General features: G+C 66.3%; 50 protein-coding genes (2 of these 50 cut by a window edge). 34 read left to right on the top strand and 16 right to left on the bottom strand.

Going from position 1 to position 56,936, the window contains the following annotated elements; all coding sequences use genetic code 11:
• From OOT46_RS13885 to OOT46_RS13785, 21 genes are all read left to right on the top strand, one after another.
• Window positions 1–3,258, top strand: partial view of an XcbB/CpsF family capsular polysaccharide biosynthesis protein gene (locus OOT46_RS13885; protein WP_265404206.1) — the 3' portion only. The gene continues 1,914 nt to the left of window position 1, outside the view; 3,258 of the gene's 5,172 nt are visible here — the last part of the coding sequence; its start codon lies beyond the left edge, outside the window; its stop codon occupies window positions 3,256–3,258.
• Between the two features lie 16 nt (window positions 3,259–3,274).
• Entirely contained in the window at window positions 3,275–4,846 is a 1,572-nt protein-coding gene (locus tag OOT46_RS13880) for an alkaline phosphatase D family protein (protein ID WP_265404205.1), read from the top strand.
• A 755-nt stretch (window positions 4,847–5,601) separates the two neighbouring features.
• Window positions 5,602–6,981 (top strand): glycosyltransferase family 2 protein, encoded by a 1,380-nt coding sequence (locus OOT46_RS13875; protein ID WP_265404204.1) that lies wholly within the window; start codon window positions 5,602–5,604, stop codon window positions 6,979–6,981.
• A 256-nt stretch (window positions 6,982–7,237) separates the two neighbouring features.
• Window positions 7,238–8,554, top strand: a complete 1,317-nt coding sequence (locus OOT46_RS13870) for a hypothetical protein (RefSeq protein ID WP_265404203.1) — start codon at window positions 7,238–7,240, stop codon at window positions 8,552–8,554.
• A complete protein-coding gene (locus OOT46_RS13865) occupies window positions 8,551–10,566 on the top strand; it encodes a glycosyltransferase family 2 protein (RefSeq protein ID WP_265404202.1) in 2,016 nt (671 codons plus the stop codon). The genes OOT46_RS13870 and OOT46_RS13865 overlap by 4 nt, the downstream gene beginning before the upstream one ends.
• Window positions 10,563–11,921, top strand: coding sequence for a glycosyltransferase (locus OOT46_RS13860; RefSeq protein ID WP_265404201.1), 1,359 nt, complete (start codon window positions 10,563–10,565; stop codon window positions 11,919–11,921). The genes OOT46_RS13865 and OOT46_RS13860 overlap by 4 nt, the downstream gene beginning before the upstream one ends.
• A gap of 4 nt (window positions 11,922–11,925) precedes the next feature.
• Window positions 11,926–12,630 (top strand): class I SAM-dependent methyltransferase, encoded by a 705-nt coding sequence (locus OOT46_RS13855; RefSeq protein ID WP_265404200.1) that lies wholly within the window; start codon window positions 11,926–11,928, stop codon window positions 12,628–12,630.
• Window positions 12,631–12,651: 21 nt separating this feature from the next.
• Window positions 12,652–13,323: an FkbM family methyltransferase gene (locus tag OOT46_RS13850; protein WP_265404199.1), complete on the top strand. Its 672-nt coding sequence runs from the start codon at window positions 12,652–12,654 to the stop codon at window positions 13,321–13,323.
• Between the two features lie 20 nt (window positions 13,324–13,343).
• A complete protein-coding gene (locus OOT46_RS13845) occupies window positions 13,344–15,380 on the top strand; it encodes a capsular polysaccharide biosynthesis protein (protein ID WP_265404198.1) in 2,037 nt (678 codons plus the stop codon).
• Between the two features lie 101 nt (window positions 15,381–15,481).
• The gene (gene rfbB / locus OOT46_RS13840; protein WP_265404197.1) at window positions 15,482–16,549 is read left to right on the top strand and encodes a dTDP-glucose 4,6-dehydratase; all 1,068 of its coding nucleotides are present in this window, start codon (window positions 15,482–15,484) and stop codon (window positions 16,547–16,549) included.
• On the top strand, window positions 16,546–17,484 hold the full coding sequence (gene rfbD, locus OOT46_RS13835; protein ID WP_265404196.1) for a dTDP-4-dehydrorhamnose reductase: 939 nt from the start codon (window positions 16,546–16,548) through the stop codon (window positions 17,482–17,484). Before rfbB ends, rfbD begins: the two co-directional genes overlap by 4 nt.
• Before the next feature lie 64 nt (window positions 17,485–17,548).
• Entirely contained in the window at window positions 17,549–18,430 is an 882-nt protein-coding gene (rfbA, locus tag OOT46_RS13830) for a glucose-1-phosphate thymidylyltransferase RfbA (protein ID WP_265404195.1), read from the top strand.
• Complete coding sequence (gene rfbC, locus OOT46_RS13825) at window positions 18,430–18,981, top strand: dTDP-4-dehydrorhamnose 3,5-epimerase (protein ID WP_265404194.1); 552 nt, start codon at window positions 18,430–18,432, stop codon at window positions 18,979–18,981. The genes rfbA and rfbC overlap by 1 nt, the downstream gene beginning before the upstream one ends.
• Before the next feature lie 270 nt (window positions 18,982–19,251).
• A complete protein-coding gene (locus OOT46_RS13820) occupies window positions 19,252–20,673 on the top strand; it encodes a capsule biosynthesis protein (RefSeq protein ID WP_265404193.1) in 1,422 nt (473 codons plus the stop codon).
• 9 nt (window positions 20,674–20,682) lie between these two features.
• Window positions 20,683–21,471 (top strand): exodeoxyribonuclease III, encoded by a 789-nt coding sequence (locus tag OOT46_RS13815; RefSeq protein WP_265404192.1) that lies wholly within the window; start codon window positions 20,683–20,685, stop codon window positions 21,469–21,471.
• A gap of 106 nt (window positions 21,472–21,577) precedes the next feature.
• The gene (locus OOT46_RS13810; RefSeq protein ID WP_265404191.1) at window positions 21,578–22,237 is read left to right on the top strand and encodes a hypothetical protein; all 660 of its coding nucleotides are present in this window, start codon (window positions 21,578–21,580) and stop codon (window positions 22,235–22,237) included.
• A gap of 210 nt (window positions 22,238–22,447) precedes the next feature.
• Window positions 22,448–23,008 (top strand): hypothetical protein, encoded by a 561-nt coding sequence (locus OOT46_RS13805; protein WP_265404190.1) that lies wholly within the window; start codon window positions 22,448–22,450, stop codon window positions 23,006–23,008.
• A 102-nt stretch (window positions 23,009–23,110) separates the two neighbouring features.
• On the top strand, window positions 23,111–23,311 hold the full coding sequence (locus OOT46_RS13800) for a CsbD family protein (RefSeq protein ID WP_265404189.1): 201 nt from the start codon (window positions 23,111–23,113) through the stop codon (window positions 23,309–23,311).
• Entirely contained in the window at window positions 23,250–26,303 is a 3,054-nt protein-coding gene (locus OOT46_RS13795; protein WP_265404188.1) for a type VI secretion system Vgr family protein, read from the top strand. The genes OOT46_RS13800 and OOT46_RS13795 overlap by 62 nt, the downstream gene beginning before the upstream one ends.
• A gap of 38 nt (window positions 26,304–26,341) precedes the next feature.
• Window positions 26,342–28,531 carry a hydroxyethylthiazole kinase gene (locus OOT46_RS13790; RefSeq protein ID WP_265404187.1) on the top strand — a complete coding sequence of 730 codons (2,190 nt, stop codon included), beginning with the start codon at window positions 26,342–26,344 and terminating at the stop codon, window positions 28,529–28,531.
• The gene (locus OOT46_RS13785; RefSeq protein WP_265404186.1) at window positions 28,528–29,073 is read left to right on the top strand and encodes a hypothetical protein; all 546 of its coding nucleotides are present in this window, start codon (window positions 28,528–28,530) and stop codon (window positions 29,071–29,073) included. The genes OOT46_RS13790 and OOT46_RS13785 overlap by 4 nt, the downstream gene beginning before the upstream one ends.
• A 99-nt stretch (window positions 29,074–29,172) precedes the next feature.
• Here OOT46_RS13785 and OOT46_RS13780 read toward each other — a convergent pair whose 3' ends face one another.
• From OOT46_RS13780 to uvrA, 8 genes are all read right to left on the bottom strand, one after another.
• A complete protein-coding gene (locus tag OOT46_RS13780) occupies window positions 29,173–30,696 on the bottom strand; it encodes a sigma-54 interaction domain-containing protein (RefSeq protein ID WP_265404262.1) in 1,524 nt (507 codons plus the stop codon).
• Between the two features lie 53 nt (window positions 30,697–30,749).
• The gene (locus tag OOT46_RS13775) at window positions 30,750–31,724 is read right to left on the bottom strand and encodes a branched-chain amino acid ABC transporter permease (RefSeq protein WP_265404185.1); all 975 of its coding nucleotides are present in this window, start codon (window positions 31,722–31,724) and stop codon (window positions 30,750–30,752) included.
• A gap of 13 nt (window positions 31,725–31,737) precedes the next feature.
• Window positions 31,738–32,622, bottom strand: coding sequence for a branched-chain amino acid ABC transporter permease (locus OOT46_RS13770; protein WP_265404184.1), 885 nt, complete (start codon window positions 32,620–32,622; stop codon window positions 31,738–31,740).
• A 91-nt stretch (window positions 32,623–32,713) separates the two neighbouring features.
• Entirely contained in the window at window positions 32,714–33,928 is a 1,215-nt protein-coding gene (locus tag OOT46_RS13765; protein WP_265404183.1) for an ABC transporter substrate-binding protein, read from the bottom strand.
• Between the two features lie 64 nt (window positions 33,929–33,992).
• Complete coding sequence (locus OOT46_RS13760) at window positions 33,993–34,730, bottom strand: ABC transporter ATP-binding protein (RefSeq protein WP_265404182.1); 738 nt, start codon at window positions 34,728–34,730, stop codon at window positions 33,993–33,995.
• The gene (locus tag OOT46_RS13755) at window positions 34,730–35,509 is read right to left on the bottom strand and encodes an ABC transporter ATP-binding protein (protein ID WP_265404181.1); all 780 of its coding nucleotides are present in this window, start codon (window positions 35,507–35,509) and stop codon (window positions 34,730–34,732) included. The genes OOT46_RS13760 and OOT46_RS13755 overlap by 1 nt, the downstream gene beginning before the upstream one ends.
• A 437-nt stretch (window positions 35,510–35,946) precedes the next feature.
• Window positions 35,947–36,567 carry a 2-hydroxychromene-2-carboxylate isomerase gene (locus OOT46_RS13750; RefSeq protein ID WP_265404180.1) on the bottom strand — a complete coding sequence of 207 codons (621 nt, stop codon included), beginning with the start codon at window positions 36,565–36,567 and terminating at the stop codon, window positions 35,947–35,949.
• A 379-nt stretch (window positions 36,568–36,946) separates the two neighbouring features.
• A complete protein-coding gene (gene uvrA / locus OOT46_RS13745; protein ID WP_265404179.1) occupies window positions 36,947–39,892 on the bottom strand; it encodes an excinuclease ABC subunit UvrA in 2,946 nt (981 codons plus the stop codon).
• Between the two features lie 120 nt (window positions 39,893–40,012).
• Here uvrA and OOT46_RS13740 point away from each other — a divergent pair, with 120 nt between their 5' ends.
• The gene (locus OOT46_RS13740) at window positions 40,013–40,429 is read left to right on the top strand and encodes an Ig-like domain-containing protein (protein ID WP_265404178.1); all 417 of its coding nucleotides are present in this window, start codon (window positions 40,013–40,015) and stop codon (window positions 40,427–40,429) included.
• Between the two features lie 58 nt (window positions 40,430–40,487).
• On the opposite strand, the gene OOT46_RS13735 is transcribed toward OOT46_RS13740, so the two are convergent.
• Window positions 40,488–40,892 carry a hypothetical protein gene (locus tag OOT46_RS13735; RefSeq protein ID WP_265404177.1) on the bottom strand — a complete coding sequence of 135 codons (405 nt, stop codon included), beginning with the start codon at window positions 40,890–40,892 and terminating at the stop codon, window positions 40,488–40,490.
• Window positions 40,893–41,028: 136 nt separating this feature from the next.
• A complete protein-coding gene (gene recQ / locus OOT46_RS13730; RefSeq protein WP_265404176.1) occupies window positions 41,029–42,921 on the bottom strand; it encodes a DNA helicase RecQ in 1,893 nt (630 codons plus the stop codon).
• A 171-nt stretch (window positions 42,922–43,092) separates the two neighbouring features.
• Between recQ and OOT46_RS13725 the strand changes: the two genes are divergently transcribed.
• The 3 genes from OOT46_RS13725 to OOT46_RS13715 all read left to right on the top strand — a co-directional run bounded on the left by OOT46_RS13725 (window position 43,093) and on the right by OOT46_RS13715 (window position 45,695).
• Window positions 43,093–44,280, top strand: a complete 1,188-nt coding sequence (locus OOT46_RS13725; protein WP_265404175.1) for an MFS transporter — start codon at window positions 43,093–43,095, stop codon at window positions 44,278–44,280.
• A 122-nt stretch (window positions 44,281–44,402) separates the two neighbouring features.
• Window positions 44,403–44,936 (top strand): single-stranded DNA-binding protein, encoded by a 534-nt coding sequence (ssb, locus tag OOT46_RS13720; protein ID WP_265404174.1) that lies wholly within the window; start codon window positions 44,403–44,405, stop codon window positions 44,934–44,936.
• A gap of 192 nt (window positions 44,937–45,128) precedes the next feature.
• Entirely contained in the window at window positions 45,129–45,695 is a 567-nt protein-coding gene (locus tag OOT46_RS13715; protein WP_265404173.1) for a hypothetical protein, read from the top strand.
• Window positions 45,696–46,169: 474 nt separating this feature from the next.
• Here the strand turns inward: OOT46_RS13715 and OOT46_RS13710 are convergent, their stop codons facing one another.
• The 4 genes from OOT46_RS13710 to OOT46_RS13695 form a co-directional block, all read right to left on the bottom strand.
• Entirely contained in the window at window positions 46,170–47,075 is a 906-nt protein-coding gene (locus OOT46_RS13710) for a transglutaminase-like domain-containing protein (protein ID WP_265404172.1), read from the bottom strand.
• A 99-nt stretch (window positions 47,076–47,174) separates the two neighbouring features.
• Window positions 47,175–47,888, bottom strand: coding sequence for a Crp/Fnr family transcriptional regulator (locus tag OOT46_RS13705; RefSeq protein ID WP_265404171.1), 714 nt, complete (start codon window positions 47,886–47,888; stop codon window positions 47,175–47,177).
• 182 nt (window positions 47,889–48,070) lie between these two features.
• On the bottom strand, window positions 48,071–48,415 hold the full coding sequence (locus OOT46_RS13700; RefSeq protein WP_265404170.1) for a hypothetical protein: 345 nt from the start codon (window positions 48,413–48,415) through the stop codon (window positions 48,071–48,073).
• A 153-nt stretch (window positions 48,416–48,568) separates the two neighbouring features.
• On the bottom strand, window positions 48,569–48,850 hold the full coding sequence (locus OOT46_RS13695; protein WP_265404169.1) for a glycine zipper domain-containing protein: 282 nt from the start codon (window positions 48,848–48,850) through the stop codon (window positions 48,569–48,571).
• 257 nt (window positions 48,851–49,107) lie between these two features.
• Here OOT46_RS13695 and OOT46_RS13690 point away from each other — a divergent pair, with 257 nt between their 5' ends.
• From OOT46_RS13690 to OOT46_RS13670, 5 genes are all read left to right on the top strand, one after another.
• The gene (locus OOT46_RS13690; RefSeq protein ID WP_265404168.1) at window positions 49,108–49,791 is read left to right on the top strand and encodes a Crp/Fnr family transcriptional regulator; all 684 of its coding nucleotides are present in this window, start codon (window positions 49,108–49,110) and stop codon (window positions 49,789–49,791) included.
• A gap of 204 nt (window positions 49,792–49,995) precedes the next feature.
• Complete coding sequence (locus OOT46_RS13685) at window positions 49,996–50,349, top strand: hypothetical protein (RefSeq protein WP_265404167.1); 354 nt, start codon at window positions 49,996–49,998, stop codon at window positions 50,347–50,349.
• Between the two features lie 110 nt (window positions 50,350–50,459).
• Window positions 50,460–50,945: a hypothetical protein gene (locus tag OOT46_RS13680; protein WP_265404166.1), complete on the top strand. Its 486-nt coding sequence runs from the start codon at window positions 50,460–50,462 to the stop codon at window positions 50,943–50,945.
• Window positions 50,946–51,253: 308 nt separating this feature from the next.
• Window positions 51,254–52,249, top strand: a complete 996-nt coding sequence (locus tag OOT46_RS13675) for a glucokinase (RefSeq protein ID WP_265404165.1) — start codon at window positions 51,254–51,256, stop codon at window positions 52,247–52,249.
• An 81-nt stretch (window positions 52,250–52,330) separates the two neighbouring features.
• Window positions 52,331–53,065, top strand: coding sequence for a TerC family protein (locus OOT46_RS13670; RefSeq protein WP_265404164.1), 735 nt, complete (start codon window positions 52,331–52,333; stop codon window positions 53,063–53,065).
• On the opposite strand, the gene mnmA is transcribed toward OOT46_RS13670, so the two are convergent.
• Together mnmA and OOT46_RS13660 are read right to left on the bottom strand one after the other, a co-directional pair.
• Complete coding sequence (mnmA, locus tag OOT46_RS13665) at window positions 53,046–54,140, bottom strand: tRNA 2-thiouridine(34) synthase MnmA (RefSeq protein WP_265404163.1); 1,095 nt, start codon at window positions 54,138–54,140, stop codon at window positions 53,046–53,048. The two genes, OOT46_RS13670 and mnmA, sit on opposite strands and share 20 nt — an antisense overlap.
• A complete protein-coding gene (locus tag OOT46_RS13660; RefSeq protein WP_265404162.1) occupies window positions 54,137–54,631 on the bottom strand; it encodes an NUDIX hydrolase in 495 nt (164 codons plus the stop codon). Before OOT46_RS13660 ends, mnmA begins: the two co-directional genes overlap by 4 nt.
• 195 nt (window positions 54,632–54,826) lie before the next feature.
• Between OOT46_RS13660 and OOT46_RS13655 the strand changes: the two genes are divergently transcribed.
• The 4 genes in view from OOT46_RS13655 to OOT46_RS13640 are tightly spaced (at most 59 nt apart) and all read left to right on the top strand, a layout consistent with a single transcriptional unit that may run on beyond the window.
• Window positions 54,827–55,942 (top strand): Re/Si-specific NAD(P)(+) transhydrogenase subunit alpha, encoded by a 1,116-nt coding sequence (locus OOT46_RS13655; protein ID WP_265404161.1) that lies wholly within the window; start codon window positions 54,827–54,829, stop codon window positions 55,940–55,942.
• Window positions 55,939–56,301, top strand: a complete 363-nt coding sequence (panD, locus tag OOT46_RS13650) for an aspartate 1-decarboxylase (protein WP_265404160.1) — start codon at window positions 55,939–55,941, stop codon at window positions 56,299–56,301. Before OOT46_RS13655 ends, panD begins: the two co-directional genes overlap by 4 nt.
• 59 nt (window positions 56,302–56,360) lie before the next feature.
• A complete protein-coding gene (locus OOT46_RS13645; RefSeq protein WP_265404159.1) occupies window positions 56,361–56,678 on the top strand; it encodes an NAD(P) transhydrogenase subunit alpha in 318 nt (105 codons plus the stop codon).
• 13 nt (window positions 56,679–56,691) lie between these two features.
• A protein-coding gene (locus OOT46_RS13640) for an NAD(P)(+) transhydrogenase (Re/Si-specific) subunit beta (RefSeq protein ID WP_265404158.1) crosses the window boundary here: on the top strand, window positions 56,692–56,936 show its 5' end (the start). It continues 1,177 nt past the right edge of the window; 245 of the gene's 1,422 nt are visible here — the first part of the coding sequence; the start codon lies at window positions 56,692–56,694; its stop codon lies off the right edge, out of view.

The following is a 56,936-nucleotide window of genomic DNA, read 5'->3' as shown; positions in this document are numbered from 1 at the left end:
AAGGACCGGGTGCCGGAAGAGTATCTGCCGCGACGCGATGTGGTTTTTGTCGAGCGCGATAGTGACCTGTATCGCAAGTATTTGGCTACGGCGAAGTACCTGATCAACAACGTCACCTTTCCGCCTTACTTCATCCGGCGTAAGGAGCAGGAATATCTGAACACCTGGCATGGCACTCCGATCAAGTCGCTCGGGAGGTACATGAGGGGCGGGTTCATGGAATGGAAGAACAGCGCCCGCAACTTCCTCCAGGCGACTCACCTCCTGGTGCCGAACGACCATACCGGTGAAGCATTGATCGACCACTACGACATCGCCGGCCTGTTCAGAGGCGAACTGATCCGGGACGCGTACCCGCGCGTCGACCTGACGCTGACGGCCTCGGAGGAGAAAAAGCGGGCGCTGCGGACCCGTCTGGGTCTGGGTGACGGCGTGCCCGTTGTCTTGTATGCCCCGACGTGGCGCGGATCGCAGGGGAAAGAAAGATTCGACACCGAGCAACTGGGTTGGGACCTCGACGCCTTGGCCCAGATGCCTTGCCAGTTGTTGTTCAGGGGGCATCATTTGGTCGAGGAGGCGCTGACCTTCACGGCTTCATCGACCAAGGTCGTACCGAGTGATATCGATACGAACGCGCTGCTTTCCATTGTCGATATCCTCATCACTGACTACTCCAGCATCTGTGTCGACTTCATGGCGACCCGCAGGCCCATCATCTACTACGCCTACGATCTCGACGAGTACGCTGATGAGCGAGGGCTCTATTTCGACATCGAGACTCTTCCCGGCTCGGTCTGCTACACCCGGGAGTCGCTCGTCGCCACCTTGAACGGTTGTCTGAGCCGCAGCGGTTCGCATGCCGATGAAACGTACAAGCAGGCCGTCACCCGTTTTTGCCCGTACGACGATGGACACGCCAGTGAGCGTGTGGCGGCGGCCTTTTTCGGGAAGCGTAAATCCACCCGGGGGACAGGGAAGGCAGAAGTTGGAAAACGCCACTCTCTGCTGTTTTTTGGCGGCAGCTTCATTCCCAATGGAATCACCACCTCCTTCTTGAATCTGATTGGCGCGCTGGATCCGGAGCGATACGACATCACGGTCGCGGTTGAACCGGGGCAGATTGCTTCCTACGCCGAGCGAAAAGAGCGCCTTGGGCAACTGCCGGAGCATGTGAAAGTCATCGGCCGCGTCGGCGGCCTCAACTGCTCGCTGGAGGAGCGGCGGGTGCTGGACGAGTTCAATACCCGCAACAAACTCCCGTCGGAGGCGATGAAGGACGTTTATAGAAGAGTCTTCCGCCGGGAATTTCAGCGGATGTTCGGTCTCGCAGCCTTCGACGCCATTATCGACTTCGAGGGATACAGCCGGTTCTGGGCCTCGCTGATGGCCTTCGGTGGCAGCGATACGGGCAGACGCGTCATCTACATGCACAACGACATGCGCGCGGAGCGGTGCGTGAGATTCCCGCATCTAGACGGGATCTTCAATCTCTATCAGAACTTCGATGCCCTGATCTCGGTCTCGGAAGTCATCCGACGGCAAAATACGGACAGCCTGATGGAGCCGTATGGGATCCATCCGGAACTCTTCCGCGCCTGCCCGAACGCGATCAATTGGCGGAAGGTCAAAGAGTTGGCTGAAGTGCCGCTCGACGGCGATTTCGACACTTGGTACGCTCCCGGCAAGACCTTCGTAACTCTTGGCCGGCTTTCCCCGGAAAAGGGGCATGAGAAGTTGATCCGGGCATTCGGGCGCCTTCGCAAGTCCCACCCCGAGGCCAAGCTGATCATCCTCGGCGAAGGTCCTCTCCGGAGTCTCCTCTCGCGGGTGATTGAAGAAGAAGGGCTGCAGGGCGGCGTGCATCTGGCCGGGCTGCATGCGAATCCGTTTTCTTTCCTGAAGCGGGCCGATTGCTTCGTTTTGTCTTCCAACCACGAGGGGCAACCGCTCGTTCTGCTAGAGGCGATGATCATGAAGAAAAAGATCATCGCGACCGATATTGAGGGTGCGAGGGGAGTGCTGAAGTGCTCGACCTCGCTGGTGGAAAACAGCGAAGAGGGACTCGTCCAGGGGATGCTCGCCTTTCTGAGCGGAAAGGTCGCGGAAGAAGATTTCGAGCCGGAGACGTATCAGAAGGGCGCGCTTCAAACGTTCGAGAAGGTGGTAATCAGGTCCGGCCGCACTGATGCCCAGCCCTCATCAAATCATGCCATTGAAATGACGTCGGTATTGAAATCAGATCCTCGTGTGGTGCATCTTCGGTATCCCGACGACTTGGACGCAGCCGAGGCATTTGCTCTGTCCGACGTGGCTTCCGTCGTCCATGTGGCCCACGAGACACTGGAGCCGGGAAAAAGCCTGATTGATATCGCACGAAAGAACGGGAGCGCAAAGAAATGCGTGGTGGCGCTTGCCAACGAAGGTTACCACCTTTGCCGGGCGAAAAATGGAGTTTCGTCCTTTGCCAATTTGGCGGCGATCAAGAGGATCTGGAGGATCAGCGGAAACAAGAAGATGGAGCTCCACGGAGATACCTTCTTCACGGTGGAAGGGCCGGCCGCAAAGGTCGGACCCTTGCGGATGCTCGTCGTCTTTTCGTCGGTTGCTGACGTGCCGTACACTGCAAAGCTGTTCCAGCGAAATTTTTTCCAGAATTTCGGCTCCATCACCAAATACATACCCGCAAACACGGTTGTACTGCGAATCAGCGACATTGGATCGGTGGTCGGTAGTTTTTATATGAACAACTGTTTCTCTTCTTCGGTGGAAGCAGGGGTGCAGAACACAATCCGTCTGGTGGCCGAGCGATACAAGATCGCGAAGGAAGACATCGTCCTGTACGGGGCATCGAAAGGGGGCACGGCAGCCCTGTACCACGGAGCGCAGGCGGGTTACAAAGTGGTCGCCGTCGACCCCATCGTGTCTGACGAGCACTACGAACAACGATACAACGACTCCCACTTCACGCGCGGCACCTTCCCGAAAACCAAGCAGGAAAAGTTCGCTGCTCTATTCGAGACGGTGCGACCACGGAATGCGGTGGTCATCTGCTCTGAGCGTTCTCCGCAGCACCAGTACATCGACCGGATTGTTCGCGCCAACTGCGGCACCGGTGTATCCTTCTTTAGGACCCTGCATCCCTCGATCAAGGATCACCCGGACGTCGGTCCCAATACGATCAACGCTCTCACGATGTTTATCAACGGCTTCTACTACGGGCTGTTGAACACGGAGGGCGTCAGCGTTACTTCTATCTAGTTATGCAAGGGCGACCATGCGAACCAAGATGAACTCCGGACGCCGGGCTTTCCTGGAGGTGGTGGCGAACGGCATCATCGGTGCGTCCATGGGGCCATCGGCTTTGGCAGCAAGGCTACCGGCGGGTTTCGCTCCTGATTTTGCGGCAGGCATCGCGTCGGGGTCGCCTTCGCCGGACGGTTTCGTCATCTGGACCCGCCTGTTCGGCAGCGAGCTGCAGGATCTCGACGCTGTCCCTGTCCACTGGGAGGTGCTCGCGGATGGGGACAAGCCGCAGCCGGTCGCCAAAGGTGTGGCGATCGCCTCCAAGGAGCTCGCCCATTCCGTCCACGTCGAAGTCCAAGGTCTGCGCCCGGACCGCTGGTACCGGTATCAATTCAGGGTTGGCGACGTGACGAGTCCCGTCGGCCGCAGCCGCACCTCGCCGCTGCCCGACGTTGTCCCCGGGAAATGGCGGCTGGGCTACGCCTCGTGCCAGCGCTGGGAGGACGGGTACTACGGCGCCTACCGGCACATGGCCGAGGAATCGCTGGACCTGGTCGTCTTTCTTGGCGACTACATCTACGAGTACCAGAGCCGCAAATCTGGCGACGCCGTGCGGACCCATCCCTTGCCGCACATCCGTACCTTGGACGACTATCGCCGCCGCTACGCTTTGTACCGAAGCGATCCGGAGCTGCAACGCATGCATGCGGCTTGCCCGTGGATGGTGGTGTGGGACGATCATGAGACCGAGAACGACTACGCCGGCAGTCTCTCCCTGGAGGGGACGGCTGATTTCGCGCCAAAGCGGGCGGCTGCCTATCAAGCCTTCTACGAGCACATGCCACTGCGCGCGAGCGCCTTGGTCCGCGGACTGGCCGGCCTGCACGACACCGGCTCTCTGCGCATCTACGATCAGGTCGATTTTGGCCGCCTGGCGAGATTGCAGATGCTGGATACCCGCCAGTATCGGGAAGCGCCCGGCTGTGGCAACGCTCCGTCGGCGAAGGTCGCCGCGGTATGCCAGCCGGACGGAGAAGGTGAGCGGTCCATGCTGGGCCTGGAACAGATGGCATGGCTCGAGCGTTCGTTGAAAGAGTCCGCTCGCCGGGGCATTTCGTGGAACGTGCTTGCGCAGCAGACCGGCTTCACCGCGCGGAACTATCGGCACGGCCATGGAAAGGCCTATTCGAGCGACGGATGGGACGGCTATCCGGATGCGCGCGGAAGCCTCATTGACGCTCTGGCAGCAAGCAAGGCCTCGAACCCCGTCTTCCTCGGAGGCGACATTCACCAGAATTGGGTCGCCAACGTCCATCGCGATCCCTACGACGTGAGCACGCCTGTGATCGCGAGCGAATTCTGCGGCACCAGCATTTCGTCGCGGGGGCGGCCGAAAGACCGCACGGCACGAGTCGCTGCGACCAACCCGCATTGCGTGCTCGCTGACTCCGAGCACCGTGGCTACGGCGTGCTGGAACTCACGCGGAAGCGAACCACCGTCGCGTTGAGGGTTGTGGACGACGTTGCCAGCCGGGCGACGGGCATCCGCACGCTCGCGGAATTCGCCGTCGAAAGCGGGAACGCCCGCATTCGCAAGCTCTGAGAGCGATTCTCGGATTCCCGACCGGTGTCGTCGCGGCGCGCGGCGCCGACGTGCGCATCCCTGCGGATGCGCACCAGTTTTTGCAAGTGTTCCCTGATCGTCACTCGTACCGCTGAACTGGACGGCGAACAATCGCACTGTGGCCGGTCGTGAGCTGTGAATCGCGGTGGGCCGGCTGCAGGGCCCGCCGTCGACACGCCGGTGGCGCTGTCATCGAACCATCGCAGCGGTCCATCACATTGCCGAGCGCATCAAGCAGTGTCATTTTCCGGTACAGCGCTGGCCAGAACATGCGTTCATCCAGGTTTTTGGGGCTGGCAAGGAAGGCATGCAAAGTGCTCAGCTAAGGCGCTCCCGTCCGCACAAGTTTCCGGTGTACGCCTTTTCGGCCGTTTGCAGCTTGAGCGGTGCTCTGCTTGTTCATCCCCGGTTTCGATGGAGTGGCTCCCAACAGTGCTGTCATCTTCTGCTTCAATTCCTCTCCCGGCTGTCCCGGCCACCGTGAACTGCCGTCTGCCACTGCGCCAGCCCCCCATTTCCGGAGACGACGCCTGGGCAAGGTTTGCAGCAATGCCGCAGGACTTTCAAATCGGCTCTCGTGCCGCAGTCCGGTGCTTCAGGTCGGTCGAGCCCCATACGCCCGTGAACGGGGCCAGTCCCGCCGCCGCCTCTGGGGCGAACCTGCTTTCGTCGGCTCGAAAATTCGTCTTCGGGCTTCAAGACTTCTTCCGACGCGGCGCCAGGGCCCTTTCCTGGTGCTGCACCAAGCCGTGATGCGGTCCGCTTTTCCCGGTTGGCGCACCTTGTTCTTGTTCGGCGAGGCCCGTCATCGACGCATGGCGCGCATGGGCGACTGCGTTCCCGCGCTTTTTGCGAGCAAGGGGCGGGATCCGGTGGTGCTGTCGCTGGCGGGCATGCACTTGGAGGCCTTGCGCGTGGCGCGCCCGGAAACCGACGATCGCGACGAAGCCCTCGCTGTGGCGAGATCCTTGTGCCGCAGCGGCGAGGTCTTGTCAGCCTGCCTCCATGCCGCCCGTGTGGCCCGGCGCTGGCCCGATCAATTGCACCGCCTCGTGAATTTCGCGGTCTGTGCCTCGCCTGATGCCGCTTTGCCGCTGCTGAGCGCCCACCCGGCTCAAACCGCCGCGCTCTGGTATCGCTACGGCGATTTCCCGCGGGCCGCTGCAGCGCTGCAGCACTGCTCGGCCGGCGAGATCGACCATCTCCTGCTTTCTTCGGCCATCGATCGGCGCCTCGGCCGGGTCCAGCGCGCCGACGAGGCGGTCGAACGAGCCTTTCTTCAACAAGGCCTGCGGCCGGTGAAACTGGCCCCCGCCGTGCGGGGCTTGCCCGAGATCGTCTGCGCCCCTCACGCATCGCCCTGCGGCGGGGCGCCGCTGGTGTCGGTCGTGATGCCGGTATGCAACGTCGCCGATTACATCGAGCAGGCTGTGAATTCAGTGTTGCAGCAAGACCACCGCAATCTGGAAGTCATCGTGGTTGATGACGCCAGCACCGACGGTACCGGATCGCGGGTCGAGGCGGCGTTTTCGCACGACCCGCGCATCCAGGTGCTGCGATTGCCGGTACAGCAAGGCACATATACGGCTCGCAATCGGGGCATGGCTGTCGCCCGAGGTGAATTCATCACTTTCCACGACGGAGACGACTGGTCGCACCCCGAGAAAATCTCGCTGCAATTGCGCGCCGTCCGGTCTTCGCCCCGCATCCAGGCCTCCGTGTCGGATTGGGTGCGGGTCTGTCGCGAAGGCTGCTTCCACGCCAGGCAGGTCTACCCGTACGCCCGCATGAACACCTCTTCGCTCATGATGCGCAGGCAGGTCCTGTCGCGTCTGGGCTGGTTCGACAACGTCGCGATCGGGGCCGACAGCGAGTATTTGGCTCGAATCAAACTGGTCTTCGGCGTCTCCGCGGTGGCCCGCGTGAGAAAGGTGCTTTCTCTCGGAAGCTGGCGCGCCGACTCCCTTACCAACGCACCTGCTACTGGTTTTTCGTCCCGGCATGCCGTCCACAGCCGTTTGCAATATTGGGAGAGGTGGAATCGATGGCACACGCTGATGTATGGCGAAGGCAAGTTTTCGCCGTTGCCCCTGCAGAGCAACATCCCGCTATGAGGGAGGCGAAAAAACGTCCTGGCGTGTCACCTGCCGGTTGACGGGTGTTCGAGGGGATGGACCACTTCCCGATGCAACCCTGCGTTTCCCGGCCCGACGCAAGCAGGTACAACCTCCCAGCCCACGCGGTGCGAGACTCAGGTTCCCACTTCTTCTTCGTGTATTGCAAGCGCTGGCTTCCATGTCGCACCGTCGGCCCGCTCTCAAGCGATCGTCCGGCGGCCTGGCCGGATTCGAATCCCGAGTACCACAGATCATGAAACTGGCCGCCGTGCTCGTCATCTTTCTAGTGTCTGCGGAGGCTGCGGCCCAGGCAACGGCACCTGGCGCCTGCGGCAAGCCGGTGGAGGTACCCGCCTGTGGCGAATCGCAGCGTTGCGAGCCCGGCCCGGTGTTCGCGGTGCCCGACGCCTGGCATGGGCTTGTCGGATGCCTCCGGGGGTTGCGCGACATCTGGGCGCGGGGCGGTCCGGATGCGGCAGTCGCGCTTGGACAGGGCTCCTCCATGCCGGTGGCGACCCTCGTGCGGCGTCAGGTCGAGGCAGAGCTCGGCAATCCGCGAGTGCGGGTCGATCCGGCCGAAGCGTTGAAGAGTGCCTTGGCCGACGAGCGTCGAAACACCGAGCGCCTCGACCTCAAGGGCCGCATCGAACGCGTCGCCCTTCTCAACGATCGAGGCCGTCCCTACAACGCGATGGGCCAGGCGGGGCTCTCGTACATCCTGTATAACCTGTCCGGCCTCGCAGCGCAGAGCCGCTATCCCCTGGCTGCCGAGGATTCGGCGCTGTTCCGCGCCGTTGCCCGTGGCGCCCTCCAGGTGGTCGTCGCCGACGTGTCGCAGGGCGGACTCGCCTCGCGCCGAGCTTGTGAGCCAAACTCGGCACAGCGCTGCGCCTGGTATCACTCGATCACCCGGCGCGATCAACCGACCCAGGCAGGGGCCACGCTGAACCAGCACCTGCATGTCGTGCGCGACCTCGGTCTCAGCGCCGACTACCTCGCGGCGCGGGGCTGGGACGAAGGCATCGACTTCGACCGGGCCGTGGCGGAGGGTCTGAATCAGCTTTTCATCGGGCGCGGCGACGAGGCGCCCGGTTCGCCCCCCGATCTCGCGGATTTCCTCTCGCCACCACTGGGAAAAGCTGGTGCGCGCCGCGCCTACTACGGCTTCAACACCCTCGCGCAGAACAAGCAGCGTGGCTATTTCCTCGACAAGGGCAGCAAAGACTGCGGCTACCACTTTCATGTCCTCGTTCTGTTCGGCCAGATCCTGAAGCGGGCGGAACAACGCGGCGAGATGGCGGGCCTCCAAAACAAGGTGTTTGCCTGCGGCTCGCCTCTCGCGGAGCTCCACCGCGCTGCGGTTTTGTGCCGGGATGACGCGCATGTGGAGCCCCGGCCGAATATCGGCGGCGGCGATTTTCCCTGTCCGGCCCAAGAACCACCCCCCGCCGACCGGCAGTACATGAAGTATCTCGACGACCGGTTCAGCCGCTGTGCGCGTGGCGAAGACGCGGCACCGGCCGGGATGAATGAGCTGGGACCCGTGCAATCACCTCCGAAGGCGCCATGAAACAGGAACTCCTCGCCCCAGATACGCCCGTCTTAACCATCGGTCTGCCTGCCTACGACGCAGGAAGAACGATCAAGGACGCCATTTTTTCGGTGCTGAAGCAAACCTGGCGGGGTAGCTTCGAGATCTTGGTGGTGGACGACGGCAGCACCGACGACACGGTCGCCATCGTCACCGAGCTGGCTGACACTTATGGAGCCATCCGCGTCGTGCGACACGACAGGAACCGAGGGCGGCCGAGCGCACGAAATACCATCCTCGAAGAGGCTCGGGGTGAATTCCTGACCTGGATCGATGCGGACGACCTGTGGTACCCCAACAAGCTGGCGGTGCAGTTCGACGCCTTGCTGGCGGAGCCGGGTGTGCTCGAGGGCGAGCCCGTCATCTGCATGTGCGCCTTCGATTGGAAATGGAGCCATTCGAAAAAGGCGCAGCACCGCGTACCGAACCTCGTCGGCGACCAGCTGCGTGGTTTTCTCAACGGGCGCATCGGCGCCTATCTCTGGACCATGCTCGCCAGGACGGAAACATTCCGGAGCGTCGGGAAGTTCGACGTGCATCTCTCCCGGCTGCAGGACCTCGATTTTCTCGTTCGGTTTTCCGCGAACGGTGGCCGACTGATGCTTTCGGACCCGCACAAACCGCTTTGCATCTATCTGAAGAATGACGATGACAAGCCCGGCCGCGTGTTGGCGGCCTCTCTGGGGCATATTTGGCAAAAACATCGACCGCTGTTCGAACAGTACGGCGCCTCATTCGTGCGCGGTTGCCGGAAAAACCACCTGCTACTCGCGTCCCGGCACGCCTTCCGCAACGAGGGCCGCGTCCTCGGCGCCTGGTATTACTGCCGCGCCGCCCTCAGGGTCCCGCGCATTCTGTTTGCCAAAACGAGCTCAGACCCGAAGACGAACCTCGCTGCGAGGACGGAACGGCTCGATCCGGCGCCGTATCCGCCCCTGGCGCGAGGCGGAAGCAGCATGCCGACCCTGGACATCGTCGTTTCGCTAGCCGAGGAAGACCACGAGCCGGTCAAGCGTTATCTCTCGGCATTGGGGGACGGGACCCGGGCCGCCGGCGTGTGGTACGTCCCGCCCCGGTTGGGGAAGCTGTGGAGCACCAAGGACCACCTGGCGATCCTGCAGCCGCGCGAGAAGGAGGCCTCCGAGGCGCTGGCCGGGAGGCGAAGGTTGTACGCCGCCGCCGCGCTGTCCAACAGCGACGGCCATTCCTCGCTGCTTTATCTCGGCGCGCCGGTCACGCTCGATCTCTCGACGCCGACCGAAATCAAGGAGAGCGTCGAGCTGCTCGTCGCGGGCATCGAACGCGTCGAGCGCGAGCTGCGAGATGCCGTGAAGGGCGCCAAATGCAAATTTCACTTGCTCTGCCCCGATACCGAAACGCTGCTGTGGCGCAGATACCTGCAAGCGCTCCAGCACGATGGCGCGAGCAGCTTCGACGAATGGCTCCCCAGGCAGGACGTCGAAGAGGCCCACGTGCTGGACCACAGTCTGCTGGCGCCGCTGGCGCGTCTCGCGGCCTACGACACCCGGGTCCATCTGCTGGCCGCGGGCTGCACCTTGAGCCGGGTGATGGCCCAAATCGTTTCGCATCCCGAGGCCAAGGGCGGCGCGCCGCTCCCGGTCTCGAACAGGCAGCTCGCGGGGCCGGTGCGCAATCAGGCGCTAGTGCGAGGCCTGGAGCTCTTGAAGGGATACCGCAGTGCCCTCTCGCCGGCCTTTGTCACCAAGGCGCTGCGGGGATTCCGCCGTCTGCCGGCGACGCCAACGCCGGCACCGGCGTCGGCCACGAGTGTCGAATGGTTGCAGACGCACTGCCAGCTGAAGCCCTACCCCCTGCGGTTTCACCCGCTCTCCACCATGGTCCATGCCGGGGAGGCGGCGGTGCGCATCGAGGCCGGCGAAATGATTTACCCGATCTCGTCGGTGGCCGATTTCGAGCGCCTCCGCGATGACGTGAGGGCGCTCGCCGAGGTGGGGGCGTTTGCCGCATGAACCCCGCTGACACTCTGACAGGCGTCACGCACCTCGCCCATCGCTGGCCCGTCGTGTCGCCTTCCGACGCCGCTCTGCCCCACGTGGCCTTTGTCATTCGCACCGTGGTCGGGCGCGCCGGGGGCGCCGAAAAGGTGTTGTGCAACGTCGCAAATGCGCTCGCGGATGCCGGCATTCCGGTCACCATCTACCATGCTGATCCTCCCGGGCGCCCGTTTTTCGAACTCCGACGGAGTGTCCACGTGCTCTCGGTGCGGCCCAAGGACCGGCCCAAGCTCCCGGAAACAGGGTCGGCTCCGCGAGGGGCGCCGAAAGGCCGCGCGGCGTTGAAATACAGGTTCCCGGCGAGTTTTTTCACCTGGTGGCGGCAGCATCGGTGGTTCATCAAGGCGCTGCGCAGTTTTCTGCGGGCCCACCGTCCCCGGTTGGTGATCGCCTTTCAACCGAGCGCGACGACTGACACGCTGATCGCGTGCATGGGCACCGGCATTCCTGTCGTCGCTTCATTGCACAATGTGCCCGAGCACGACTTCACCAAGTGGGAACGCTGGGACGCGAATCCCTTTGATCGTTTCCTGCGTTTGCACGCGCTGAGGATGGCCGCGGGTATCACGGTGCTCCTGCCTGAGTTCCGCGACTGGTTTCCCCCCAGTCTGCAGAAGCGGATGACGGTGTTGCCGAACGCCGTTTTTGTGTCCGGCGAGATGGCGCGTCCCGCGGAGCCGGACCCCCAGCGCAACATGATCATCGTGGTCGGGCGACTGTCGCCCGCCAAGGACCATGCGACCTTGATCCAGGCGTGGGCGCGCCTTCATCGAGCATATCCAGACTGGCAGATCGAGTTGTACGGCAACGGGCCGCTGCGCAAACAGATCGAGGCCCAGATCGCGGAGGCGGGCGTGGCCTCCTCGTTTCATCTCAAAGGCGAGTCCGACGACGTGATGTCGCACTACGCCCGGGCGAAGATTTTTTGCATGCCCTCGCGTTTCGAAGGCTTTGGCCTCGTCACCGCCGAAGCCTTGTTGAAAGGTCTGCCCGCAGTGGGGTTTGCCGACTGCCCGGGGACCAACAGCCTGATCGTTCACGGCTCCAACGGTTTGTTGGCCGATCCTGCCCAGTATGGCGGGGATCGAGCGCAAGCCCTGGCCGATGCGCTTGAGGTTCTCCTCAAGAACCCCGAACTGCGCGCCTTGCTGGGGGCGGCAGGGCCCGCGTCGATGGCGGCGTTCGCGCCGGGGGTGGTCGCTGCCGGATGGCTCGATCTCGTACGCCGGGCCGATGCGCGGCAGACCGAAGATCTGCCGGCGTCCGCGAGCGGGAATCATCTCGAGCCCGCCAGTCGCCGAGGGGAGTAAGCAGGTGCAGGAACTCTACGACTTTTTGAAGGCCGCGATTCCGGAAGACGACTGCCGCCAGGCCAGTGCTGAGTCGGTGCTGGAAGCGCGGGTCGCCCGAGGTTTTCTTCCTTCCGAGGTGCTCGACTTCGGCTGCGGCGATGGACGCTCGATCGACCTGTTCAAACGTCTCTTGCCCAAGACGAGATGGACTGGCATCGACATCGCGGCCTCGCCCGAGGTGGCCTCGCGAAGACGAACCGACGGGCACTTCATGACCTACGACGGCTATGAACTGCCCCTGCCCAACGCGAGCTATGCCCTCGTGTTTTCGAAGCAGGTGCTCGAACACGTGCGGAAGCCGGAATTGGCGCTACGGGAGATTGCCCGGGTGTTGAAAAAGGAGGGTCTGTTCATCGGACAGACCTCGCAGTTCGAGCCCTACCACTCCTACAGCATGTGGAACTTCACGATCTACGGATTCAAGCGCATCGCGGAGGATGCGGGTTTGAATCTAGTGGAATTCCGGCCGGGCATTGATGGGTTCACCTTGATGCAGCGCAGTTATCAAGGAAGACCGGCGTCGATGTCGCATTATTTCACGGAGGAGTCCCCCGTCAATCGGGAGATCGAGGCGAAGGCAAGGCAGGAAAAAAGGCACGAAAAAATCATCAATTACAGAAAATTGGTGTATTGCGGGCAATTCGCCTTCGCGCTTGCGCCCCAATAGATCTTGACGACGGAGTCTCTGATGGAACGCCATGACCGTAAAATGACAGATTCAATCGCGACGCACCAGTTTCTTCACGCCGGCCGCATTGTCCGGGTGAACTGCGAGCCCGGCTCCAGGGTCGACGAAAGCCTGTCCCAGGAAAAATTCTACGAGCATAAAATGCTCGGATATATCACGCGAACTGCGCGTTCCGGTGTTTTTCTCGATATCGGAGCGAATTGCGGGCACCACTCCGTGTATTTCTCCCTGTTCGCCCCCAGCACCCGGGTGATCGCGTTCGAGCCGTTCCCGAATCATTATGAACTCATCCTGAAGAATCGATCGGAAAACAAGCTGGATGCAAAAATCCAGCCGTTCCCGGTCGGCATCGCGGCCTCGCACGGCACCTTCGAAACTCGCACGAATAGCGCACTGTACGCAGCGCGGCACACCGTCGTCTGTTCGCCCATCGATGAACTCGTCTATGATCCCGTTTCGCTGATGAAAATAGACGTTGAAGGCATGGAGTTGGAAGTCTTGAAAGGGGCCCGGCGCGTGATCGAGCAATTCAAGCCTCAGATTTTCGTGGAGGCCCATACGCAGGAGCACTTGCGAGAGCTCGCCGTCTTCCTGGCTTCACTTGGCTACAAGGAGCCGGGCAACAGCTTCAATGCCTCCCCGACCTGGGAATTCGTTCACCTGCAGTGGTGAACGGGTCCTTCGGTCCATCGATGAGAAGTCCAAGTCGCATTCTTGCCGCTGTCAGCTCCGGGGTCCGGGGGATTGCGACCCTGCCGTCGCTGCTGGACGACTGCCGCGTGGTGTCGCACCGCCACCCGGTCGCCGAACTGACCGGCGTGCTGGCATGGGGGAGGAAGCCGAGTGCTGAAAAGGCGCGGCGCGTTGGCGAGCGCCACGGGCTACCTACCTGGTATCTCGAGGACGGCTTCATTCGGTCCGTCCGCCTCGGCTCCGTGGAGCCCCCGCTCTCCATAGTGTTGGACGACCAAGGCATCTACTATGACGCCACAGGGCCCTCGCGGGTAGAGCGTCTCATCGCGGCCGTGCATTCCGAAGCCCAGCTGCAGCGCGCGGCGAGCATACGGTCCCTCTGGTGCAGCGTCCGCCTCTCCAAATACAACCACGCGCGCGAGCTTCCGCCTCCAATGGCCGGTCCCTACGTGCTGGCGATAGACCAAACCTTCGGCGACGCCTCCATCCGCTATGGCCTGGCCGATGTGCACAGCTTCCAACGCATGCTCGAAGCCGCGCTGGACGAGCATCCACAACTGCCGGTGATCCTGAAAGTCCACCCGGACGTCATCTCCGGCCGCAAGCGCGGCCACTTCAGCGCGTTGTCACCGGGCCAGGCCTCGCGGGTGACGCTGCTGGCCTCCGACGCGCACCCGCCCTCGCTGCTCGAGCCCGCCCATGCGGTGTACTGCGTCACCTCACAGATGGGCTTCGAAGGGCTGCTCTGGGGCAAGCCGGTGCGGACTTTCGGTATGCCGTTTTACGCGGGCTGGGGGTTGACGGGCGACGAGTTGCAGGCCCCCGAGCGCCGGCGTACCGGGCATCACGTGAAGCTTGAAGAGCTGGTTCACGCCGCGTTGATCGAGTACCCGCGCTATCTCGATCCGGAAACGCTGCAGCGTTGTGAGCCCGAGCGCCTGTTGGAGTGGATGGGACTGCAGCGGCGCATGCGCGAGCGCTTCCCGGCGCAGGTGCACGCCATCGGCTTCTCACACTGGAAAAGGCCCATCGTCCGCGCCTTCTTCAGCGGCAGTCGGGTCAGCTTCGTCCCGCGTGCCGCAGACGCGCCCGCCGGTGCCACGCTGGCAGTGTGGGGGCGGCGCGAGGCGCCCACTTCGCCCTCGTCGCCCGCTGAAGGGGAGGCGACGGTATCGGGAGCGGGCCGGACCCCGCACGTCATCCGCCTCGAAGACGGCTTCATCCGCTCCGTCGGTCTCGGTGCCGACCTCGTGCGGCCCTTGTCCTGGGTGATGGATGGCCGCGGCATCTACTACGACGCCACCGCGCCGTCGGACCTGGAGCATCTGCTCCAGAACGAAGGTTTCGATGCCGCCCTGATCGAACGCGCCCGTGTGCTGCGCGAACGCATCGCGGCCTCCGGGGTCACCAAGTACAACGTGGGCACCGGGGCCTGGACACGTCCGCCAGGCGCAAAGCGGGTCGTGCTGGTGCCCGGGCAGGTCGAGTCCGACGCCTCCATCACCTATGGTGCACTCGGCCTTCGCAGCAACATGGCCCTGCTGGGCGCGGCCCGCAAGGCGGCTCCCGACGCCCACCTGATCTACAAGCCCCATCCCGACGTGGTCGCCAAACTGCGCAAGCAGGGCCAGGGCGAAGACCGGGCTGCGCTGGAGTGCGACGAGGTGGTGGTCGACGTGCCGATGCACGCCCTGCTGGACGCTGTCGACGAGGTGCACGTGCTGACCTCGCTGGCCGGCTTCGAGGCGCTGCTGCGCGGCAAGGCGGTGGTTTGCCACGGCGCGCCTTTCTATGCCGGCTGGGGCCTGACGCACGACATGCTGTCGATCCCGCGCCGCAGCCGCCGCTTGACGCTGGACGAACTGGTGGCCGGCGTGTTGATCCTCTACCCCGCCTACGTGAGCCGCACGACCCGTGCCTTTACCACGCCCGAGCGGGCGCTCGACGAACTGCTGGCCTGGCGTGCCGCCGGCCCTGGCACCTTGCCGCCCTGGCGCAAGGTGCTGCGCTGGTTGCTGAGCTGGCGTAGCCGCTGAAGAACGAGCGATCGCGGGCCGGAGCAGGTGACAATGCGCCTCATGCACACGGCCCCGGCTGCCGACATGGCAACCGGGCCGCGGACCAAGGTGGTACATCGATGATCCTCGTCACCGGCGGCGCCGGCTTCATAGGCAGCAACTTCGTCCTCGACTGGGTGGCCGAGACCAGCGAGCCGGTCGTCAACCTCGACGCCCTCACCTACGCCGGCAATCTGCGCAACCTGGCCGCACTGCAGGGCGACGCCCGCCACGTGTTCGTGCACGGCGACATCTGCGACCGCCCGCTGCTCGACAGCCTGCTGTCGCGCTACCGGCCACGCGCCATCGTGCATTTCGCCGCCGAGAGCCACGTCGACCGTTCCATCCACGGCCCCGCCGCCTTCGTGCGCACCAATGTCGAAGGCAGCTTCACGCTGCTGGAGGCCGCGCGCGCCCACTGGTCCGCGCTGCCGGCCGACGAGCAAGGCGCCTTCCGCTTCCACCACGTCTCCACCGACGAGGTGTACGGCTCGCTGGGGCCGGGCGATGCCGCCTTCACCGAGGACCATCCCTACCAGCCCAACAGCCCCTACTCCGCCAGCAAGGCCGCCAGCGACCACCTGGTGCGCGCCTGGCACCACACCTACGGGCTGCCGGTGCTCACGACCAACTGCTCCAACAACTACGGTCCCTGGCACTTTCCGGAAAAGCTGATCCCGCTGATGATCGTCAACGCGCTGGCCGGCAAGCCGCTGCCGGTCTACGGCGACGGCCAGAACGTGCGCGACTGGCTCTACGTGAAGGACCATGCCGCCGGCATCCGGGCGGTGCTGGCCGCCGGGCGGCCGGGCGAGACCTACAACATCGGCGGCTGGAACGAGAAGACCAACCTGGAGATCGTGCACACGGTCTGCGACCTGCTCGACGAATTGCGCCCCGACCCCGCCGGCCCCTACCGGCGCCTGGTCACCTTCGTCAAGGACCGCCCCGGCCACGACCGTCGTTACGCCATCGACGCCCGCAAGATCGAGCGTGAGTTGGGCTGGCGCCCTGCCGAGACCTTCGAGACCGGCATCCGCAAGACGGTGCAGTGGTACCTGGACCATCCCGACTGGGTGGCCGAAGTTCAGAGTGGCGCCTACCGCCAGTGGCTGGCGACGCAATACGCGCCGGGAGCGGGTGCATGAGCGCGGCGGCTTTGGGCCTCCCGACCATCCTGCTGCTGGGCGGGAACGGCCAGATCGGCTGGGAGCTGCAGCGCGCCCTGGCGCCGCTGGGCCGCCTGGTGGCGCTCGACCGCAGCGGCGACCCCGGCCGCGGGCTCTGCGGCAACCTCGCGGAACCCGAAGCGCTGGCTGCCTCCGTGCGGCAGCTGCGGCCCGAGATCATCGTCAACGCCGCCGCCCACACCGCCGTCGACAAGGCCGAGGCCGAGCCCGAACTCGCCACCCTGATCAATGCCACGGCCCCCGGCGTGCTCGCCCGTGAGGCAGCCGCCCTCGGCGCCTGGCTGGTCCATTACAGCACCGACTATGTCTTCGACGGCTCCGGCACGAGCGGGCGCGCGGAAGACGACCCCACCGGCCCCCTCAATGTCTATGGCCGCAGCAAGCTGGAAGGCGAGGGCCTGATCCGGGCCAGCGGCTGTCGCCACCTGATCCTGCGCACCAGCTGGGTCCACGCGGCACGCGGAGGCAACTTCGCCCGCACCATGCTGCGGCTGGCGGCCGAGCGCGAGCGGCTGTCGGTGGTGGCCGATCAGTTCGGCGCTCCGACCGGCGCCGAACTGGTCGCCGATGTCACCGCCCACGCCTTGCGCAGCGCCCAAGCCCGCTCCGAACTCGCCGGCACCTATCACCTGGCCGCCGGCGGCGAGACCAGCTGGCACGCTTATGCGTGCCACGTGATCGAGTGGGCCCGGGCCCGGGGGGTCACTCTCAAGGTCCCGCTGGAGGCGATCGAGCCCGTGCCCAGCTCAGCCTTTCCGACGCCGGCCCGCCGGCCGCTCAACTCGCGCCTGGCGACGGCGCGGCTGCAGACGGCCTTCGGCCTGCACCTGCCGCCCTGGCAGCAGGGCGTGGAGCGCATGCTGGCAGAAGTGCTGCCCAACGCCAGCCGCTGAGCGCCGGGACGGCGACACGGACATCCGAGCAGAAGAAATCCACGACAGAGACGACGGAGGCGACATGGCGCGCAAAGGCATCATCCTCGCCGGAGGCTCCGGCACCCGGCTGCACCCCGTGACCCTGGCGGTGAGCAAGCAGCTCATGCCGGTCTACGACAAGCCGATGATCTATTACCCGCTGTGCGTGCTGCTGCTGGCCGGCATCCGCGAGATCCTGGTGATCTCCACGCCGCAGGACACCCCGCGCTTCGAGCAGCTGCTGGGCGACGGCAGCGCCTGGGGCCTGACGATCAGCTATGCCGTGCAACCCAGCCCGGACGGCCTGGCGCAAGCCTTCCTGATCGGCGACGCCTTCCTCGCCGGCGCCCCCAGCGCCCTGGTGCTCGGCGACAACATCTTCTACGGCCACGACCTGAGCGCCCGCCTCGCCGCGGCCAACCGCCAAGCCGACGGCGCCACCGTGTTCGCCTACCCGGTCAATGACCCGCAGCGTTACGGCGTGGTCGAGTTCGACGCCGCCGGGCGGGCCATCAGCATCGAGGAAAAGCCGCAGGTGCCCAAGAGCCGTTATGCCGTCACGGGCCTGTACTTCTACGACGACGAGGTGGTGCGGCTGGCCCGCGGGCTGCGCCCCAGCGCCCGCGGCGAGCTCGAAATCACCGACCTGAACCGCCTTTACCTGGAAGCCGGCAAGCTCGACGTGCAGCTGCTCGGCCGCGGCGACGCCTGGCTCGACACCGGCACGCACGAGTCCCTGCTCGCCGCCAGCCAGTTCATCCACACGCTGGAGACCCGCCAGGGCCTGAAGATCTGCTGCCCGGAGGAAATCGCCTGGCGGCAGGGCTGGATCGGCGACGAACAGCTCGAGCGCCTGGCCGCCCCGCTGGCGAAGAGCGGCTATGGTCACTATCTGCAGCAAGTGCTGAAGGAGCGAGTGTTCTGATGAAGATCGTCGAGACCGCCATTCCCGGCCTGCTCATCCTGGAGCCTCGCGTCTTCGGCGATGAGCGCGGGTTTTTCATGGAAAGCTTCAACCAGCAGCGCTTTGACGAATTAACCGGCACGAATTACAGCTTCGTGCAAGACAACCACTCGCGCTCGTCCCGTGGCGTGCTGCGCGGTCTGCACTACCAGCTCGCGCCGCATGTGCAGGGCAAGCTGGTGCGGGTGACGCAGGGGCGGGTGTTCGATGTCGCGGTGGACCTGCGGCGCGGCAGCTCTCACTTCGGGCGCTGGGCGGGGGTCGAACTCAGCGGCGAGAACCACCGCCAGTTCTGGCTTCCGCCCGGCTTCGCCCACGGCTTCCTGGTCCTGAGCGAGAGCGCCGACTTCCTCTACAAGACCACCGACTACTACGCTCCCGAGGCCGAGCGCTCGATCCGCTGGGACGACCCCGATCTCGCCATTGCCTGGCCCGACGCAGGTGCGCCGCCGCTGGTTTCCGCCAAAGATGCCCGAGGAACCGCTTTTGCACAGGCGGATACCTTCGCATAGCCTCAAGTGCTTGCACACTGTCATCGCGATTCTTGAGTCCCTCTCGAAAAACCGCCTTCGGTCGGCCGCAGGCTGGCCGACGGGCGAGGTTTTTGCCCCAAATGTGGCATCCGGCACACACCCGGCGCCCTGATTATCAGATGGGCGTTAATTCCTTGTGACCCACTTGCGAGAAAATGTGTCGCCACGTGGCGCTGCCGTCCGGCTGGCGGGGCTGCCTTGCAAGCAACACCCGCCCCGTTCTGACGTCGTACGCCGAAACCGCAGTAGATGCCTTACCCCGCCTCGCTCACCGCCCTGCTGACGCACCGTCGCACCTTGCTGCTGCAGGGACCCATGGGCGCTTTCTTCGCGAGGCTGGCCGACTACCTCGAGGAGCACGGCCAGAAGGTCTACAAGGTCAACTTCAACGGCGGCGACAAGCTCTTCTACCGCCGTCAGCGCAGCATCGACTACCACGGCCGGCATGAGCAGTGGGGCGCCTGGCTGCGCTCGCTGCTGGTTTTGAAGCGGATCGACTGCATCGTCCTGTTTGGCCAAACCCGGCCCATCCACGTGGTGGCCCGTCAGGTCGCCGAAGAGCTGAAGCTGCCGGTGTTCGTGTTCGAGGAAGGTTATCTGCGTCCCGACTACGTGACGCTGGAGGCGGGCGGCGTCAACGGCTATTCAGCCGTGCCCAAGGATCCGGCCCTCTATCAGTCGCTGCCATCCTCACCGGTGACGCAACCGAAACCCACCGGCCAGACCTTTCTGCGCATGACACTGCGCGCCATCGCCTACTACACGGCGGCGGCCTTGCTGCGATTCCGCTTTCCTCACCATGTCTACCATCGCAGCCTCGACCCGGTGGGCGAGGGGCTGCGATGGGTGCGTGGAGGCGTGCGCAAGATCGTGCACGGCTGGGGCCAGCGTCACCTGATGGAGGTGCTGACCGCGCCGGACCGCTCCAAGCAGTGGTTCCTGGTGCCCCTGCAAGTGCACAACGACAGCCAGATCCTGCACCACTCGCCCTACGGCAGCGTCGAGGACGTGATCGCGGATGTGTTGGATTCCTTCGCCTGGCATGCCGATCCCGCCCACTGGCTGGTGCTCAAGCACCACCCGATGGACCGCGCCTATACCGACTACACCGACTTCATTGCGCGGACCGCGAGCCGGCTCGGTATCGAGAAGCGGGTCCTCTATGTGCACGACCTGCACCTGCCCACGCTGCTCAAGCACGCGCGCGGCGTGGTGACCGTCAACAGCACCACGGGACTGCAGGCGCTTTTCCACCAGACGCCGGTGGCGACGCTCGGCGAGTGTTTTTACAGCATCGACGGCCTGGTGCGGCAGCCGCCGCTGGCGAACTTCTGGCGCGACCCGGGAACCGTCGACGCGGCACTGTACCAGCGCTTCCGGCATTACCTGGTGCGCCATACCCAGCTCAACGCGAGCTTCTATGCGCGCTCGCCCGCGCTCGACGTGGCGGCGTTGCAACTGGTGCGCCGCACCTCGGCCCATGACGACGGCGACGCGACGCTGATCAGCCAGCCGATGCCTTTCGACGAGCTGACGCTGCCCTTGCAGCCCGTGCAGGCCAGGCCGGTGCAGACCGCTGGCGTCGGCGAGGCGCATGCCAACGACGCTGCCGCCGCTGCCGTGAAGCACCCTGACGCCTGGAGCGGCACGCAACCCGCGCGGCTCCAGTAAGCTCGCGGGATGCTACGCGTCATCTCTGCAAATCTGAACGGCATCCGCTCCGCGTCCACCAAGGGCTTTTTCAGCTGGCTGGCCCAGCAGCAGGCCGACGTGGTCTGCGTGCAGGAGCTCAAGGCCCAGGCGGGCGACATCAACGAATCCATGCGCCAGCCCGAGGGCCTGCGCGGCTGGTTCCACTGTGCCGAAAAGAAGGGCTACAGCGGCGTCGGCCTGTATGCCCGGCGCGAGCCCGACCGGGTGGTGGAGGGCATCGGCCACGCCGGCTTCGACGCCGAGGGCCGCTACCTGCGGGCCGACTGGGGGCCGCTGTCGGTGATCTCGCTCTATCTGCCCTCCGGCTCCTCGTCGGAGGAGCGGCAGCAGGCCAAGTTCCTGTTCATGGAAGAGTTTTTCCCGGTGCTGCAGGCGCTGCGTGCCGAAGGTCGCGAGATCCTGATCTGCGGCGACTGGAACATCGCCCACCAGAACATCGACCTGAAAAACTGGAAAGGCAACCAGAAGAACTCGGGCTTCCTGCCCGAGGAGCGCGCCTGGCTCACGCGGGTGTTCGACGAGGTCGGCTGGGTCGACGTCTACCGGCGCCTGCATCCCGAGGCGGGCGAGGAGAGCTACACCTGGTGGAGCAACCGCGGCCAGGCCTGGGCCAAAAACGTGGGCTGGCGCATCGACTACCAGATCGCCACCCCCGGCCTCGCGGCCACCGCCTCGCGCGCCGCGATCTTCAAGGAACAGCGCTTCTCCGACCACGCACCGTTGACGGTGGACTACGGCTTCGATATCGGGTCGTGAAGGAATCAACGCGGGCCGCGACTGAGCTAGTCGCGGCACCGGGAGGCGCGGCATTTGTATCGGCGTGTAGTGGGATGATGGGGCTCCATTGAAGGAGACCCCCCTGATGAATTCCGCAGTACTTCGCTCCGTTGCCGCCCTGGCGCTGTGCAGCGCCGCCACGCTCTCGCACGCCGGTGAGGTCTACACCGGCATCGGCTTGCCGGGCCTGATGATCGGCTATGCCCAGCCGCTGAACGACAGCTTCACGCTGCGCGCCGACTTCGCCACGCTCGGCAGCCGCAGCAAAAACGGCAGCGAGGAAGGCATCGACTACGAAGGCAAGATCAAGTTCAGCCGCATCGGCCTGTTCGGTGACTGGTTCCCCTTCGGCAATGGCTTCCGCTTCACCGGCGGCGTGACCTTCAACAAGATGCGCGCCGACCTGGAAGGCCGTCCGAGCGGCGGCACCATCACGATCGGCGATACGACCTATGCCGCGTCCGGCGAGGACCGCTTCGACGTCGAAGTGAAGTTCCCGAGCACCACGCCCTACCTGGGCCTGGGCTGGGGCCATCAGGCCGGCCCGAAGGGCGGCTGGGGCTTCGCTTTCGACGTCGGTGCTTCCTTCGGCAAGGCCAAGGTGCGCGGCAGCGTCAGCGGCCCGCTGCTGTCGCAGACGGTCAGCCAGGAAGACATCGACCGCGAACTCGAGGAAATCCGCGACGGTGTCGGCAAGGTCAAGGCGATTCCGCAGTTGAGCGTGGGCGTCAACTATCGCTTCTGAGCGCTTAAACGGCCGCCGTGTGGCGGCCGTTTGCAATCCTTGCGATCCTTGTTGTAGGACTGCTCCGACAGCGTTTTCTCCGCTGTCCTAGGCGCGGCCACCGGCCTGTCCGGCACGTTCCTCGCTGCTCTCTGCCTACGCTTCAGCCTGTCGGTTTGCCCCTACACGGCGACCCGGCGGATTCGAAACCATGATGCAGGAGGACAGAACATGAACCGCGCACTCAAACCCGCCCGTCTGACCCAGTCCCTGGCAGCCCTGTTCGGCGCCCTGGCGCTGGCGACAGCCGCGCACGCAGCCGGCGACAAGACGGTCTACGACCAGGCCCGCGCGACTGCCAAGGCGAGCTATGACACCGCGCGCAAGCAGTGCGACTCGCTGTCCGGCAACGCCAAAGACGTCTGTGTCGCCGAAGCCAAGGCCGCCCGCACCAAGGCCGACGCCGACGCCGAGGCCAGCTACAAGGGCACCGTGAAGGCCCGTCAGGAGGCTGCCAAGGACATCGCCGAGGCCGACTACGAGGTGGCCAAGGAGCGCTGCGACGACCAGAACGGCAATGCCAAGGACGTGTGCAAGAAGGAAGCCAAGGCGACCTACGAACAGGCCAAGGTGGATGCCAAGGCCCAGCGCGACATCTCGGAAACGCGCAAGGACGCCGCCGAGGACAAGCGCGACGCCCGGTACGAAGCTGATGCCGAGAAGTGCGACACCCTGAGCGGTGATGCCAAGGACGTCTGCCAGGACCGCGCCAAGCGCATGAACAAGCAGTGATAGCACCGGCCGGGTCGGGCCTGGCAGTATCGGCCCGGCCCGGGTGACGGCGCCGGCGGTCCGCCGCCGGCGACCATGACCTCGCAGCACAAGGAGCGTGACATGAACTGGGATCGTATCGAAGGCAACTGGCGCCAGCTGAAGGGCAAGGCCATCGAGCAGTGGGGCAAGCTCACCGACGACGACTTCGACCGCATGGACGGCAAGCGTGAGCAGCTGGTGGGCCGCATCCAGGAGGCCTATGGCCTGTCCCGCGATGAAGCGGAGCGGCAGGTGCGCGACTGGTCGGATCGACTCAACTGAACTTGACTGGTTCACAAGGCCCCGCGCGGCGGGGCCGCCTTTTCCACTGCGTCCATGGGGTGTAGGCGCTAACTTCTGTGCGAAACTGTTCTTCCAACAAGGGCGGTCGTCGATCGGCGATCCCCCAAAAACGGGAGGGCGCATGCACAGGTCATTTCAGGCATTGCCAGCGCTGGATGAGGTGGCAAGCGCCTTGGACGTTGCCGTCCCCCGAGGCACCCGCCTGTACGAGCTTTACGGCTCCGGTGCGGTCGGCCGTCTGCTGGTGGAATCCTGGGTGGCCCGCGAGGCGCTCAGCGATCTCTTCGAGTTCCGCATCAACACGCTGAGCACCGACGCTCACCTGCCCCTGGGCGATATGCTGGGACAACGAGCGACCCTGCACATCGCTCTGGCCGATGGCCGCCGCGCGACGCGCAGCGGCATCGTGATGCAGGCTGGTGCGCTGCAATCCGATGGCGGGCTGGCACGCTATCAGCTCGTCGTCCGGCCGTGGCTGGCGGCGCTGCAGGGTCATCGGCGCAGCCAGAGTTTCATCGACAAGAGCGTCATCGAGATCGTCGGGGCGGTGTTCCAGGCCCACTGCGGGATTGCCGCGTGGACCGGGTCCGACGAGCTTGCGCGCTTTGTGTCCCGGGTGCCGCCTCGGCACTATTGCAATCAGTTCGCCGAGACCGACTACGACTTCGTGCGTCGCATCCTTTGCGAGGAAGGCGTCGGCTGGTGTTTCGAGGAGGACGACCAGGCACCGCACGCCCACCGGCTGCGCTTGTTCGCCGACAGCACGCGCTTTCCGGAAGACCCCACCAGCGCGAGCGGCGGCGGTCTTCGTTTTCAACGCGCCGACGGCCAGGAGCCGTGGGACGCCGTCCAACACTTCGCGCTGTGGCACCAACTGGCGGCGGCGTGTTTGACGCTCACTGCCTGGGACCACGCCCGCAAGTCGGGGCAGGCCGCCAGCGTCCCGACTCTCGGGCGCATCGGCGGCGTGCAGGCGCCGCGGATCGAGAGCTATGACCCGGGCGGTCGTGTCGACCACCACAACGGCGCCACCCGCTTCGCATCCGAGCACTACGGCCGCCGCTTGCTCGAATCGTACGAGGCAAGGCGCTGTCGCAGCCTGGGCACGAGCACGGTGCGCAGCCTGAGGCCGGGCTGTAGCTTCACGCTCCGCCATGCGCCGCTGTCCGAGGGAGAGACACAGCGCTACGTCGCGACGGCGGTCCGCCACGCCGGCATCAACAACCTGCCGCGCGAACTCGGTGAGCACATTGCCCGGCGACTCGGCGCAGCCCGGTTGTCGTCGGCGGCGATCGCCTTGCCGGAACGGGTTCGGGCGCAGGCCGAGGCGAGCGGCTACGCCAACGAGTTCGAGTGTGTGCCGGCGAGCCGACCATGGCGGCCCGTGCTGCTGGACGAGACCGGCGCTCGCATCAACCCCAGACCTACCGTTGCCGGGGCGCAAAGCGCCATTGTGGTCGGGCCGGAAGGCCAGACCCACGCGAATGGCGCTGACGGGATCTACACCGACCGGCTCGGGCGCATCAAGGTGCGGTTCCACTGGCAGTCGCAGGCCCGTCACGCAGAGTCCAGCGACCACAGCATCTGGGTGCGGGCCATGCAGCGGTATGCCGGCGCCGGCATGGGGACCCAGTTCATCCCCCGCATCGGGCAGGAGGTGGTGGTGATCTTCGAGGAGTCGGACATCGACCGGCCCCTGGTGGTCGGCGCTGTGTACAACGGCAAGGGCGAGGGCGGCGTGCCGGCCACACCCGGCGGGGCGATGGTTGAGACGGACACCCGTGTTTTCACGCGGTCCACCGACCACCTGCCCAGCGGCCAGGCAGACCTCGCGGCTGGCAACAGCCCGGCATGGCACGGCCTGGCCGCGGCGGAAGACCAGCAATGCAACGCTGCGGCACTGAGCGGCGTGAAGACCAGGGAGTTCGGCGGGGAGGGCCACAACTGCCTGGTCTTCGATGACAGCGACGCGCAGTTGCGGGTGCAGGCGGGCAATACGCAGCATGCCAGCTGGCTCAGCCTGGGGCACCTCCTGCACCAGGCCGACAACCACCGCGGCAGCTTCCGCGGTGCGGGCTTCGAGCTGCGCACGGACGCCTATGGCGGCATTCGCGGCGGGCGTGGCCTGCTGCTGACCACCTGCGCCACACGAACTGCCACACCGGCGGGCGACAACGCAGCCGGCATGGCGCTCGCGAAGCAGGCGCAGCAGCTGGCAAGGGCCTACAGCGACGCGGCGAGGATGCACGAGACCGTCCAGCAGGCCTGCCACTTGGGCGCGGCGCAGCCCGGTGCAAGCCTGGCCAACCACCGGGCAGCCCCCTTGAAGGCATTGCACACGGTGCTCGGTGGCACGGTGGCGGGGCAGGGTTACGACGAGGCGGTGGCGGACGCCGCTGCCAGGAACCACCGGACCGGCTCGGAGCAGCTGCCTCAGATGACGGACCCGGCGGTGGCCGTCACGGCAAAGGCGGGCCTCGGCGTGGTGGCTGGGCAGGCTTTGCAGACGGCAGCCGGCGAAGGCATTCATCTCGGCAGCGGCCGAGACACTCAGATGGCAATAGGTGCGCAGGCACGCCTGCACGCTGGCCAGGCGATCGGCGTGTTGGCCGGCGCCGTGAAGGCAGGCGGAGGCGCGGCCGGCTCAGGCTTGACGGTGATCGCGGCACAGGGCGACATCGACATGCAGGCGCAGGCCGGGCGGATGGACATGGCTGCGAGGCAGCAGATGGATGTGAAGAGCCGGAACGGGCATATCGACTGGGCGGCGGCCAGGAAGATCACGCTTGCCACTTCGGGCGGGGCGAGCATCACGATCGACGGCGGTGGCATCGTCACGCAGTGTCCGGGGAAGATGACGGTGCATGCGAGTAGGAAGAGTTTTCAGGGGCCAAGCACGTCCGAGTACTTCCTCCCGCCTATGCCGAAGGCTGACTTCAGGCGAAAGAACGATTTTCCGTACTCTCTTTGAGTACCGGCAAAAAACGACGACTGCCACGTGAGGGTCCCATGCTGATCAGTCCCCCGTTCCTGCTATCACGTCAGGCCAACGAAACAGAGGACCAATGGGTTGAACGGTGCATGCCGGGCGGTGATCCCGGGGATGGCACATTCCCCATCAGTTTTTCGCTTGGCTGGCACGGTGGCTTGCATCTGTGTGCTCCTCTGAACGGTGCTCGGCCCGCAACTGTCCGAGCGATTGCCGATGGAACGATCGCCTATGTCCGTTCCCCTGCGCAACAGCCCTCGGGCCCGCTGCCTCCAGACCATGCACAGGCCTATCGCGGCGGCTGGACGGACAACGGAGTTGTCGTCATTCGACATGAGACGGAAATCGGCGAACGCACAAGCTCTCGCGTAATTTTCTTCTCGATCTACATGCATCTAAGGCGGGTGCATCCCGCAGTGATCCTGAACCGCTTGATCAGTCGCAAGGGGCAAGTGGGCGAAGCGGGTCAAATCTATGGAGACACGCAGCCCAAGGTCCACTTCGAGATCGTTTGTGACGATGAGAACTTGCGAAAGTTGATGGGTCGTCCAAATGGCCCATTGAATGTTACTGCGGACGGGCGGGCGGATGCGCTCTATGGAGAGGTGTATATCCGTATCCCAGGCGGTACACCCATATATTCCGTCCGGCCTGGAGATGACGTCACCAATCCTGCTTCTGAGCCAGTTGACAGGACGGCGGATCCATTGTTCGTCGGCATTCGCTATGACACCGGCTGGGGCACTGACGAAGATCGTGGCTCTGCCCATGTGACAACCTACGCGGAGAATGGGTCTGTGGTGGGAGCGGTCTTGCGAGAGCTGGGGGCCGAGTACGACCTGCACGCGGCAGCTGTTCGTATCAGCAATGCACATTCCGCTCCGATGCGCCCTGTGCCGAGCGCCGTGTACGAATTGCTTCGGTTCGGCCGCATCATTGGACCGGAGGCCTTGAATCCGGCCCGCACGCCCCATTGGAGACAGATCCGCTACACAGGTGGTGGCGTCGGTTGGGTCGACCTGAATGCGCCCGGAACCTTGAAGTTCAGCGATGCGGATTTTCCACATTGGAAAGGCTGGAGCCTGATCGACGACTCACAGGATCAGGACAGCCGTTGCGACTCGCCGACCCTCAAGCGATGGCTGGATGTCAACGGAGATGGAGGCATATCGCCAGCAGAAGCGAGGGCCCGCCTCCAGCAGCCTTCTATAGTTCGACAACTCGCCCGCGCGGTCTGCAGGTTTGTCAGCGAGTGGGATCTCGATGCGGTGTCGAATGACCGAACCTTCAATGCGCGCTGGGGATGGCTGAAGAACTCCACTGAGGAAAACCCAACACCGATCAGCGAGGACGACTTTGGCCGCCTTAAAGCCCACGTTGCCGCATTGGCCTTCCAGGCTGATGGCCTAGACCGCTCGATGTGGCACTGGCCGCCGCGAGAGTTCATCAAACATTTCCGCAAAGTCATCTGGTGGAGCGAGAGCGAACTGCTGCGGATCTACCCGGAATCCGCACAAGAAAACCGGGCAGTCTATCGCCAGGAGCTCGGCAAGGTGTGCAGGAAGTACGGCATAGCGCCAAATCTTCGAGCGGCTCATTTCTTCGGACAAGCTGCTGTAGAGTCGAACCAGTTGAGGTGGATGGCGGAGTTGTTCAACGGCGACCCGTTGAACTACTTCAGGCACTACGAGCGAGCAGCCAACTTCAGAGGGTGGCTGGGCAATGTTCAGCGTGACGACGGAGGAACCTACCGAGGGCGAGGCTTCAAGCAGATAACCGGCCGCAGCAACTACATGCAGTATTGGGTTTACCGAGGCTGGCTTGATCCGGGCACCGTCGGCGGCGCGTGGTGGCGAGACGCTCGATGGTGGGGGATACCCGGCAACTACGTTCATGCACAACATCAAAACCGACCTGCAGTTCAGGACGCCGCCCTGGTCGCCACACTGCTGGCTGAGCGACGTCCACCCATCATCATCGGACCTGAGAGAGCTCAAACAGATCCTTACACGTGCATCGACACGGCAGGTTGGTTCTGGGCCAAGAACAGGCTTTTTTCGATCGCCGAGGCGGACGACGCCGTGAGGATGACCAACCGAGTACGAGGGGACCGAGCAGAGACGGCGGACGGATTTCCGCCTGCGGCGCACTATCCTGAACGCTTGCGACATACGCGACGCGTCCATCGGGTCGTGGGAGATGCCGAATGAAGGACCTTCTCGCATGTGGCAGTACAGCCGGTCTTCTCTTGGCGTGCGGCACCTGCGCCGCGGATGCCGCGGTGCAGGACCGTGCGGTCCAAGTCAACGAGCAGATCAGCGTCGCATGGCGTTGCGCTCCAGCGCAGAACGGCGACACATGCGTGGAGCTTCGGTCTATGCGCGGGAGGAAACCGGCGACAGACACAACGCCCGTATTGCGCCTTTCCTTCCCGTTGCTTGAAGATTGCGACTCTGCGGTGGTCGTGGACGACGACGTCAACAATGACGGCACGCCGGACCTCTCCGTGTTCGGCGATTCCTCGCTCTCCACCTCGACGCGCGCCGTGGTACTGGTGACCCCCGGTACAGGAAGCTTGCTCTTCGCAGGCAACCTCCCTGTCGCCGCGGAAAAGCTCAGCCCGGGCGTTTATGTGACGAGAGAAAGCGCGGGTGATAGCGTGCAACTGACCACGTACAGGTTTCAGGGCATGGGTCGAATGAAGACAAGCGTCGCCATCTCGAAAATTGGCAGCAAGAAATTCGCTGACTAGAAGTGAAGTTTCGATCTTCTGGACGAAGCGAAGTTTTGAGCTCGCGGCGGATTCGACCGGGTCTGATGTAGACCCACATCCGGGGAGCCTGCGGTATCGCTATTCCCCACGCCCTTCCCCCTCCTTCACTCCTCCCTCGCTACCCCCCGCTTCCTGCGGCAGCAACTGCCACCGCCCCAGCCCGTACGCAGCCATCTTGCGATACAGCGTTGCCCGCCCCATGCCCAGCCGCTTGGCTGCGGCGGCGACGCTGCGGCTTTCGGCCAAGGCCTGCTCGATCAGCTGGCGCTCGTAGTGCTCCATCGCCCCCTGGTAGCTCTGCGCGTCCAGCCCCTCGGGCGCCGGCAGGGCCGGCGGCTCGGGAGACGGCGTCGTGTCGCCCGGGCCGGCGCTGTGCAGCGCCGCTCGCACGCTGGCGGCCGTCAGCACCCGCGAGTCCGACAGCACGAGGCAGCGCTCCAGCACGTTGCGCAGCTCCCGGATGTTGCCGGGCCAGCGCTGCCGGGCCAGCAGCGCCAGCGCCTCGGGCCGCACCTCGCATGGCCGCCCGCCCTGCTGCTCGGCCAGGCTGTCGAGCACGGCGCTGCAGATCGGTTGCAGGTCCTCGATGCGATCGCGCAGCGGCGGCACCGCGATCGACAGCACGTCCAGGCGGTAGTACAGGTCGGCGCGGAAGGCGCCTCTCGCGACCAGCTCGGCCAGCGGGCGTGAGGTGGCCGCAATGATGCGGACGTCGGCACACAACACCTCGTTGGAGCCCAGCGGCTCGAACTCCTTCTCCTGCAGCACCCTCAGCAGCTTGGCCTGCAGGCCCAGGGGCATGTCGCCGATCTCATCGAGGAACAGCGTGCCGCCGTGCGCCACCTGCAGCTTGCCCTGGCGTTCGCGGCGGTCGGCGCCGGTGTAGGCGCCAGGCGCCACGCCGAACAGCTCGGCTTCGAGCAAGTTGTCCGGGATGGCCGCCATGCTCAGCGAGACGAAGGCCCGGTGCGCGCGCGGCGAGGCAGCGTGGATGGCATGCGCGAGCAGCTCCTTGCCGGTGCCGGTCTCGCCCAGCAGCAACACCGGCGAGCCGCTGGCCGCGGCGCGTCGGGCAGTGCGCTTGAGCTCCAGCGTCGCGGCCGAGACGCCGACGAAGTCGGACAGCCGGTACTTGGCCTGGCGCGTCACCGAGCGCGCCTTGCGCGCCGCCGCCAGCTGCTCCTGAAGGTGCAGGAAGCGCGAGACCAGCGGCGACAGCACGGCCCACTCCTCGAACAGCGTGAAGCCCACCGCACCGACCACCGAGCCGTCCTCGGCCTGCAGAGGCAAGCGCGTCACGACCAGCGGCTGGCCCGGAGCGTCGAGGATGTCCAGCAGGATAGGCTGGCCGGTGTCGACCACCTCCCGCATGCGGCTGTTGGGTATCACCTCTTCACACGGGCGGCCCAGCACCTGGCGTGCGTCGGCGATCCCGAAGCGCTGCGCATGGCGGGCGCTGATCCACGCGATGCGCGCCTCCCGGTCGACCACCAGGGTGCCCTGGCTGGCGCGCTCGAAAGCGTTGAAGAAGGACTGCACCGACGAGGCCCGCAGCGCCGGATGGCCGCTGCACCGCGCCACGTCGGCCGCGACTGCCCACATGTCCGAGTCGTTCGCATCCATCTGCATCACCTCTCGCGATGTGCGCTGCACGCTCACGCCCTGCGCGCCGGCAGCCGGTGAATGATCTCCCCCATGATCCCGCGCCGGAACGCGAGCACGCAGACCACGAAGATCGCTCCGATGACCGTGGTCACCGATTCGCCGAGCGCCTGCATACCCGCGATGCCGGTGCCCTGCGCCAGCGCCTCGCCGATGTCGCCCAGCTTGTTCTCCAGGGTGACGATGACCGCCGCGCCGACCAGGGGCCCGCTGAGCGTGCCCAGGCCGCCGACCAGGGTCATCAGAATCACCAGGCCCGACATGGACCAGTGCACGTCGGTGAGGGTCTCGAAGCCCATCACCAGCACCTTCAGCGAACCGGCGAGGCCGGCGAGCGACGCCGACAGCACGAAGGCGAGCAGCTTGAAGCGCCGCGTGTCGTAGCCCAGCGAGACCGCCCGCGGCTCGTTCTCGCGCAAGGCCCTCAGCACCTGGCCGAAGGGGGAATGCACGATACGCACGATGCCCAGGAAGGCGACGGCCACGATGACCAGCACCACGTAGTACAGCGTGCGGTCGTTCTCCAGGCTCAGCAGGCCCAGCAGGTGCCCGCGCGGCACACCCTGCAGCCCGTCCTCGCCGCCGGTCAGCGGCGACTGCAGGCAGAAGAAGTAGAGCATCTGGGCCAGCGCGAGCGTGATCATCGAGAAGTAGATGCCCTCGCGCCGTATCGCCAGCGCGCCCATCACGAGGCCGAGCAGCGCCGCGCAGGCGGTGCCGGCCAGCAGACCCAGCTCCGGGCTCAGGCCCCACACCTTCAGTGCGTGGCCGCAGACATACCCCGCGCCGCCGAAAAACGCCGCGTGCCCGAAGGACAGCAGCCCGGTGAAGCCGATCAACAGGTTGAACGCGCAGGCGAACAGGCCGAAACACAGCACCTTGAGCACGAACACCGGGTAGGCCCCGAGCCAGGGGGCCGCCATGAGGGCGGCCAGCAGCAGGAGATAAGGGACTCGCTCGTTGTGCATGCCGCACACTCCTTCAACGCGACCTGCCGAACAGCCCGGCAGGCCGGAGCAGCAGCACGATCACCATGATGAAAAAGACCACCGTGGCCGAAGCCTCGGGGTAGTAGACCCGGGTCAGGCCCTCGATCACGCCCAGCCCCAGCCCGGTCACGATGGAGCCGAGGATGGAGCCCATGCCGCCGATCACGACCACGGCGAAGACGACGATGATCAGGTTCTGCCCCATCAGCGGCGAGACCTGCATCACCGGCGCGGCCAGCACCCCGGCGAATGCCGCCAGCGCCACACCGGCGCCGTAGGTCAGCGTGACCATCAGAGGCACGTTGATGCCGAAGGCTTCCACCAGGCGCGGGTTCTCGGTGCCGGCTCGCAGATAGGCACCCAAAGGGGTGCGCTCGATCAGGAACCAGGTGGCCAGGCAGGCGGCGAGCGACGCTCCCACGACCCACGCCCGGTAGACCGGTAGCACCATGAAGCCCAGGTCGACCGCGCCGCTGAGCTGCTCGGGTGGCGAGTAGGGCAGGCCGGACACACCGTACTGGGCGCGCAGCAGGCCTTCGATCAGCATCGCGACGCCCAGGGTCAGCAGCAGCCCGTAGAGCGGGTCGAGCTCGTAGATCCACTGCAGCAGCAGCCGCTCGATCAGCACGCCGAATGCCCCCACCGACAGGGGCGCCAGCAGCAGCATCCACCAGTAGCCCAGACCCAGCAGCTCCAGGCCCAGCCAGGCCAGCACCGCGCCCAGCATGAACAGCGCTCCGTGGGCGAAGTTGATGACGTTGAGCAGTCCGAAGATCACGGCCAGGCCGAGGCTCAGCACCGCATAAAACGACCCGTTCACCAGCCCGAGCAGCAACTGGCTCAGCATCGCGGGCAGGGGGACTCCAAATATTTCCATGGGGACAAGCCGTTGGTTGGGAAAGGTCCGCAGCACGGGCGGCGGCGTGAAGGCTCACGCGGGACCGGGGCTGGCCGCGGGTGTCGCCGCGTCAGCTTTTCATCAGCGCGCACTTGGACTCGGCCGGCGTCGCGAAGACCTGCGCGCCCGGCATCGTCGCCACCCGCTTGAGCAGGTCCCAAGGGCCCTTGGACTCGGCCGGCGCCTTGGCCTGCAGCAAGTACATGTCGTGCACGAAACGCCCGTCCTTGCGGATCTGGCCCTTGGCGTAGAAGTCGTTGATGGGGGTCTTCTTGAGCTGCTCCATCACCTTGTCGGCGTCGTCCGTGCCGGCCGCCTTGACGGCGTTGAGATACGTCATCGTGGCCGAGTAGTCGGCGGCCTGCAGGCTGCTGGGCATCTTCTTGGTCTTCTCGAAAAAGCGCCGTGCAAACTGGCGGGTCTGGTTGTTGGTGTCCCAGTACCAGCTGTCGGTCATCAGCAGGCCCTGGGTGGTGGGCAGGCCCAGGCTGTGCACGTCGTTGAGGAAGACCAGCAGGCCGGCCATCTTCATGCTTTTCGTGATGCCGAACTCGCGCGCCGACTTCACCGCGCTGACGAAGTCGCCGCCGGCGTTCGCGAGCCCCAGGATCTGCGCCTTCGACGCCTGCGCCTGCAGCAGGAAGGACGAGAAGTCCGAGGCATTCAGCGGGTGCCTCACCGAGCCCACCACCTTGCCGCCCTGGGCCTTCACGACGTTGCTCGTGTCGCCTTCGAGCGAGTGGCCGAAGGCGTAGTCCGCGGTCAGGAAAAACCACGACTTGCCGCCCTGCTTGAGGATGGCCGAAGCGGTGCCCTTGGACAGCGCGATGGTGTCGTAGGCATAGTGCACCGTATAGGGGGTGCACTCCTCGTTGGTGAGCCGTGCCGAGCCGGCGCCGACGTTGATATAGACGCGCTTCTTGCCGGCAGCCACACCGCTGACGGCCAGTGCGGTGCCGGAGTTGGTCCCGCCCAGCACCAGGTCCACGCCCTGCTGGTCGAACCACTCGCGCGCCTTCGAGGCAGCGATGTCGGCCTTGTTCTGGTGGTCCGCCGAGACGAATTCGATGGGCTTGCCCAGCACCTTGCCGCCGAAGTCCTCGATCGCCATGCGTACCGCCTCGGCGCCGTTCTTGCCGTCGATGTCGGCATAGAGGCTGGACATGTCGGTGATGAAGCCGATCTTCACGGCGTTGCCGCTCAGCTGGGCCGAAGCCGCCGGCGAGGCGAGCCCGAGAACGAGTGCGAAGCCGGCAGCGGTCAGGGCCACGGGAGGGTGTGTCATCGTGTTGTCTCCTTCTGGCGGGCCGTGGCCCGCCGGTTCTGCTGATCGACCCGCACGCAGCGGGTCACACGCCAAGCAACTCGTGCAGCACGGGCAGCTTTTCTTCGAGCTGGGCGGCATCGAAGGACTCGACGATGCGCCCGTGCTCCATCACATGCAGGCGGTCCGCCAGCGGCGCCGCGAAGCGGAAGTTCTGCTCCACCATCACCACGGTGTAGCCCTTGGCCTTGAGCGTGCGGATCATGCGTGCCAGGGCCTGCACGATGACCGGGGCCAGGCCCTCCGAGATCTCGTCGAGCAGCAGCACGTCGGCGCCGGTGCGCAAGATGCGCGCCACGGCCAGCATCTGCTGTTCGCCGCCCGACATGCGGGTGCCCGGGCTGCGGCGGCGCTCGCGCAGGTGGGGGAACATTGCGTAGATCTCGTCCACGCTCATCCCGGGGCCGCGACCTGGCAGGCGCGGCGGCAGCATCAGGTTCTCCTCGCAGGAGAGGCTGGCGAAGATGCCGCGCTCCTCAGGGCAGTAGCCCAGGCCGTGGCGGGCGATGCGGTGGGTGCGCAGCGAGATGGTCTCGACGCCGTGCACCCGGACCGAGCCGCGGCGTTCGCCGGTCAGACCCATGATGGCGCGCAGCGTGGTGGTGCGGCCGGCGCCGTTGCGGCCCAGCAGGGTCACGACCTCGCCACGCTTCACGCTCAGGTCCACGCCGTGCAGGATGTGCGACTCGCCGTACCAGGCCTGCAGTCCGCGGATCTCGAGCGCCGGCACCTCGGCGCCGGCAAACGCGGCGGTGGCGGCCATCAGTGGGCTCCCTTCAGCGGCTCGTCGGTGCTGCCCATGTAGGCCTCGATCACCGCGGGATTGCGCGATACCTCGGCATACGAGCCTTCGGCGAGGATGGCGCCGCGCTGCAGCACCGTGATGGTGTCGGCAATGGAAGCGACGACGTTCATGTTGTGCTCGACCATCAGGATGGTGCGCCCGGCGCTGACCTTCCTGATCAGCTGGGTGACGCGCTCGACGTCCTCATGGCCCATGCCCTGGGTGGGCTCGTCGAGCAGCATCAGGGCCGGCTCCATCGCCAGCGTGGTGGCGATCTCCAAGGCGCGCTTGCGTCCGTAGGGCAGCTGCACGGCCGGCGTGCGCGCGAGCTCGGTCAGCCCCACCTGATCAAGCAGCGCCATCGCCTGGCCGTTCAGGGGCGTGAGGCTGGCCTCGCTCTTCCAGAAGTGCATCGAGGTGCCGAGCTGGCGCTGCAGCGCGACGCGCACGTTTTCCAGCACGCTCAGGTGGGCGAACACCGCCGAGATCTGGAAGGAGCGCACGATGCCGCGGCGCGCCACCTGGGCGGGGCCCTCGCGGGTGATGTCCTGCCCCTCGTAGAGGATGGTGCCGGCGCTCGGCTCGATGAACTTGGTCAGCAGGTTGAAGCAGGTGGTCTTGCCGGCGCCGTTCGGGCCGATCAGCGCGTGGATGCTGCCGCGCCTGACGTTCAGGTCGACCTTGTCGACCGCGGTGAAGCCCAGGAAGTCCTTGCTCAGGCCCTGGGCGCGGAGCACGTAGGGGCCGTCCGCGGTCATGGGCGGTCAGCCGGCAGGGCACGCGAGACGGTGACGAAGGCGGGACATGCCTCGCCGGAGGGATCGCGGCGCCGAGGGGACCGGACACCGGGTTCGAAGTGAGCGCCGAGAGCGGTCGCGCAGGCAGCAAGGCAGGCAGCAGGCGGCACAAGGCAAGCCGCAAGGGCACCCCGGTAGGTCACGACGATGTCTCCTGAGTGGTGGGGCGCGCCAGTCAGGCTGGCGCGCTGTCAGGGGCCCTTAGCGCAAGCCGTGTGCCACGGTTGCAGGAATGCGCCAAGCTCTTGTCGTGCAAGGAAAACAGGGAACCGTCCAGGGTTTTCCCGCTCTGTCTCAAGTCCTGGACAGTGTCTGCTCATCGAGCAGGGTTTCCGCGGAGGAATGTCTTTGAGCCGGACACCTGCCCGAGCGGACAGGCGGCCGCCTGCGGGGCGGCTTCAGCGCCGGGAAGCCGCCTGACCGCGCAGGCGGCGTTCGACGAAGTCGAGTCGGTCCTGGCCCCAGAACAGCTCGCCCTCGATGACGAAACTCGGTGCGCCGAACACGCCGGCGGCGATGGCGCCTTCGGTATTGGCTTCATACCGCTCATGGGCGGCCTGGCTGTGGGAGTCGTCCAGCCGCGCGGCGGGCAGGTCGCACTGCCGCACCAACTCGGCGAGCACCGCTTCGTCGGCGATGTTCAGTTCGTTCACCCAGACCGCACGCTGCACGGCGCCGGCCAGGCGCATCGCGGGCTCGCTGCCGTCCTTCATCTCGACCGCGACGATCAGGCGGGCGGCCTCGTCGCCGTTCACGGGGAAATAGCGCGGCTGCAAGTTGATGGGCAGCCCCAGGAATTCGCTCCAGCGGCGCAGTTCGAGCAGGCGGTAGGCCTGGCGCTGCGGCGCGCGCTTGGACAGCGGCAGGCCGCCCGAGACGGCGAACACCTTGCCGCCCAGGTCCACCGGCAGGACCCGGATCTGGGCGCCGGCCTCCCGTGCGATGTCTTGCAGGCGCTGGTGGCCCAGGTAGGCATACGGGGACTGCGGCGCGAAGTAGTAGTCGACGGTCAGGCTCACGAGGGTCCTCCTTGGAATGCGGCGCAGTCTAGCCCTTGGGAAGACACCGTGGAGGCGCTGCGGCGTTTTCCTTTCCGCATGCATGGAGGTGTGCGGCGGCGGCGTCACTGAGGCTGCAGATGTGCCAGAAGGAGGGGGAGTGGGTTGGGACGGGACGCTGAGGTCGCGTCAAAGAGAAGGCTCGCCAGCACCAGCAAAGCCAGGCCGCTGGCGAGCCGCAAAATCGTCCCCGCCAAAGTGAGGGAGGGGTGAGGGGGGGCAGGGACGCGGCGGCAGTTTAGCGGTCGTTCCAGTTCTCGAGGGAGGTGTTTCAAAACGACGCACATCACTCCCCGCATGAGACGTCGATGCGATAGGACAAAAGCCCTGAGACAGGACTCTAGAGCAAGGCCTTCAGATAGCGCCCGGTGTAGCTTTCCGGATGAGCGGCAATCTCCTCCGGTGTACCGGTCTTGACCACGGTGCCGCCGCCTGCCCCGCCCTCGGGTCCCATGTCGATGACCCAGTCGGCGGTCTTGATCACGTCGAGGTTGTGTTCGATCACGACGATGGTGTTGCCGTGGTCGCGCAGCTGGTGCAGCACCTGCAGCAGCAGCTGGATGTCGGCGAAGTGCAGACCGGTGGTCGGCTCGTCGAGGATGTAGAGGGTGCGCCCGGTGTCACGTTTGCTCAGCTCCAGCGCCAGCTTCACGCGCTGCGCCTCGCCGCCCGACAGGGTGGTGGCGCTTTGTCCCAGGCTGATGTAGCCCAGACCGACGTCCAGCAAGGTCTGCAGCTTGCGCGCGATGGCCGGCACGGCGCTGAAAAACTCGCGCCCTTCCTCGACCGTCATGTCCAGCACCTCGCTGATGTTGCGGCCCTTGTAGAGCACCTCCAGCGTTTCGCGGTTGTAGCGCTTGCCGTGGCAGACGTCGCAGGGCACATACACGTCCGGCAGGAAGTGCATCTCCACCTTCAGCACGCCGTCGCCCTGGCAGGCCTCGCAACGCCCGCCGGCCACGTTGAAGCTGAAGCGCCCGGCGCCATAACCTCGCTCGCGCGCCGTCGGCACTTCGGCGAACAGCTCGCGGATGGGCGTGAACAGGCCGGTGTAGGTGGCCGGGTTGGAGCGCGGCGTGCGGCCGATCGGGGACTGGTCGACGTTGATGATCTTGTCGAACACGTCCAGCCCCTCGATGTCGTCGTGGGGCGCCGGCTCGGCATGGCTCTGGTAGAGCTTGCGCGCCACCGCGGCGTAGAGCGTGTCGTTGACCAGCGTCGACTTGCCCGAGCCCGAGACGCCGGTGACGCAGGTCAGCAGGCCGACCGGGATCTCCACCGTCACGCCCTTGAGGTTGTTGCCCCGCGCGTTGACGATACGCAGCCGCGCCGCGTTGCTGGCGGGCTGCCAGCCGTGGCGTTTTTTCGGCACGCCGATGGTGAGCTTGCGCGCCAGGTAGCGGCCGGTCAGCGAGTCCTCGGAAGCGGCCACCTCGTCCGGCGTGCCCTGCACCAGGACGCGGCCGCCGTGGATGCCGGCGCCCGGCCCCATGTCCACCACGTGGTCGGCGGCGCGGATCATGTCCTCGTCGTGCTCCACGACCAGCACCGAGTTGCCCAGATCGCGCAGGTGGCGCAGGGTGCCGATGAGGCGGTCGTTGTCGCGCTGGTGCAGGCCGATGCTGGGCTCGTCGAGCACGTACATCACACCGGTCAGACCCGAGCCGATCTGCGAGGCCAGGCGGATGCGCTGGGCCTCGCCGCCCGACAGCGTGTCGGCGCTGCGATCGAGGCTCAGGTAGTCCAGGCCGACGTTGTTGAGGAAGCTCAGCCGCGCCCGGATCTCGCGCACCACCTTGTCGGCGATCTCGGCCTTGGCGCCTTTGAGCGTCAGGGTTTCGAAGGTCGCCAGCGCGTCGCGCAGGGTGGCGTGCGAGATCTCGTAGATCGGCCGCGCGGCGCCCGAGGCCGCGTCCACCAGCTTGACGTTGCGCGCCTCGCGGCGCAGCCGGGTGCCTTCGCACTCCGGGCAGGGCTTGGCGCTCTGGTAGCGCACCAGTTCCTCGCGCACCGCCACCGAGTCGGTCTCGCGAAAACGCCGCTCGAAGTTCGGGATCACGCCCTCGAAGGGGTGCGAGCGCTTGACCGTGCGTTTGCGCCCGCCGGCGCCCTCGGCCTGGTAGACGAACTCGATCTCGTCCTCGCCGGAGCCCCGCAACAGCACGTGTTTCGCCGTCTCGGGCAGTTCCTCCCAGGGCAGATCGACGTCGAAGCCGTAGTGCCGCGCGACGCTTTCCAGCAGCGAGAAGGTGTAGGCATTGCGGCGGTCCCAGCCCTTGATCGCGCCGCTGGCGAGGCTCAGCGACGGGAAGGCGACCACCCGCTCGGGATCGAACACCGTCACCTCGCCCAAACCGTCACAGGACGGGCAGGCGCCGACCGGCGAGTTGAAGGAGAACAGCCGCGGCTCCAGCTCGGCCAGCGAATAGCTGCACACCGGGCAGGCGAACTTGCTGGAGAACAGGTGCTCGCGGCCGCCGTCCATCTCCAGCGCGATGGCGCGCCCGTCGGCGATGCGCAGCGCCGCCTCGAAGCTCTCGGCCAGGCGCTGCTTGGCATCGCCGCGAACCTTGAGCCGGTCGACCACGATGTCGATGTCGTGCTTCTCGGTCTTCTTCAGCTTGGGCACGTCGGCCGCTTCGTAGATGGTGCCGTCGATGCGGAAGCGCACGTAACCCTGGGCCTGCATGTCCTGGAACAGCTCGGCGTGTTCGCCCTTGCGATCGCGCAGCACCGGCGCCAGCACCATCAGCCGGGTGTCCTCCGGCAGCGCCACCGCCGCGTCCACCATCTGGCTCACGCTCTGCGCCTCCAGCGGCAGCTGGTGCTGCGGGCAGAAGGGCGTGCCGGCGCGGGCGTACAGCAGGCGCAGGTAGTCGTGGATCTCGGTGACCGTGCCGACCGTGGAGCGCGGGTTGTGGCTGGTGGCCTTCTGCTCGATCGAGATCGCCGGCGACAGGCCCTCGATCACGTCGACGTCGGGCTTGTCCATCAGCTGCAGGAACTGCCGCGCATAGGCCGACAGGCTCTCGACATAACGCCGCTGGCCTTCGGCGTAGAGCGTGTCGAAGGCCAGCGAGGACTTGCCGGAGCCCGACAGCCCAGTGATGACCACCAGCCGGTGGCGCGGCAGGTCGAGGTCGATGTTCTTGAGGTTGTGCGTGCGCGCGCCGCGGATGCGGATCTGCGGCCCTTCGGGCGCCGGCGCGGCCTCCGCGGCCGGAGGCGCGGCCGAAGCCGGGACGGAGGGCGAGGCGCGCTTGCGCGCAGACGGACGCTCGGGCATGGCTCTGGCCGGGTGAGGAAAACCCATCATCATAGTGGGCCCGCCTGTCAGAGGCTGTCAGTGGGGCGGCCGTGCCGCTGTGCGCTTGCCCGGCAGGGGCCCGCCCGCTTAGCATGCGGCATGGCGATTGCAACCCGACCTTTCCTCTCCCCGGCCCGAACGGCGGCCCTGGCCCTGCTCCTGGCGGTGGTGGCCGGCTGCGGCGGTGGTTTTTATGTCGGCGTCGGCGACGAGTTCGACGACCAGGGCCCCGACGTGGAACTGGTCGCCTCGCCCGACCCGGTGTCCTCGGGCGGCGTGCTGGCACTGCGCGCGGTGGCCAGCGACGACAGCGGTGAGGTCGAGCGGGTCGAGTTTTTCCGTGTCAACGGCGACGAGCTGGAAAGCCTGGGCGAGGACGAGGAGGCGCCTTTCCGCCTCGACGTCACCGCACCCAGCGTCAGCGCCGCCCGCTCGGTCGAATACGTCGCGCACGCCTGGGACCGCCATGACCACCGCGGCGAGAGCCCGCGGGTCGCGGTCAGGGTGCAGCCCTGAGGCGCGGCGGCCCCCGGGCCTCGCTACATTGGATCTGGCCTGGTGCGTTGAGCGGCGCTCAGCCGCCGGACGCGGGATCGGCCTCCGCGTCTGGGAGCGGGTTCAGCTCGGTCAGCAGCAGCTGCGTTTGCCGGTGCGCCCGCGACCGCCAGCGGCGCCGCCGCGCCGGCACCTCGACCACCACGTCCTCCGCGCTGTCGGCCAGCTCGGCGATAGCGCCCAGCAGGCTGCGCGAGCCGGTCATGAACAGCCGCCGGATGCGGGTCTCGGGGTCGCAGCCGTGCTCGCGCTGCTGGAGGTGAGTCCACTGCTCGTACTCGCCGTCGGTCAACGCGTCCAGCGGCGCGCCGGCGCCCGGCTGCGTCACCAGGGAGGGTTCGATGCGACCCGTGTGCTCGTCGAACACGCTGAACAGCGTGTGTCCGTCAGGGAAGCGGATGGCGGCGAGATAGGATGAGCTCATGGTCGTGTACTGCAGGCCCCTGGGATGGACTCGTCCGCACTCTGACACAGCCGGGCCCGAGCGGTTCCACCCTCCGAAGGGGGGCTTGGCAAGCGGGCGAGCTTGGGCTCCAGGCGGCGGCGCCCGCCGCGCCGCTTCAGCGTGTGCCCAGCACCCTCAGGATCTCGCTGCCGTAGGCTTCCAGCTTCTTGGCGCCGACCCCGCTGATGCCGCCCAGTTCGTCCAGGCTGCCGGGCGCGACGCGGGCCATTTCGGCCAGCGTGGCATCGTGGAAGACGACATAGGCCGGCAGGTTGTGTTCCCGCGCGACCTCGGCGCGCCAGGTCTTGAGGGCCTGGTAGCGCTCCTGGGCTTCGGCGTCCAGGTCGGCGGGCGCCGCCCGGGGCGACGCTTTGCGCCCGGCGGACTTGCCGCGCTTGGTCTCGGCCGGCACGCGCAGCTGCAAGCTCACCTCGCCGCGCAGCACGGTGCGTGCGCTGTCCGTCAGCCCCAGCGTGTTGAACTCGCCCTCGGCCACCACATGGCCCAGTGCCACCAGCTGGCGCAGCACCGAGCGCCACTGCTGTTCGCTCAGGTCGGCGCCGATGCCGAAGGTGCTCAGCTGATCGTGGTGGTACTGCGCCACCTTGTCGGTGCGCTTGCCCCTTAAGACATCGATCAGGTGGCCGGCGCCGAAAGCGCGCGGCCCGAAGCCGCCGCCGTGCTGGTGGAAACGGTAGATGCAGGACAGCGCCTTGCGCGCCGCCTCGGTGGCGTCCCAGGTGGCCGGCGGCTGCAGGCAGTTGTCGCAGTTGCCGCAGGGCCGGCTCGCCTCGCCGAAGTAATCGAGCAGGCGCACGCGGCGGCACTCGTGGGTCTCGGCCAGGGCCAGCAGGGCGTCCAGCTTGCCGCGCTGCACGCGCTTGAACTCGTCGCCGGCCGGGCTGTCGTCGATCATGCGGCGCTGGTTCACCACGTCAGCCAGGCCGTAGGCCATCCAGGCCTCGGCCGGCTCGCCGTCGCGGCCGGCGCGGCCGGTCTCCTGGTAGTAGCTCTCGATGTTCTTGGGCAGGTCGAGGTGGGCGACAAAACGCACGTCCGGCTTGTCGATGCCCATGCCGAAGGCGATGGTCGCGACCATCACGATGCCCTCCTCCCGCAGGAAGCGGTCCTGGTGCCTCTGGCGCACCGCCGCGTCGAGGCCGGCGTGGTAGGGCAGCGCGGTGAGGCCTTCGTCGTTCAGCCAGGCGGCGGTCTCCTCCACCTTCTTGCGCGACTGGCAGTAGACGACCCCGGCCTCGCCCTCGTGTTCGTCGCGCACGAAACGCAGCAGCTGGGCGCGCGGGTTGTCCTTCTCGACGATCAGGTAGCGAATGTTGGGCCGGTCGAAGCTGCTGATGAACACCCGGGCGTCCTGCAGCTGCAGGCGCTCGATGATGTCGGCGCGGGTGTGCTCGTCCGCGGTGGCGGTCAGCGCGATGCGCGGGACGTCGGCGAAACGCTCGTGCAGCACGCTCAGGCCCAGGTACTCGCTGCGGAAGTCGTGGCCCCATTGGGAGACGCAGTGCGCCTCGTCGATCGCGAACAGGCTCAGGAGGCCGCGCTGGTGCAGCGAGTCGAGCTGGGCCAGGAAACGCGGCGTGGTGATGCGCTCCGGCGCGGCGTAGAGCAGGGTCAGGCGGCCGCTCATCATCTCGCGCTCGACGTGCTGGGCCTCCTCCAGCGACAAGGTGGAGTTGAGGAAGGCGGCGTGCACGCCGACCTCCTCCAGCGCCCCGACCTGGTCGTGCATCAGCGCGATCAGCGGCGACACCACGATGGCCACGCCCCGGCCGCGCCGGTGACGGGCGATCGCCGGCACCTGGTAGCACAGCGACTTGCCGCCGCCGGTGGGCATCAGCACCAGCGCGTCGCCGCCGTCGACGACATGGGCGACGATGTCCTGCTGGCGTCCACGGAAGTGGGGGTAGCCGAACACCTCGTCGAGGATGTGCAGCGGCTCGGCCGAAGCCGGCTGGGAACGGTGGGTCGGAGGGGCGAGGGAGGACATGGGCGGCGATTTGCGCAAGACGCGCGACCCGCATCCTAACGCCGCCGGCAGGAGCCCCGACCTCGCGCAGGGTCGTGGAGCGTGGCGGATGGGGACCAAGGGACATTTGCACGCTCGGCGACAATAGTGGTTTGCCCACACGAGTTCATGAGTCCATCGTCCTCCCCGCGCATGACCCCTGCGGAACGCCGGGCCAGCGGCTGGCTGGCGGCGCTGTTCGCGCTGCGCATGCTGGGGCTGTTCCTGATCCTGCCGGTGTTCTCGCTGCATGCCCGTGAGCTGGCCGGCGGCGAACGCATGGCGCTGGTGGGCCTGGCGATCGGCATCTACGGGCTGACCCAGGGCGTGCTGCAGATCGCCTACGGCTGGGCGTCCGACCGCTACGGCCGCAAGCCGGTGATCATCACCGGCCTGCTGATCTTCGCCGCCGGCTCCTTCGTCGCCGCGCTGTCCGACAGCCTCTGGGGTGTCATCGTCGGGCGGGCATTGCAGGGCGCCGGCGCCATCTCGGCCGCAGTGACCGCCTTCATCGCCGACAGCACGCGCGACGAAGTGCGCACCAAGGCGATGGCCATGGTGGGCGGCTCGATCAGCCTGGCCTTCGCCCTGTCGCTGGCACTCGCGCCCTGGCTCTACACCGTGATCGGCATGGCCGGCCTGTTTTCGCTCACCGGCGTCCTGGCGCTGGCCGGCTGCCTGGTGGTGTGGCGCCTGGTGCCCGACGCGCCGCAGCTCCCCGCGGCGCCACTGGCGACCGCCTGGCGCACCGTGCTGCGGCACCCCGAGCTGACGCGCCTGAGCCTGGGCGTGTTCCTGCTGCACACGGTGCAGATGGCGATGTTCGTCGTCGTGCCCATCGCGCTGGTCGAGCATGTCGGCCTGCCGGTGCGCCAGCACGGCTGGCTTTATCTCGGCGTGGTGGTGCTCTCGCTCGCCGCCATGGTGCCGCTGATGCTGTGGAGCGAGCGGCGGCAGCAGCTGCGCGCCGTCTTCCTCGGCGCCGTGGCGCTGCTGTCGCTGAGCCAGGCGGCGCTGGCCTGGACCTGGACCGAGCCGGCGGCGCTGATCGCGCTGATGGTCTGCTTTTTCATCGGCTTCAACCTGCTGGAAGCCAACATGCCCTCGCTGGTGTCGCGCGTGGCGCCGCCGGCGGCCAAGGGGCTGGCGCTGGGGGTCTTCAATACCAGCCAGTCGCTCGGGCTGTTCGCCGGCGGCCTGCTGGGCGGGCGGCTGGCCGGCGCCTGGGGCCACTCGGCGGTGTTCCAGGTGTGCGCGGCGCTGGCCGCGCTGTGGCTGGTGCTGGCCTGGCCGATGCGGCCCCCGGCACGCCAGCGGGTCAAGGCCGAGGCGTCGGGCTGAGTGTGGCGTCCCGGGCGGTTGTGGGCGCCTGGGCAGGCCGCAGGCGCCGCATCTTCTAGCAAGCGCCGGGCCATCGGGGATAATGCCCGATCCGCCCGAAATGAACCTCAAGGAGCCGAGCCATGGCCTCTGTCAACAAAGTCATCCTGATCGGCAATTGCGGCCGAGATCCCGAAGTCCGCTACACGCCCACCGGCACGGCCATCTGCAACGTTTCCGTCGCCACCTCGAGCCGCCGCAAGGACCGCTCCTCGGGCGAAAACATCGAGGAGACGCAATGGCACCGGGTCACCTTCTATGAACGCCTGGCCGAGATCGCCGGCGAGTACCTGAAGAAGGGCCGTCCCGTCTACATCGAAGGCCGCCTGAAGTACGGCAAGTACACCGACAAGGACGGCATCGAGCGCAACACCGTCGACATCATTGCCGAGCAGATGCAGTTGCTGGGTGGCCGCGAAGGCATGGGCGGCGGCGACGAGATGGGCGGCGGTGGCGGTGGCTACAGCCGCGGCCGCGATCGCGACAGCGACGAGACGGGCGGCGGCGCTGGCGGTCGTCCCGAGCGCGCGGCGCCCGCCCCGCGCCCGGCACCCCGCCAGCAGGCCCCGAAGGCTGCGACCGGCTTCGACGACATGGACGACGACATCCCGTTCTAAATCAGAAAATTTGGTTTTTTTGTTGAAAGGCTCCGCAAGTCTTTGATTTGCGGAGCCTTTTCTATTACCAGGCCAGGCCCGCGCTCACCCGGGAGGTATACGGTTCGGCGGGCTGGTCAGGCGACACGCGTACTTCGCGGCGCCGGCGCCGGCCCGCATCGATCTCGTGTCGGCCGGGCACCGGCCGGCGACATGCGCACGGCGCTCGCGCTGAACCCCAACGCACTGACGGCCAGCGAGCGCTACCCCGAGCAGTTGCTCGATCTGCAGGCGTGGGTGACCGGCCAGTCCCATCGCGGCCTCGTGGCGCGCCAGCGTCCGCCGCGGGACAGCGGCGATGCGCGGGTGCCGCAGCTGTGGGTGCTCGGCAGTTCCGATCACGGCGCCCGGCATGACCTGCCCTATGCCTTCGCCTACTTTTTCAATGACGGGCGGGGTGTGGAGCAGGCGCTCTCCCTGTATCGCTCGCTGTACCAGCCGAGCGCACGGCACCCGCAGCCGCAGGCGACGGTGTGTGTCTGGGCCCCGGCGGCCGACACCGAAGCCGAGGCACGCCACCACGCGCTGAGCTACGACCGGTGGCGCATCAACCCCCTGCGTGGCACACCGGGTCACTGCTGCCGCTCGACAGGGTCGCCGCCGAAGGCTTCGACGCGGCCGAGCTGCCCGGTGTCGAGGCGGCCCGGCGCCACGCCTTCGTCGGCGCGGCCCGGCAGGTGGCGGACCGCCTGCGCTCACTGGCCGAGGGCTTGCAGCTGAGCGAGCTGGCGATCAACACCTGTGCCCATGATCCGGCCGCCCGGCGCCGTTCATACGCCTTGCTGGCGGAGGCCTTCGACCTGGCGCGAGCGGCGCCATTCGCCGAAGCAGCGGCCTCTTGCTCGATGGCGGTATAAGACGCCGACGCGGCTCCGTTGCTCTGACAAACGACCTCGTGCTCACACGGGAGATCCGAGGGCGGCCGGCACGGGGCGCCGCGTCGTCCGACGCCCTCTCAGTGGTCGTGCTGGAACGGGCGACGGCCCAATGGCGATTCGCGGCGATCCATCTGACCGGTACCGCACATACATTCGGGACCCCACCAGCCACCATGCAGCCATGCAGCAGGATCACGCAATATTGAGAGTGTTGGCAAGGTTGGACGGCTGGCTGGCCTTCGCGTGCACGACTCAGTCGCCGAAGAACGGTGCGGTTGGGCATGCCTGCTTGTTGGTAAGGCAGGAGGCGGGACCGTCAGGTCCGGCCAAGTGCCTGGACTTGCGCGTCGTACGGCATGCCGCTGTCCGTGGACAGTGCCTGCAGGCAGTGATGCGGGAGGCTGACGCCAGCCTCCCGGTCCTCCAAGGCCACGGTTCGTATGACGGGAGCATAGGACACCACAGAGCCGAACATGGTCGCGAAAGCCACATCGGCCGCGTCCCGGCCAGTTCCGAAGCGGACGAAGCCCATCGGAACCGCGGTGCCGGACGGGTCGAAGATGTACCAGCGATTGCCGAGGAAAACCTCGACGTATGCATGGAAGTCCGGTGGCCCGAGCGCGATGTCGGCGCCATAGTCCGTGCCTGTGGCAAAGCGCGCGGGTATGTTGACCGCCCGACACAGCGCGATCATCAGGTGAGCGAAATCGCGGCATACCCCGACCTGCTCGATCAGCGTGTCGACGGCGGAGGTGTTGGAGTTGGAGGTGTTTGATGTGAAGGTCACTCGACGCCGGACCCACTCCTCGATCGCCTGTACCCTGGAATGCCCCTGCCACAGTTGGCCGAACTCGTTCATCGCGAGCCTGAGCAGCCGGTCCGATTCGCAATAGCGACTCGGATAGATATAGTTCAGGGCTTCGAGCGGAAGGCTGTGGATCGGTACCTCGGACAGCTCGCCCGGTTCTGATCGGTGGTGGAGCAATTCCACCGTTGCCGCGTAGAGAATCCTCAGTTCGCCCGGCCCGCCCCTCAGGCGCATATACCTGTTGCCGGTATTCGGGTCCGTTTGCACTTGGGGTGAGACAGGCTGGCTCAGAAGCAAGCGCTCCAAGGAGACCTTTTGACAGTGCGTGTGTGCGGGATGGATGTTGAAGACGAAGTCGGCGCCCTGCTCACCGATGTCATATGTCAGCTCGACTTCGAGTTCGATACGAACCATAGGGGTGTCCTATCAAGTTGAAAATGAACGGGTTCGGTGATCTTCGTTGCGACCGGTTGCCCTGAATGGGCAATATCGTCTCTTGTGAAGCGAGCCGCGCTACCGAGCCGTCCCCGGGGGGAGGAGGCGCTCGTACTCCTTCTTTACCACTGCATAGCACTCGCAGGTCCGCAGTTCCAGACCGGCCCTGTCGCTCACGGTGATGTGACCCCGCCGGTATCGGATCAGACCGGCTTTGCGCAGGTTCGCGGCGGCCTCGGACACGCCTTCGCGGCGCACCCCCAGCATGCCGGCGATGAGTTCCTGCGTGAGGACGAGCTCGTTGCTTTGCACCCGGTCCAGCGTGAGCAGCAACCAACGGCACAACTGCTGGTCCAGCGAGTGGTGCCGGTTGCATACGGAGGTCTGCGTCATCTGGGTGATGAGCGCTTGGGTGTAGCGCAGCAGCAGGTGAAGCACAGGGCTGGAACTGCTGAACTCCTGCTTCAGAAACGTGGCGGGCACACGAAACGCTTGGCCGGCGTTTCGCACGACGGCTCGGCTCGGGGTAGAACCTCCCCCCATGAAAAGAGAGATGCCGACGAGTCCTTCGTTGCCGACCACAGCTATCTCCGACGACGCACCGTCCTCGAAACCGTAGAGCAGCGACACGATCGAAGTCGTCGGAAAGAAGACCTGCGTCAACGCCACGCCGGACTCGTAGAGCACTTCACCCAAGGTCAGCTGCACGGGCTCCAACGCTTTTTGCCAACGTTCCCACTCGGCAAGCGGCAGCGCCGCGAGCAAGTGGTTATCCTTCGGATTCGGCTGCATGACGACGGCGCACTCCCACCGCTCTCTCCGCCGGACGCCGTTGCGGCGCCCGTGGGAACTCGTGTGAACGAGTATAGGAGCGCCGTCTTGCGACGGACGTGCCGAGCGGGAACGGCCCGGGATGCACTGTGGTCAAGCGGCGGCGGCGGGCTTTGCGTCTCGCCTCCCTTCGCTGTGTGCCGTCATGCGCCGCCCTTGCGATTGAACCGGCGCAGCAGTTCCGCACGGTTCAGCGCATCCTCCAGGCGCAAGAAGCGCTGTTGGCTATGCTGGTAAGCACCGTTGAGAAAATCCACGTCCATCACGCTCATCAGTTGCAGTTGAAGCGGGCTCGGCTCGTTTGCGGCAGGGGCGGCGGTTGCACGCTGCGTAAGGTCTGAGAGCCGGCCGGGGGCGCTGCTCGGCCCTCGCCTGTCGCACGAACCCCCGTCGTACGGGCCGAGAGATCCACCTTCAGAGATGAACCTGTCCTCGGCATCGACCATCGACGGCCGGACCGTGGGTTTGCGTTCTCGAGTGTTCTTCATCATGTTCTCCTTTCGACAGCAGCACGGCAGGCGGGCGGCTGGACCGACCCTGTCCTTCGCCACGATCGCTGCCCCGTGCGGCATGACCGGGACGCTCCCGGGACAACGCCGCAACGATGTCGGTTGGGAGGTCTTCGAACCCGGTCAGCGGCGTCAGCCGCGCGAGACCAGGAGGCCGAGAGCGAGGCCGATCACCGCCGACGCAGCCAGTGCTCCCCATGGATAGACATGTACATAGCTGTCGACGTTTTGTGCCGCGGTTCTTGCACCGGAGGCGACGGACTTCTCCCAGCGGCGCAGCGGCGAGCCTGCTGGGGAGTGCAAACCCGGACTGCCAGCGTCAAGGGAGGCGTCTGCGCTCGATGGATCGAGATCCGTCGCGGTGTTGGGAAATTCAAGGTCGCGGGTTTGGGGCGGCCGGATCGAGTCGTTCATGTTCTCTCCAGTAGGGTATGAAAACGACTTTGCAGGCTGCAAGAGCAGCCGGTGTCGTTGCATGCCTGCATCTTCCGCGCCTGCATGTCGCCTGTCTGTTCGCTACCGCACATCCCCGTCGGGTACCGCGCGACGGGAGTGGCCCACCGCACCGACGCCGTCAGCGCTTGCGCACAGGATGAATCCGCCTCGGGCGTGTCTCCTACGCGCCGCCGCTGAAACCCCTGCACAGCACGCGGGGGAAAGGACATGGATCAATGCTCCTGAACGACACGAATGCCCTGATCGAGCAGTTGCCTCGAGATGAACACCGCCGGCTGCTCGCTGCCGCGCAGCGGGTGTCGTTGAACTTCGGCGACATTCTCGAGCGGGCGGGTGACCGGTACGAGCGCGTGCTGTTCCCGACCGGGGCGGTCATCTCCCTGGCCGCTTCCGCGATCGGTCGGCAGGACCTCGAACTGGACATGGTGGGCAACCGCGGGATGCACGGAGCCACGGTGATCCTCGGCCTCGATGCGGCTCCTCTCGACGCCCGCGTGCGGCGCGGTGGAACGGCGTGGCAGTTGCCGACGGCGGCATTGCGCGAGGCCTTGCGGTTCAGCCCTGCCTTGCTTGAGCAATTGCGTCTTCAGTTGCGCGCTTGTTTCGCCCACCATGCACGAGCCGTCGGCTGTGCGCACTTTCATCGCATTGAACATCGCCTTGCGACGCTCCTGCTGCGAACCTCCGACTGTGCAGGGGGCGACACGATCGTCCTCACGCACGAGTGGTTGTCGCGCATCCTCGGCGCCCGGCGCGTGAGCATCACGCAGGCTGCGAGCTCGCTGCAGGCATGCGGTTCCATCACCTACCACCGTGGTTCGATCGCCGTGCTGAGCCGGCGCATCCTGCTCGGGCGAGCCTGCAGTTGCTATCGGGCAGGACTTGGTGTAGCTGGGTGAAGCTAGCCATTCCGGCTTTCGTCTCAGCGCCGTACGACCGGACGCTGCAGGCCGAGACGACTTCCAAAGTGCGGCACCGTACAGACGCCTGCTCCAGCGGAAGCGAAGCTTCATGAACACGGCTTCACAGACAACGAACGCAGTGAGCACTGCGTCCGGCTGGGCGACCGCTCTTTCCCGTCAACCTACACATGAAGGACTGCCATGAACATTCCCATAGAAACCAAGCCGGCCCTCTGGGGCGCCGTGATCGGTGCCATTGCGGTGGCGATCCTCGGATTCACCTGGGGCGGCTGGACCACGAGCGGCCAGGCCGACTCCATGGCCGCGATGCGGGCCGACGACGCGGTGGTTGCCGCGTTGGCGCCCGTGTGCGTCGAAAGATTCGAGCACACGGGGGACGTTGCGGTCAATGCAGCGGCCCTGAAGAAGATCGATGCCTGGTCACAAGGAGAATTTGTCGAGAAAGGGGGCTGGGCAGCGGTGCCCGGCAACAACTCGGCCGAGCGCGTCTCCGCGATCGCCAAGGCCTGCGCGGTCCTGCTCGCAAGCGCCTGAGGTCGGCCCGCGGCGCCTCGGAGCGGCTCGCCGCGACACGTCGCTTCCAGCCTTCGGGGAAGTGGGGCGGGCAGGGAGTTTTTTGACCGCCGCTGGTAGCAACCAGGAGTATGAACATGGTTCCCGCTTCAATCTCTATCGACACGGGCCCTTCCGAGAGGCGGTCCTCCGTTTCACTCAGCGAACGCGAGTTCGAGGGACAGGCAAGGCCGGACGCTGGTCTGGCCGGTGCAGGAATGCGGGCCGAGCAGCCGACCCGTTTGATGTCGCTGCTGGGCATCTCCTTCGACGGTCGGGTGTACCGCTACAAGAGCTTCCGCTACGACCGTTTCGAGGATGCGGTGGGGTACGCACAGATCGTGGCTGCGCGCGGAGCGGAGGAGGACGACGAGGAGCAAGGCGAAGCCTCGCAGGCTCGGGAGGCGGACCCCATGCTCCCACCGACTGCCGAAGACCTCGAGCTCATGAACGCCCTTTCGATCTCCTTCGACCGAGGCATCTTTCACTACGAGGGGTTCCGCTACGAACGCCTCCGCGACGCGGTGAACTACGCGCACCTGGTGCGTGCCAGGGCCTCGCGTGTCACGCGCGTGTAATGTCGCAAATACGACAGGCAAAGCGAAAGCCGCCCCCACTGCACTGCCAGCGTCGCTCCGCGCTCCCCTCGAACAGGCCTAGATGTAACCGTTCTGCCGCCCGCGTCGCTGCCTGCCGCACTCATGCCCCCGGTCGCCGACTTGCGGGCATTTTTCATGGGTGTCGCTTCGCCACGGCGCTGTCGCGGGCACGAAGGCTGCCTGTTCGCCATGCCGGCACCCGAAGCCGCTTGCGGGGCCGGCGCACGAGATGGCCGGCCCGACGGGCCGGCCCTTAGGCGGCGACAACAGCCGAGGTGCCGAAGCTCATGGACGGGCCACGCTATCCGCAACTGGTGGGCGACATCGGTGGCACGAACGCCCGTTTCGCCTGGATCGAGTCTCCCGGCGCGGCCCCATCCGACGTGCGAGCCTACGCGGCCGCCGAGTACCCCAGCCTGATCGAGGCGATGCGCCACTATCTGCGCGAGGCCGGCAAGCCGGTGCCGCCCTGGTGCGCCATCGGCATCGCGAACCCCGTGACCGGCGACCACGTCAAGATGACCAACCACGACTGGTCCTTCTCGATCTCGGCTCTGCGGCGCGAGCTGGGCCTGGAGCGTTTCCTGGTGCTCAACGACTTCACCGCACTGGCGCTGGCGCTGCCGGGTCTCGGGCCCCAGGACCTGCGACAGCTTGGCGGCGCCCCGCCGGTGCCGCAGGCGCCGCTGGGCTTGGTCGGCCCCGGCACCGGGCTGGGCGTGTCCGGTCTGCTGCCGGCTGCACCCGGCCGTCCTCCCATCCCGCTCACCGGCGAAGGCGGCCACGTGACCCTGGCGCCGGCCGACGACCACGAGGCCCGCATCGTCGACCAGTTGCGCCAACGCTTCGGCCACGCCTCCGCCGAGCGGGCCGTGTCGGGCCCTGGGCTGGTCAATCTCTACCAGGCCGTCTGCACGCTCCAGGAGGTGGCACCCCGGCCGCTGGATGCCGCCGACATCAGCCTGGCCGCCGTGCGGGGCGACGATGCGCAGTGCGTCGAGGCGCTGGAGCTGATGTGCTCCTTCCTCGGCAACGTGGCCGGAAACCTGGCGCTGACTGTGGGCGCGCGCGGCGGGGTCTACATCGGCGGCGGCATCGTGCCGAAGCTGGGTGACTGGTTCGAGCGCTCCAAGTTCCGCTCGCGCTTCGAGGACAAGGGGCGCTTCCGCTCCTACCTGCAACCCGTGCCGGTGTTTGTCGTGCACGCTCGCCATCCGGCCCTCAGCGGCGCGGCCTATGCACTGCAAGTGCTGCCACCCGGATCCGATCCGGGCGATGACTGAAGGTCATGCCCCGCCGGCCGGGGTCGGCTCACTGCTTGCTTTGCAAGAGGACGCAACCCTCAGCCTGCGGAGCCCGACTCGATGGATGTTTTGCTCGACCCTCAGAACTGGGTGGCGCTCGCCACCCTGGCAGCACTCGAAATCGTGCTGGGCATCGACAACGTCATCTTCATCTCCATCCTCGCCTCCCGCCTGCCGGCCGAGCAACGCGACCGGGCCCGCAGGATAGGACTGGGCGCGGCCATGCTGTCGCGTCTGGTGCTGCTGTTCTCGCTCGCCTGGGTGATCGGGCTGACCCAGCCCTTGTTCACCGCGCTGGGTCAGGAGATCTCGGGCCGCGACCTGGTCCTGCTGGCCGGCGGCCTGTTCCTGATGGCCAAGTCGACCGGCGAGATCCACGGCACGCTGGAGGGCGAAGGGGAGGAGGCGGCGGACAGCGCGCCCCGCAAGCCCCCGTCCTTCGCCGGTGTGATCGTGCAGATCATGCTGCTCGACATTGTTTTCTCGCTGGACTCGGTGATCACGGCGGTGGGCATGGTCGACGAGGTCGCCATCATGGCCACCGCGGTGGTGCTGGCCACGGTGGTGATGGTGAGCTTTTCGGGACCCGTCAGCGGTTTCGTCAGCCGCCATCCGACCGTCAAGATGCTGGCCCTGAGCTTCCTGATCCTGATCGGCGTGGCGCTGGTCGCCGAGGGGCTGGGCCTGCACATCCCCAAGGGGTATATCTACTTCGCGATGGCCTTCTCGGTCGGCGTCGAGATGCTCAACCTGTCGCTGTTCCGCCGGCGCGCCCTCAGGTCGAAGCCGCGATGACGCCGCCGCCCAGGCAGACCTCACCGTCGTAGAGCACCGCCGATTGCCCGGGAGTGACCGCCCACTGGGCCTCCTCGAAAGCCAGCGCGATGCCGGCTTCGTCCGGCTCCAGCCGGCAGGCTGCGTCGGCCTGGCGGTAGCGTGTCTTGGCGGCCATCGCGCCGGGTTGCGGCATGCGGCCCGAGACCCAGCTGCAGTCGTCGGCCTGCAGGGTCTGCGACAACAGCCAGGGATGGTCGTGGCCCTGCACCACCCACAAGGCGTTGGCGGCGATGTCCTTGCGCGCGACGAACCACGGTTCGTGATCGCCGCCGCCGCGCGGCGCGCCCTTGTCCTTCAGGCCGCCGATGCCGATGCCCTTGCGCTGCCCGAGTGTGTAGAAGCTCAGCCCGACGTGCTCGCCGATCACCCGGCCGCGGTCGTCCTTGATCGGTCCCGGCTGGTTCGACAGATAGCGGTTGAGGAACTCGCGGAAGGGCCGCTCACCGATGAAGCAGATGCCGGTCGAGTCCTTCTTTTTCGCATTCGGCAGCCCGATCTCGGCGGCGATGCGGCGCACCTCGGTCTTGTGCAGCTCGCCGACCGGGAACAGCGTCTTGGACAGCTGGGCCTGGTTGAGCCGGTGCAGAAAGTAGCTCTGGTCCTTGGCCGGGTCCAGGCCCTTGAGCAGCTGGAAGCCGTCTTCGACTTCGCGCACCCGGGCGTAGTGACCGGTGGCGATCTTCTCCGCGCCCAGGCGCATCGCGTGGTCGAGGAAGGCCTTGAACTTGATCTCGGCGTTGCAGAGGATGTCGGGGTTGGGCGTGCGGCCGGCCTGGTACTCGCGCAGGAACTCGGCGAACACCCGGTCCTTGTACTCGGCGGCGAAGTTGACATGCTCGATATCGATGCCCAGCACGTCGGCGACCGAGGCGGCGTCGAGCCAGTCCTGGCGCGACGAGCAGTACTCGCTGTCGTCGTCGTCCTCCCAGTTTTTCATGAAGATGCCGACCACCTCGTGGCCCTGCTGCTTCAGCAGGTAGGCGGACACCGCCGAATCGACGCCGCCGCTGAGGCCCACCACCACCCGTGTCATGCTGTCTTGATCTCCGGCGCGAAGACGGTCGGATCAGTGCTCACCACGTCGAGCGGATAGCTGCGCCCCGCGAGGTAATCCTCGATGCAGCGCAGCACCAGCGGGCTGCGGTGGCGGTCCACCGAGGCGCGGATTTCTTCCGGCGTCATCCACAAGGTGCGCACAATGCCCTGGTCCAGCACCCAGCCCGGCGCGGGGTCGCTGACCGTGCCGGCGAAGGCGAAGCGCACGTAGGTGACGTCTTCGTGGGTCGAGGGGCGATGGAAGCGCGACAGGTAGACGCCGAGCAGGTGAGTGGGCGTGAAGATACAGCCGGTTTCTTCGAGCGCCTCGCGCACCACCCCCTGCTGCGGCGACTCGCCCGGGTCGAGATGACCTGCGGGATTGTTTAGTTTCAGGCCTTCGGAGGTGTGTTCCTCGACCAGTAGAAAACTTCCGTCACGTTCTATGACGGCGGCAACGGTGACACTGGGCTTCCAACGTTCTTCCATGGCCGGCAGTTTATCGCCGCACCGCAACAAGGACTGGCCGAAGGGCTTGGACAGCGTGCGTGTGTCACTGTTGCGATAGCTGTCAAGACGCTGAAAGATGAAACTGAGTTACCGCGTGGACTCCGTAAGGTTGTGTAAGCTGCGCAGCGGTTCACATCTCATCCGAATTTCAGAACCTATCCCGAGGAGGGCTTCATGCTGATAGGCGTACCGCTCGAGACCGTGGCGGGGGAAACCCGCGTCGCTGTCACGCCCGAGACGGCGAAAAAACTCAAGGCGCAGGGCCACACCGTGCGGGTGCAGTCGGGCGCCGGCCTGGCCGCTTCCGCGCCGGACGAGGCCTATGTCGCAGTCGGTGCCGACATCACCGACCAGGCCGGGGCCTATGCCTGCGACCTGGTGCTCAAGGTGCGCGCGCCGCAGACCGGCGAGCTGTCGCTGGCGCGCCCCGGCAGCGTGCTGGTCGGCATGCTCAACCCCTTCGACGCGGAAGGCCTGCAACGCCTCGCGGCAGCCGGCCTCACCAGCTTCGCGCTGGAAGCCGCGCCTCGCACCACGCGGGCGCAGAGCATGGACGTGCTGAGTTCGCAGGCCAACATCGCCGGCTACAAGGCCGTGATGATCGCGGCCGACCGCTACCAGCGCTTTTTCCCGATGCTCATGACGGCGGCCGGCACGGTGAAGGCCGCGCGGGTCGTGATCCTCGGCGTCGGCGTGGCCGGCCTGCAGGCCATCGCCACCGCCAAGCGCCTGGGTGCCGTGATCGAGGCCTCGGACGTGCGGCCCTCGGTGAAGGAACAGGTCGAGTCGCTGGGTGCCAAGTTCATCGACGTGCCCTACGAGACCCAGGAAGAGAAAGAGGCGGCCGAGGGCGTCGGCGGTTATGCCAAGCCGATGCCGCCGAGTTGGCTGGAGCGCCAGAAGGTCGAGGTCGCCAAGCGCGTCGCGCAGGCCGACATCGTGATCACCACCGCGCTGATCCCCGGCCGGCCCGCTCCGGTGCTGGTGACCGAGGAGATGGTGCGCAGCATGAAGCCGGGCTCGGTCATCGTCGACCTGGCTGCTCCGCAGGGCGGCAACTGCCCGCTGACCGAGCCGGGCAAGACCGTCCTCAAGCACGGCGTGACCCTGGTCGGCGAGACCAATCTGCCCGCGCTGGTGGCGGCCGACGCCTCGGCGCTCTATGCCCGCAACGTGCTCGACTTCCTCAAGCTCATCGTGACCAAGGAAGGCGCGCTCGAGATCAACCTCGAAGACGACATCGTGGCCGCGTGCCGCATGACCCACAACGGCCAGGTAACCCGCAAATGAACCGATACATGCTGCGCGCGAAGCTGCACCGCGCCACCGTCACCGAGGCCGACCTTCACTACGAAGGCTCCTGCGGCATCGACGAGAACCTGATGGACGCCGCCGACATGCGCGAGTTCGAGAAGATCGAGCTCTACAACATCAACAACGGCGAACGCTTCTCGACCTACATCATCAAGGCGCCACGCGGCTCGGGAGCGATCTCGCTGAACGGCGCCGCGGCCCGCAAGGCGCATGTCGGCGACCTCCTGATCATCTGCACCTATGCGCCGATGACGGAGGACGAGGCACGCGACCACAAACCCAAGGTGGTGCTGCTCGACGAGCGCAACGGCATCAAGGAAATCCGCAAGTTCTGAGCCGCCCCGGCCGGCGCCCCTCGGCCCGGCCCGCATTCCAACCTCCCGGGAGAGACGACATGAGTGAAGTCAGTCCGCTCATCATCAACCTGATCATCTTCGTGCTGGCCATCTATGTGGGCTACCACGTGGTATGGACCGTCACGCCCGCGCTGCACACGCCCCTGATGGCGGTGACCAACGCGATCTCGGCCATCGTCATCGTCGGCGCCATGTTGGCGGCGGCCCTGACCGAGACCGGCCTCGGCAAGACCATGGGCACGCTGGCGGTGGCGCTGGCGGCGGTCAACGTCTTCGGCGGCTTCCTCGTGACGCGCCGCATGCTGGAGATGTTCCGCAAGAAGGACAAGAAACAAGCTGCCGCGGGAGGCCACTGAAATGGGACTCAGCATGAACGTCGTGACGCTGCTCTATCTGCTGGCGTCGGTGTGTTTCATCCAGGCGCTCAAGGGCCTGTCGCACCCCACCACCTCGATCCGCGGCAACCTGTTCGGCATGACCGGCATGGCGATCGCGGTGCTGACCACCGCGGCGCTGATCATCAAGCTCGCCGGCGACCGCCCCTCCACCGGGCTCACCTGGGTGCTCGGCGGGCTGGTGCTCGGCGGCGGCCTGGGTGCGCTGATGGCCAAGCG

This window comes from Aquabacterium sp. A7-Y, assembly GCF_026153205.1.
Lineage (GTDB): Bacteria > Pseudomonadota > Gammaproteobacteria > Burkholderiales > Burkholderiaceae_C > Caldimonas.
This window is presented reverse-complemented; position numbering and strand designations above follow the sequence as displayed.

Coding starts and splice junctions, on each gene's coding strand:
- OOT46_RS13645 (WP_265404159.1), top strand. CDS start 56,361: ATGAGTGAAGTCAGTCCGCTCATCATCAACCTGATCATCTTCGTGCTG.
- OOT46_RS13715 (WP_265404173.1), top strand. CDS start 45,129: ATGCGCACGGCGCTCGCGCTGAACCCCAACGCACTGACGGCCAGCGAG.
- OOT46_RS13810 (WP_265404191.1), top strand. CDS start 21,578: ATGAATTCCGCAGTACTTCGCTCCGTTGCCGCCCTGGCGCTGTGCAGC.
- OOT46_RS13785 (WP_265404186.1), top strand. CDS start 28,528: ATGAAGGACCTTCTCGCATGTGGCAGTACAGCCGGTCTTCTCTTGGCG.
- mnmA (WP_265404163.1), bottom strand. CDS start 54,140: ATGACACGGGTGGTGGTGGGCCTCAGCGGCGGCGTCGATTCGGCGGTG.
- uvrA (WP_265404179.1), bottom strand. CDS start 39,892: ATGCCCGAGCGTCCGTCTGCGCGCAAGCGCGCCTCGCCCTCCGTCCCG.
- OOT46_RS13655 (WP_265404161.1), top strand. CDS start 54,827: ATGCTGATAGGCGTACCGCTCGAGACCGTGGCGGGGGAAACCCGCGTC.
- rfbB (WP_265404197.1), top strand. CDS start 15,482: ATGATCCTCGTCACCGGCGGCGCCGGCTTCATAGGCAGCAACTTCGTC.
- OOT46_RS13680 (WP_265404166.1), top strand. CDS start 50,460: ATGAACATGGTTCCCGCTTCAATCTCTATCGACACGGGCCCTTCCGAG.
- OOT46_RS13820 (WP_265404193.1), top strand. CDS start 19,252: ATGCCTTACCCCGCCTCGCTCACCGCCCTGCTGACGCACCGTCGCACC.
- OOT46_RS13685 (WP_265404167.1), top strand. CDS start 49,996: ATGAACATTCCCATAGAAACCAAGCCGGCCCTCTGGGGCGCCGTGATC.
- OOT46_RS13880 (WP_265404205.1), top strand. CDS start 3,275: ATGCGAACCAAGATGAACTCCGGACGCCGGGCTTTCCTGGAGGTGGTG.
- rfbD (WP_265404196.1), top strand. CDS start 16,546: ATGAGCGCGGCGGCTTTGGGCCTCCCGACCATCCTGCTGCTGGGCGGG.
- OOT46_RS13755 (WP_265404181.1), bottom strand. CDS start 35,509: ATGACCGCGGACGGCCCCTACGTGCTCCGCGCCCAGGGCCTGAGCAAG.
- ssb (WP_265404174.1), top strand. CDS start 44,403: ATGGCCTCTGTCAACAAAGTCATCCTGATCGGCAATTGCGGCCGAGAT.
- OOT46_RS13765 (WP_265404183.1), bottom strand. CDS start 33,928: ATGACACACCCTCCCGTGGCCCTGACCGCTGCCGGCTTCGCACTCGTT.
- panD (WP_265404160.1), top strand. CDS start 55,939: ATGAACCGATACATGCTGCGCGCGAAGCTGCACCGCGCCACCGTCACC.
- OOT46_RS13845 (WP_265404198.1), top strand. CDS start 13,344: ATGAGAAGTCCAAGTCGCATTCTTGCCGCTGTCAGCTCCGGGGTCCGG.
- OOT46_RS13780 (WP_265404262.1), bottom strand. CDS start 30,696: ATGTGGGCAGTCGCGGCCGACGTGGCGCGGTGCAGCGGCCATCCGGCG.
- OOT46_RS13710 (WP_265404172.1), bottom strand. CDS start 47,075: ATGGTTCGTATCGAACTCGAAGTCGAGCTGACATATGACATCGGTGAG.
- OOT46_RS13695 (WP_265404169.1), bottom strand. CDS start 48,850: ATGAACGACTCGATCCGGCCGCCCCAAACCCGCGACCTTGAATTTCCC.
- OOT46_RS13660 (WP_265404162.1), bottom strand. CDS start 54,631: ATGGAAGAACGTTGGAAGCCCAGTGTCACCGTTGCCGCCGTCATAGAA.
- OOT46_RS13805 (WP_265404190.1), top strand. CDS start 22,448: ATGAACCGCGCACTCAAACCCGCCCGTCTGACCCAGTCCCTGGCAGCC.
- rfbA (WP_265404195.1), top strand. CDS start 17,549: ATGGCGCGCAAAGGCATCATCCTCGCCGGAGGCTCCGGCACCCGGCTG.
- rfbC (WP_265404194.1), top strand. CDS start 18,430: ATGAAGATCGTCGAGACCGCCATTCCCGGCCTGCTCATCCTGGAGCCT.
- OOT46_RS13770 (WP_265404184.1), bottom strand. CDS start 32,622: ATGGAAATATTTGGAGTCCCCCTGCCCGCGATGCTGAGCCAGTTGCTG.
- OOT46_RS13700 (WP_265404170.1), bottom strand. CDS start 48,415: ATGAAGAACACTCGAGAACGCAAACCCACGGTCCGGCCGTCGATGGTC.
- OOT46_RS13870 (WP_265404203.1), top strand. CDS start 7,238: ATGAAACTGGCCGCCGTGCTCGTCATCTTTCTAGTGTCTGCGGAGGCT.
- OOT46_RS13705 (WP_265404171.1), bottom strand. CDS start 47,888: ATGCAGCCGAATCCGAAGGATAACCACTTGCTCGCGGCGCTGCCGCTT.
- OOT46_RS13725 (WP_265404175.1), top strand. CDS start 43,093: ATGACCCCTGCGGAACGCCGGGCCAGCGGCTGGCTGGCGGCGCTGTTC.
- OOT46_RS13675 (WP_265404165.1), top strand. CDS start 51,254: ATGGACGGGCCACGCTATCCGCAACTGGTGGGCGACATCGGTGGCACG.
- OOT46_RS13795 (WP_265404188.1), top strand. CDS start 23,250: ATGGCCTGTCCCGCGATGAAGCGGAGCGGCAGGTGCGCGACTGGTCGG.
- OOT46_RS13860 (WP_265404201.1), top strand. CDS start 10,563: ATGAACCCCGCTGACACTCTGACAGGCGTCACGCACCTCGCCCATCGC.
- OOT46_RS13735 (WP_265404177.1), bottom strand. CDS start 40,892: ATGAGCTCATCCTATCTCGCCGCCATCCGCTTCCCTGACGGACACACG.
- OOT46_RS13775 (WP_265404185.1), bottom strand. CDS start 31,724: ATGCACAACGAGCGAGTCCCTTATCTCCTGCTGCTGGCCGCCCTCATG.
- recQ (WP_265404176.1), bottom strand. CDS start 42,921: ATGTCCTCCCTCGCCCCTCCGACCCACCGTTCCCAGCCGGCTTCGGCC.
- OOT46_RS13790 (WP_265404187.1), top strand. CDS start 26,342: ATGCTGATCAGTCCCCCGTTCCTGCTATCACGTCAGGCCAACGAAACA.
- OOT46_RS13800 (WP_265404189.1), top strand. CDS start 23,111: ATGAACTGGGATCGTATCGAAGGCAACTGGCGCCAGCTGAAGGGCAAG.
- OOT46_RS13850 (WP_265404199.1), top strand. CDS start 12,652: ATGGAACGCCATGACCGTAAAATGACAGATTCAATCGCGACGCACCAG.
- OOT46_RS13670 (WP_265404164.1), top strand. CDS start 52,331: ATGGATGTTTTGCTCGACCCTCAGAACTGGGTGGCGCTCGCCACCCTG.
- OOT46_RS13740 (WP_265404178.1), top strand. CDS start 40,013: ATGGCGATTGCAACCCGACCTTTCCTCTCCCCGGCCCGAACGGCGGCC.
- OOT46_RS13865 (WP_265404202.1), top strand. CDS start 8,551: ATGAAACAGGAACTCCTCGCCCCAGATACGCCCGTCTTAACCATCGGT.
- OOT46_RS13760 (WP_265404182.1), bottom strand. CDS start 34,730: ATGGCCGCCACCGCCGCGTTTGCCGGCGCCGAGGTGCCGGCGCTCGAG.
- OOT46_RS13690 (WP_265404168.1), top strand. CDS start 49,108: ATGCTCCTGAACGACACGAATGCCCTGATCGAGCAGTTGCCTCGAGAT.
- OOT46_RS13815 (WP_265404192.1), top strand. CDS start 20,683: ATGCTACGCGTCATCTCTGCAAATCTGAACGGCATCCGCTCCGCGTCC.